The organism is Hwanghaeella sp. 1Z406 (assembly GCF_048892425.1).
Taxonomy (GTDB): Bacteria; Pseudomonadota; Alphaproteobacteria; order UBA8366; family Aestuariispiraceae; genus Pacificispira.
Genome location: NZ_JBLZHU010000002.1, coordinates 340965 through 398635, shown reverse-complemented (window position 1 = coordinate 398635; position 57671 = coordinate 340965). Strand labels below are relative to the sequence as shown.

Sequence of the window (57671 nt, the reverse complement as noted above, 5' to 3'; positions counted from 1 at the left end):
TACTAACTAATAAATAGTGAGAAAAAAACTTAAACAATTTGAAAAGAAACAGAATCCTTGACTGAATGGCGTTTAGACATTTTGTAACAGCGTGAAGCAAGATCTGCTTCGTAAGTGTGGCGTGGATTGTGCATCCATGTTGCTGTGGTTGGTTATCAATAGTTCGCACAGCACCCGACCCCGGTGTAAGCAACTTAGAAAAGGTGGACAAATGCCTCATCCTGTAGACGTAACGGTTGGCAACCGTGTTCGCGAAATGAGAATTCGCAAAGGCCTCTCCCAGCAAGCCTTGGGAGAACAAGTCGGTGTAAGCTTTCAACAGATTCAAAAATATGAACGGGGCACGAACCGAATGGGGTCGTCACGACTGATTCAAATCGCCGATGTGCTGGACGTGCCCGTATCGACCTTCTTTGAAGGACTGGGCAAGTCCGAAGCGACCAATGTAAGCAGCGCCAGTGAAGAAGGTCCATTGAATGTCAAGGCGTCCAAAGTTGCCCGTGACTGGCAGCGCATCGGGGACGAGCGGTTACAAACCAAAGTCGCCGAGATGATGCGGGCCTTATCCCGGGGCTAGAGCCCTCTGCTGATTATCTAGATCCGTCTCCCATTTATACTGTCGGATATGAACCAACGGCGCGCTGGCTGAATTGATGTCGTAATCAAAAGCCGGTGCGCGTGGTTCCCGAACGCAAATGGGCGAGATACTGTGCCGCATAATCACACCCGACCAATTCAGTGAAAAGACCCATCAGACGTTTGGTGACCGGACCCGCATGGCCCAGGTAACTGCGTCCGTTCAGGCTTCTGACGGGGCACAGACATAAGCTGGTCGACGTGAAAAAAGCCTCTGACGCCGTCGCCGCCGTGTGGAGCGATACATCCTGTTCTGAGACATCGATCCCGTTATCGCGGCACAGGTCCAGCACCACGGCGCGGGTGACACCCGGCAAAATATTGTCTGCCTTGGGCGTGATGACACGGCCATCCCGGACAAAGAAGACATTGCACCCAACGCCTTCTGCCAGATTGCCATTCATATCCAACTGCAAAGCCCAGGCGCCAGGCTTGATCGCCGTGACCTCCCGCTGGGCCAGCATCGGATTCATGTAATTATTGATCTTCGCATTGGGGCTTAACGCGTCCGGCGGCACCCGTTTCAGGGGCGCTATGACGGCTTCAATCCCATCCCGAAACATTGCGGCCCTGGCGCGCAATGGCAGTGGGGTACATTCAATCACAATTGTTGCACCGTCTTGAATGGGCGGCTCTCCATCCAGGCCTATGACACCGTTGGAGATACGCTGCGATACCCAGTAATCCTCATCGGGCCCCAGCAGGGCACGGTTGCGAGCCACGACTTCTTCGGTCGTATCCATAATCTCCTGCCGGTCCATCTGAATTTCGATACGGGTATAGGCCAGGCTTTGAAACAGTCGATCCACATGCTGTTCCAGTCGGAAAATTTTGCCCTTGAACGTGCGCGCCGTATCAAAAACGCAATCGCCATAGACAAAACCGGAATCCCGAAAGGACAACAAGGCCCGGCTTTCCGGTAAAAAAGCCCCATTCAGGTAGACACAGCGTTCATTTGCGCGGGTTTCCATATCAACGCCCCCCTAAATCTCTGCCGTGCGGTCGCGCAGGGCAAATTTCTGCACCTTGCCCGTGGACGTCTTGGGCAAAGGGCCAAAGACAACATGCCGGGGACATTTGAAATGTGCCAAGCGTTCCCGGGCGAAGGCAATGATTTCCTCTGCACTTGCTGCTTCTCCGTCTTTCAGGGTCACGAAGGCGCAGGGCGTCTCCCCCCATTTCTCATCGGCCTTGGCGACAACAGCAGCCTCCAGGACCTTTGGATGGCGATACAGCACGGTTTCCACCTCAATGGTAGAGATATTCTCGCCCCCGGAAATGATCACATCCTTGGATCGATCCTTTAGTTCGATATAGCCATCGGGATGCCAGACCCCCAGATCGCCCGAATGGAACCAGCCGCCGGCAAAAGCCTCCCGCGTCGCGGCCTCGTTCTTCAGATAGCCGCGCATCACAACATTGCCCCGGAAGAAAACCTCTCCCATGGTGACGCCATCTTTGGGCACCGGCTCCAGCGTTTCTGGATTGGCAACCATCAAGGCCTCCAGCACATGATAATTCACACCCTGGCGGGCCTTCAGCCGGGCGCGCTCCTCCGCATCCAGTACATCCCAGTCAGAGTTCCACTCACACACAACCGCCGGACCATAGACCTCTGTCAGGCCATAAACATGGGTGATGTGAAATCCTTCCTCCTCCATTCGTTGCAGGACGGAGGCCGGCGGTGGGGCCGCCGCGGTCATCGCTTCCACCGTTTGCGGCAGGATGCGCTTATCCTCCGGCTTTGCATTGACCACCATGTTCAGCACAATCGGCGCACCACAAAAATGCGTTACCCCCTGATCCGCGATGGCATCAAATATCGCCTTTGCCGAAACCTGCCGCAGGCACACGCTGGTCCCGCCAATCGCCGCCAAGGTCCAGGGGAAGCACCAGCCATTGCAGTGGAACATCGGCAGGGTCCATAAATACCGTGCCCCCGACCCCATTGTCCAGGTCACCACATTGCCCAGCGCCAGCAGATAGGCCCCCCGGCTGTGATAGACCACGCCCTTTGGATTGCCCGTCGTGCCACTGGTATAGTTCAGACTGACCGCCTGCCATTCATCCGCAGGCGGGCCATAGGCAAACCCAGGATCGCCGGTTTCCAGAAACTGTTCATAAGTCATCTCCCCCAAAAACGGCCCAGGATTCCCGGCCAGGGGGTCGTCGATATCAATGACCAGAATATCGCGTCCTGCCTCTTCCAGTGCCGGCCCAACAATAGCGGCGAAATCCCGATCCGTGATCAGGACCTTGGCCTCCCCATGATTCAGGATGAAGGCGATGGTGGCGGAATCCAGCCGCGTATTCAGCGCATTCAGCACCGCCCCCACCATCAGCACCCCGAAATGCGCCTCATACAAGGCCGGGATATTGGGGGCCATGACGGCGACCGTATCGCCCAGACCAATGCCGCGCTGGGCCAGGGCGGACGCCAACCGGCAGCATCTGGCCTCCGTCTCTGCCCAGCTATAGGACAGCGCACCGTGCACCACCGCTTCGCGATCCGGAAAAACCTGGGCCGCACGCTTTAGAAAACTCAGCGGTGACAAGGGTGTGTAATTCGCCGGGTTCCGTTCCAGCCCGGTCTCATAGATGCTCACCTGTTTGGTCCCCATTGATCCGTTCCTCACCCTGGATTCTTATGCCACAAATTGCGGTCCCAAACAGTGCCCGATACGCCCCGTCCCTGCCAATCTCTTTCGGCAAGGCACCCCAAACCAGCCGCCTTGAGCTTGCCACAGGTCGCCGTTACACTCTGGCAACCACGGGATGCATTTAAAAGGCGCGGCGCATGGCAGGGGCAGAGGCGACGAAGGTGGTATTTCAGACGGCGCTGGCATATTTTGAAAACCACTAAATCACGATCTATACTAGAACTACTTATTTAGAAAACACTGAAAATTGGATAAAGCTTTAGGGGCTGTTCAATGACGTGGAGGGGTTTCTATGAGCAACGAAGGCAATAGTGACGATGAAAGTAAGTATCTGTTGATCTTGGAACAATTGGACCTTGATGCTGTTGCAGAAAAAGCAGGCGGCAAAGAGAGTTATGACTTTGGGAGGGCTTTCCTGGAAAAAGCAAGGGGCACCAGTGAGGTTGGCGACGAAGTCACAGCTCGAGCCTGGACGCTAGTCGGACAAGTGTGTCAGATGATGTTCGCACCCTCTGATGTAAACGAACCGTTCTCGGCATTTGCGGTATTTCAAGATGGCCGAACACTGATTCCCGATGACATCGATGAAGAAACGTTGAAGAGACTAATCGGCTTGGCGCCAACCATCCGCACGCCTGAAGTAAAATCGAGAATTGCAGATGTGGCTTGGTGTCGTCTCAGAGATATCCAAGCGGCCCATTGTGCTATCGATGGATATGTAAAGAGCGCTGACGCCTTATTCGACCCAGAACACTGGGTCGAATATGCCGAACGCATTGAACGAGCGCTGAGGCTTGCGGTTCAGATACGCGACAACAATTGGATCGCCAATGTCGAGGGACAGATCATCAGGCGACTTGATGAGCTAAATGGGTCTGATCCGCTTTACCTTTCCTTGCGATTAGTTGAACTTCAGAACGAGTTTGAGTTCGGCGATCCTGAAGTAGCCTCGACTTATTTGCAGCGAATAGTTGACGCTTCGCACATAGCCGGAGATTTCGAGAAGGCGCGTAAATACCTTTCCGAACTTTCGGTGACTAAGAAGCGGGCCGGTGACAAGGAAGCCGAGAAGATTGCCAATTTCAGGATTGCGCAGTCCTACGAAGAGGAAGGAGAGCATCGAGCCAAAGGCGGAAGCAACTTGGCAGCGGCACATTTTTTCGAATTTGCTCACGATGCCTACAGAAGTATTCCTGGGTGTCGACAAGACGCAGAGCGAGTTTATTCAAAACTGCGTGAAGCGCAGGCTGCGTCAGTCAAGGAAATGCAGTCCGTCACAACACCATCAATAGATGTTTCGGAAATTATTACAGCGGCCCGTGATCACGTCTCAGAGAAAAGCACATTGGATGCAATGTTGTCACTCGCGACACTATTGCGACCCAGTGATTTCCAAAAGTTGAACAAGCGGGCCATTGAGCATGCAAAGAAGTTCCCTCTGCAGAACTTATTCGGTGGTCGCCGAATGGACCATGACGGACGTGTCACCGGTATCAGGACAGCGGCCACCGACGAAGATCGCAACCAAACACGCGCACAGTGGGAGCGAGTAGTTGAGCTAGCGATGTTGGATCATCAGTTTGAGGTTCAATCCACGATCATCCCGGCGCTGCAACAAATCAACTTTGAGCATTCAATCTCGCTTCGAGATATTCGCGACATCGTGGCAAACAATCCAATTGTTCCAAAAGGCCATGAAGAACTTATAACAAAGGGGCTCTACTTCGGGTTTCGTCTCCAGTTCCAGGAAGCCAACTCCATTCTTGTCCCACAGTTTGAAAACTGCATCAGACATGTCCTCAAAGAGCTTGGTTGTGAGACTTCGACCCGAGACAGGTTTGGAATTCAAGATCACATGCCTTTCGGAACGTTATTAGGCAAATACCAAGATCAACTGCGAGCGGTAATGAGCGTCAACGTTATCCTTGAACTCAAGCTTCTGTTTACCGACCAGAACGGGGCAGCGGTTCGCAATAGGGTCGCTCATGGCTTGGCACCAAGCGGGGAGTTCTTTGCGCCGCATATGATCTACGCTTGGTGGTTCATGTATTTCGTCATTGTAAACCCTATCTTCCGGTACCTGTCCAATGCACCTGTTCGTGTTGAAAATGACGCAACGGAAGAACACCTAACAACTAGAAGTGAAAAATAGCACTATGATATACTAAAAAATAGAGTAACACGCCCGCGAATTGCGCAGTCTACGGAGATATCTCAATTTTATTCTACGTAATTTTTTTACAGGAACTAAAAACATTATACGGGGCAGGAGGACTCGAACCTGAGGCTCGCTTTCTAAAAAGTATTCTGCCTCTTATCACTCTAATTTTCATTGTGCCGCCTCTGCCCGAGACCTAAACTTCAGCAACCACGGGGTGCATTGAAAGGATGCGGCGCATGGCGGTTGCTGAGGCGGCAAAGATTGTATTTCAGACGGCGCTGGCGGGCACGCTGGAGAGCAAAGGGTTTCGCCGGGTTTCCGACACCAATTATGTGATCGAAGGCGATGGCATCGAGTGGCGGGTCATCTTTGGACCGGAATACAAAGACGAGCCCGGCACCTTTCTCGACGCGACCGGCATCTTCATTCCAGAAGTCGACCGGCTCTGCCTCGCCCTGGAAAGCCAAAGCGCCCCGCTATCATTGCCTATGGCCCGTACCAAGTACCGAGCGCACTTTTCTTTTGAATGCAGTTCCATCATCGATCCTAAAAAACCCTACAACGAAAGAGAACATGACCCCTGTTACATTCCGGAACAAATCGGCAGCGATCGGCGTGGTCGTTGGGCGACTAAGGGAAAGGATTTGGAAGCACTGGGACAGAGGATAGATCATTATTGGCAACGAGACACTTGGCCTTGGCTAAGAGACCGCATGACCTTGGGAACCGCCTGCGGGCCCCTGCCTTCGATGGAATGGGTTCCCGGGGACAGAAGGGGCACCTGGTTTGAGTTGTTACAATGGTGGGCCTGCGGTTACAGGGATTTGGTCATAAGCAAATTTTCAGATATGGAACGCGACGCAGCTCAGGATGACCACCAGATTTTTCAAATTCTTAAAGAAAAAAAACAAGTTGGTAGAAGTCTGTTCCTTGGTCGATTCATTCCATTTCTTTCTGATGTTAAGGAGCAAAAAATTCGAGACTTAAGGCAACTTTACATGCAAAAGAATGAGCACATGCAGGAGATCATTGATTTGTTGAATGTAAGGCAAAATGTTGAAGAAAAAATGCGCGATTGGCGCTAAGCACCAACCGCGCACAACCAATACTACTCTAAAGTTTCAGCGGATATTGCGCCTCTGATCATTGCTGCAAGACCAATAACAGGAATTGGGTTCCTTTCACTGCTTTGAGCTTGATATGCCATTGCACGCGTAAGAATTATTTCCGAACTATACGGAGATAATTTCCCATTCCGAACGGCTGTATCCAGTCTTTTCTGTATAGCCAATTCAAGATGACGTGGACTGATCTGATCTAGTCGAACTCTCAGATATTTAACCGAATGGAGTGTGTACTCTTTTGCATCATGCGGCCTTGCCGTTGGCATCTCAAGAGGAATTGATCCATCGTTTTTCCTTTGAGAAACATCCAATTTCGCGCTGCCTGACTTAACCTCATACGCGGTTCCAAGCTTATCTCTATCAGGTCGCCAAACCAGACCAAACAGATTATCAACCCCCTCAGGCGTTGAAGCATCATATATACGACTTCGTTTGGCAGTCTTATCAATTTTGCCGACAGCTCTCGCACCATAGTCATCATAGACGGTAAATCCTGCCTCTCTCATTGCTTGCACCACCTCCCTTTCAGTCGCGTCCCCCATGGACATATTTAACAGAAGTTGGACTGCCTTCTGATCCGCCTCAGGTATTCCCTGAATCAGCTCCTTGGTATCGAAGGATTTGAACTTCTTGGGAAACTGACGTTCAAACTTCGCGAGGCGCACGCCCACAACCAGTTTTCGGCCGCCTGCGGTGGTGCGCAGGCCGCGAACCAGGGCGGTGCGGGCGAGTTTGGCGACTTTCCCGACGCCTGGCACGGCCCCCGCTGTGGCCAATACGGCAAACAGACCGTTCTGACCGGCCAATTTCCAATTGCCCGCCTCAATCGCCTTGGTCATGGCGGTGAAATCAGTCACGGCATCCTGGGCAGAGCGGACCTCCCCGATGATGGGCAGCATGTCCAGCAACAGGTCCCGGGCCCGCGCCAGGTCCTCCTCGCGATCCGGCGCGTAAGCATTGACCAGAGTTTCGGCCATATCAGCCTTGCTGGCCCCTGATGCCTGCCCTTCGACAACGTCCAACAGGGCAAGTTCCCGATCAATGGCTCCCTGATTGCGGCTCCGACGGCGCGGCCCAAGCGACGTCTTATCGAACGCCCCTAATTCAGCCAGGCGATCTTCTATATCTTCGACACTCAGATCACCGGAAAGTACCTTGCGGATATCGTCTGCAATCGCCGGGTCTTGGGCCATGGCTTCTGCCAGGCGTTTGGTGCCAGTTGTGTCCAGGCCTTCCAGACGCACCCCGTCCCCAAAGTCCAGTACGGGCTCGGCGTCTGGCGCGCGCGTGATGGTGACCCCGGCTTTTTCTTTGGCCGCGGCATAGGTTTCCGACCCTTCGGCAAAGCGGCGCTTCTCAGCGGCTTCCTGATCCTGGGCGATGGCTCTGGCGATGCGGGCCTGGGCGGTGGGGTAATCTTCATCCTTCCGCTTTTGATAGCGCGCAGGATTATACGCCCCCGGATCACCAAGGCCGATCTTGACCTGGCTAGACTCCAGTCCCCCCTTTTCCCCATCATTTGCCCCCGCATTCGCCCCCACACTCGCCTGTTGCTCAGCGGCGTTCGCCCGATAGGCGGCAATTTCCCGATTGATGCCCGCATCAAACTGTCGGGCTGCCTGTGGATCGCTTTTGCCAACAGCCAGGCTGTGCAGGCGGGCAATTTCCCGCAATTCTGGAATGGCCGCCTCTCCACCGTCCTGCAAGGCGCGGCGGGCGTGATCGTAGTAATCATCATAGCGGGCGACCCTGGCCACGGCATCGGCCTCCCGTTGCAGCACCGCCTGGTCCTCTGCGGAGCGCGCCGGGCGCGGTGTCGCTGTGGAACGGATTGCACCGGATAAAGGTCGATGCGCCTGATCCAGGGGCTTATGGGCAACCTTGTCCACAGATCGCCCGGTTTCCTCAGGACGCGCACTATACCCATAGGGGTTCAGCACAGGCTCCTTTGGTGACACTGCCGGCTGGCGCTTTTCGGAAGGAGCGGTCCAGCGTTTGGGTTGGCCTGTCGGCTGGGACCCGTTGTCCCGTTCCGGGATTAGGGTCGATGGCTTCGGAAGGGCGGGCTGATTTTCTTGCTTTGTCCCAATAGTCGTTCCAGCCTCTGCCCTGATCCGGGCCGCACCTTCGCCCCCGACAGAAATCGAGCGAGGCGTATAGGGTTGATAGCCTGTCGTCGGGTTAAGCCCCCTGTTTTCCGACCCTGGAACGGGCCCAGATAGCACACCAGACGGCGCACCGGACAGCGAACCAGAGGACAGTGACGTATTGGGCGTTTGGACAGTTGGTGCCTGCACTTTAGGTATTTGAATTGACGGCCCTGTGGCCGCAGGGGCATTCCACCCCATGCCAAAACTTGGCCCGGCCCCGGCGGCATTGCTGTTGACGGATTTGGGCGTTGGCGCCCCTTCTGAGGATCCCATTTTACATCTCCTTGGATTTTGATTTGATCAGGCTTTGCAGCAGATTTTGCAAAACCCCTGTATTTTGATTGGCTGGCAGGCCACCCTGAGCCTCCAGCACGCGCTGTTTCTCGCCAGACCGGCGATAGACATAGATGCCCAGCACAGAGAGGCCCACGGTCCAGATCGTCCCCAGTGACGCGACGGCGGCGATGACCGGGGCGGCCTGTTGCGGGTCGGCGACCACGGTATAGGCAATTGCCCCCATCTGGGCGGCCCAGGTGAAGGCCATGATATAGCCAAAGGTCGGGCGCATGCGGCGGACATAGGCGTCGTCGCTGATACTCTCCGCCCGGATAGTCTGGTTGACCTGTTGCAGCCAGGTCTGGTCGGTATTGGCCTCCAGCGTGGCAAGGGCTTCCAGATGGCGATTGGCTTCTTTCAACTGGTCGCCATCCAGGCGACCCGTGGCGATTTCAGTATCGACCTGGCCCAGTGCGTCTCCCGCTGCTTTCGCGACAGAGTTGGAGGAATTGGACAAGGCTCCCCCGACGGCCTTTACCAGCAAGGGCAGGCCGATTTGAGCAAGTAACATTGGCAGCATAATGATGCTCCTTTCACGATAGGATTTGATAGAATTTGAATGACCCGATCCGGGCCTTAGGCTTGCGCCGTTCCGCCCATAGCGGATGTTCTCTGGGCCGTCGGTAATGCGTTGCGCCATAGGTCGGATCGACCAGCGCGCCCCGCACCGCCCGCGCTGCAATGCGGCGACAGACGGCGAGATCCGGGTCCGTGTCTGGGACCTGCATCAAGCTGGCGCGATACTCAGGCGTCAGGCGCCAGCAGGGAAATTGCCCACTGGCCAGGCAGGCTTCCACCACCGTGGTGCCCCACCAATCCTTGCCAAATCGCTGTTTCGCCAGACAAACGCGGTTCAGAACGACGGCCGCAATCGCTTCCTTGATGCGGACGGATTCAGCCCGGGCTTCGCCCCACAGGGTGCGGGCCAGGATATCAATGGCGGTTTCTTCCGCCTCCATATCCAAAGGCAGATTCAACAGGGTCATGACTCTCTCCTTGTCATATGTCTTGCAGAGGGTTTTTGGGAATCGAGCTTTGCTTCGATGCGCAGCAGGTGATCGGTCAGCCGCCCCTCCAGATCTTTCAGTTGAGAGGTTGAGGCATAGCTCTTGGCGACTTCCAATTTATAGGCGGAAAGCGCTTCCCGAAGCTGAGCAACAGCCGTATCCAGCCGTTGGCGGTGGCGCTCTAACGCAATGTCCTGATCGCGCCGTGTGCGCCACATCAGCCACCACAGTCCGGTCAGCGCCGGAATTTCGACAACAGTGATCCACCAGATCACGTCAATGGACGTGCCCGTCATTTCATTTCTCCTTATTTTACACAATTTTTGTTTTAGATATTTTCAGACGCTGAAATCAGCATCGGCGATGACACTGCCACCACCCCCCTGCCAGGATTGGCGACCGTAATGGGTGCTGGACCTGGGCAGGCGCACAGGTTCCATTGACAGGCACCCCGCCACCGCATCCAGCCCGTCATCGTGCCCTTTGCTGAGACCGCCCGCCTGCCATTCCCGCATTTCCATCGGAAAAGGCGTATCCCAAACGCTACGGTGACAGGCGATCTGACCAGCCGCCAGAACCGCATCAAAAGCTTCCAGAATGCGGGTATCCTTGGCCCTGGTTGAATGGCGCTCCTGCACCGCACAGGCGGTATGCAACACAGCCATTTCCCGGCGCAGCAGGCTGGGCAGAAATTTGCCGATCCCATTGGTCTCAATCGTGACAGAGGGCAGAAAATTCCGCCTGGCAAACCGCGCGACCGCCCGACATTGCTGACGCGCCTCGTCCAAATGCAAGGCGGGATCGGTGGTCAGATACTGAATGCGATGCAGTCGATAGATCCCGTCTTCGCCTGTAAAAACACAGGCCACGACGGAGGAATCCCCGGTTCCCGTCCCCCCATAGGCCGGGTCCCACCAGGCAGTGGCGGAGATCATCCGCACCCCGTCCAGCATCAGCATTGCCTCCCCGTTTCGCTCCACCAGATCCAACCTGGCCTGATACAGTTTCATGCGGTCCGGGTCCAAGCGACTGCCCACGATGTTCATGGGCTTGAGCATCATCTGACTTTGAAACTTTCCCTCCCCCTGGCGCAGCCGCAGCGCCTGGATCTCCTCCCGGCTATAGCGATCCGGCCAGGCGGACGTGCCGTCTGCTTTCAGAATCGGGACTTCCAGGCGCTTGTACCCCGCCAGAAATGGTTGAGCCTCGCCAATTTCTGACCGCGCCTCTTTTGCATAGATTGTGTAGTAACTATGTGGCGTACCGACATAAAGCTGCATGCCGCCCGGTACCAGAATGTAATCCGCCTCGCTGAGCCGGGCCCGCAGGTCCGCGCGCTTGGGAGCGGTATCACAGGTATTAGGCACTTCGACATCATCACAAATGATCAGGTCCGCCCGACTGCCGGTCAGGTTCGCCCCGATGCCCCGCGCCAACATGGAGGGATCACGCAGTTCCTTTAGCCGCTGCACCGTGAAACGATCAGACGCCCATTGATCCAACTGATCGGGCTTCAGCCCCTGGGTCAGCGGATGGCGTTCGATCAGGCGTTTCACATTGCGCACCATGCGACTGGCCAGGTCCTGCTCTGCCGCCAGAACCAGAATGCGCAGGTTCGGATCGCAATACAGTTTCCAGGCACAGAAAAGGCCGACAATCGTGGACTTCCCGGCCGCCCGGAACGCCAGCAGGATCAGGTGCCGATCCTGACTGCTTGCCCCGGCATTCACTCGGGCGTTCAACCAGCGACAGATGCGTCGATGCAGGACCGGCGTTTTCTGACCCTGTATTTCGTTCCATATCCACAGGAACTCCAGAAAGCTACAGGCTGTCATGCTGTGCCCCCCTGTTCCGTGTCAGACGGGATGGCGGAGTCAGAACTGTCTTCGTCCTCCTCATCATGAGCGAGTGCCGTTCGGGCGGCGCTAATCAATGTCGCGACCCCATCCAAATCCTTTTCCTGCGCTTCATCCTGGGTGGCGGCGGCTTCTGCCAGTTTGATGATCTGTTCGATATGGGCCAGGGCGGCCTTAGCCCCCGTATGGGCGGCAGCAAAGGATTTCGGATCTTCTGCAGGCCCATTCAGGGCAATCTGTTGATAGGCGGCGATGGCGGCATCCAGCATCGCTGGAAGCTTTTTCATCAACCGTTTCCGCATTGTGTTGGACTGTGGGCGACGGGTGCGTGGTGTACGGGATTGCGGGCGGCGGGCAGTGGCTTTCTTATCGACCATTTTAAGTACCTTCTTTGTTGAGTGCAGAAACGCGAAAGCCCCGCCACAGGGGCAGGGCTTTCGCAAAAAGCAGATATGTTACGCGGCAGATTACACAGTGACGCTTTCTGGTACGGGCCAATGCGCATCATCTGAGATGACAGTCGGTGGGTCTGTCTGCAATTGCGCAGAGACCGCAAGGCAGGCCTGGCGATAGTGTCGCATGGCATCAAAGATCAGACGGGCCTGTGCCTCGCTGGTCAGTGTCATCAAGACACCGGCCGCCGTGGCAAAACGCACCCCGTCCTCATCAATCAGCTCATCCGCAAACGCCTGAACAATTTCACCCACGCGCTGGGACGAGACCTCGTCACACCGAAACGGGCTGCCGTTGACAAATATGCCCTTGGTTATCCGGCGTTCCGCCTCAAAGCGGATCTGTCGCAAGGGGCTGGTCAGTTTTGCAATCTTTGTGATCGTTGGCATTTTTGTTCCTTTCAAATTAAGCTTCAAGCAAGGCTTGATCGCATTGGAAACCCCAGCGATGGAGAACAACATCTGCATCATTCTGGCAGTCCAGCTTCAAGCGTATGGATGTTCCACTGGGCTGCGATGACAGATCAACCGTGCCCGCTACAAGGGTGCGCCCGGTACTGGCCCATGTCTGCAATACAGTCGCAGATACAGCCGTCCAGGTTGTGCCGTCATCCCGACTGACCGACAGCACAAAATCCGTATTGATTTCTGGCTCCCCGTAGAGTTCAAGCTCCACCAGAACCCGTCCTTCCAAGGGGTCATTTTCCACCGTGATCGGGCTAGAGACGATTGTCATATCATTAATGACAGCGCCCAAAATCTGGATTTCTGTTATGACCGGAATATAAGTGTTAGCATTTGTGGTTCGAGATCCATCGGGACTGACGATGCGCACGTATCGGACCGTTCCGGCAATATCGACATGCTGCCATCCGGTGCTGTTTACAAAGGACCCTTCCCCAAGGACCACTGTATCCGCACCAAAGGCATTCGTTCTACAGCCGAGAACGCGCATATTGGCCATCATCGTCTGGTTCGCCAGCACATAGACAAGAAACCGGGTAACCGGCTTGATCGCACCCAGATCATATTGAACATAAAACCCGGATGTGAAGCTTGTGGCGGTGCCTTGCCAATATGCGCTTAAATTGCCATCTGTCGTAACCAATGGTGAATTGGCGTAGTTTCCGATTGGTGATACAGCATTGATACCACTGGACACGCTAGCCCCGGGGGACCGACAGTTATAGGAACCATCAATCGGGTTATAACTGTACCCTGATCCCGCCAGCGCACCGTCTTCGATGCCACTTTCGTCCGAGAAGTCATCGATATAGGTGTTGATCAACTGATACTCATTGACGCCATTTTCGATAGCCGAAGACCAAAGGAGCCGAAACTGAGTCTCCTCAAGGGCATTCAACTGGTTCCGAATCTCCGGCAAGGCCGTATCGTTGATCAAGTCCAGTGCCACGCCATCCGCCGCGATGTCTCGACCATCAACCGTATCGGGATCAACAATCGCATTGCCGTCCATGTCCAAAGACCCGGTCATCGCCACGGCACCATCCCGAGGCATGTAAATGTCATCGCCTACGAAAGTGGAGACCCAGCCCGACTGACTATACACCTGCATTGATTGTTCATCGGTATCGAAGAACAAGTCGCCTTGTTGCAGGGGCGAGCCGTTCAACCGCTGTGTCGGCGCTTGCGCGGTTGCATAAGACCCCAGATAGATAAGGGCGAATTGTGCTGTGGCCCCCATGGAATCCGGCACTTTTGTCACAGGGCGCCCATCGACATCAAAGCTCAGAAACATGCCCGCTCGATCCCGTGCCAGGGGAAGAACCAAGTCACTGTCAACGTCATACGGCAAGCGGTGAATGGAATCTCCGACCAGCGCCTCCGCCTGCTGCAACAACAGGGCTGTGCGATCCAGTTCGTCATTTAGTACTGCCGCACGCAGATCGGCCCCCGGCGAAAAGTCAGTGGTGCGTTGAAACGGCATATCCCGCCAGATTGAAATCCGTGCACCGCCACTGGGGCTCTGGCCAAAGACAATCGTCCCCCCCTGTTCCTGTCCAGTCCCCGTAATCGTATAGGCGGAAGAATCCAGGATCACGTCATCGACGGCCACGCGCAAATCCCCGTCACTAAGAATGGGGAATGGATAGTCGAATACAGACGTGCCCAATTCACCTTCTGCCTGCACATATTGAACGCGCGGACGCAGGTCATTGATAAGTATATCAGTCATTGTGTTTTGTTCCTTCGAGTGTGAGTTACTTTTCAAGAATGCCCGCGACCTGAGTGCCAATGCCAATCAGGCCTTTGGCGAGTTCAAGTCCCTGCGCCGCGCCGCCACCGCCGCCGCTGCCGGTATCATTCAGCAAATTCAAACCACTGACGGTCATGTCATACCCCTTGCGGCTGTCGGCCAGGGCCTCGTTGTAGTTCTTGTTCAAACCGCTGATCACAGCGGCGCCCGAACCGCTTGTTGAGCCAACCCCAGATGAGCCCAATCGCGCCCTGGAGCTGGCCACAGCGGATCGACGTTCCCGCTCCAACTGTTTTTCTTTCAAACGCTGTTCCAGGGTTCTTTGATCAAGGTCCTGTTGCCGCGCCAAAGCGGTTTGAGCCGTCTGAGCCTTTACCGCTTTCTTCTGCTGACTCATTTGGGCCTGGGTCTGTGCCACGCTGATTGCGGACATAACGACACCGATGACGGGTGCTGCTGCTCCCATTGTACTTCTCCTTCTATGGTGGTTGATTAGAGCAACGCCTGCGCAAACGGACTTGTCTACGATGACGTATTTGCTGAAAAAACAACGATGCTCTAAATGCTTGAGCTCATGCGACCGCATGATGCTCTGCATGTTTCAGCTCATGCGATCGCATGATGCTGTGTATGTTTGAGCTCATGCGACCGCATGATGCTCTGCATGTTTCAGCTCATGCGACCGCATGATGCTATGTATGTTTGAGCTCATGCGACCGCATGATGCTCTATCCGTTCGACGATATCTCATTGAGAACCGACAGAACGGTACAGGGCAGCGGATCAGATTGTTCGATCCGCCACAAAGGCACCGGCTCTCCCCGGGTCCATCCCAGGGCGCGCACGGTCTTATCTCCGGTCAACGGTGTGATTGGGGAATCCAACGCACCAGGTCCGAAGGTCTTAAAGGGCAAGGGGCGCAAGCCCTGGCCCGTATCCACTGTCAGGGCCGCTGTTTCCAGCAACCGGAAGGTAGCCCGAACCAATCGCGTGGCGCTGCCTTGCGTCACACCGGTCCCAGAGGGCTGATAGGCTGGTAAAGGCTCGATGATATGGGTGTAGGGTAAACCGATCTGAACCGATCTGGCGGGCTGGGCCAGGGTGATTGCCCCATCGATCACCGTCGCTTGATCCCGAACAATGCCATCGGCCACGACATCAACGGTCCTGTCATTCAAATGATCCAGACCAGACCAGACCGTCTTTCCATCCTCATCATCGGCAACCTGATCCGTCATCGCCGCATCGGTCAGAAGGGCATCATCAAACCGCTCTATTCGGTAGGTTTCCCCGCGATGCACCATCAGGTAAACATTCGATCCGACCACTGCGACCGCATGGAAAGTTCCATCGGTTTGCATCATGGACCAGGCCGTGACCTTCTCCTGCCGAAAGACGGTCACGCAGGCCAGCGTGCCATCACCATTGACCAGATAGAGGATGCGATCCGCCTTGTTGAAATCCTGATCCACGGGGTTGCGCATCATCTTATCCGACAACACGGCCAGGTCGTTGGACTGGTAAGCCTGTTCAACATCCGCAAACAGAAATTCCCGCAACTCAGTGCCACTACGCGATACAAACAAGGTTGCACCATCCACATCACGCGGCAGGATTGTCCGGTTCGCCAGCGAACCAATGCGGGTCTGTCGTTTCAACTGGATCGCAGAAGGGGTCAATGGATCCCCGGTCACCATCCATTCCGCACCGGATGTAAAGACCTGCAAGTGACGGCCGGAGAAAACCGCCCGGATCGCATTCACCTGATCCGACAGGATGGCAAATTCGATAGACTCATCATCCTCCGCCTCTCCCAGGTCGAAGTTGAACAGATCTGCCGATTTCGACAGCCACAACCGATTGGTCAGATCACGACTGCCACCAATGACCAATCGGTCCTGATGAAAGCAAACAGAGACAGGATAGCCTCGCACGGCGGAAAAGGATGCTTCCTCCCAATCCTTCACGGCGTCTGTTCCCGCAAGAGCCTCCTTCACGCTGGCTGTTGCAACGGTGGCGGAAGTCACGGCGGTAATCTCAATCTCTTTATCAGACACCCGGAATCGCACACCGACATGGTCTGCCTCAAAGACATCATCCGACGCGGTCAGGGTAATCGATCCCGTCGTCGCACTGGGCGTCAGTGTGACATCCTCATCGGCAAACTTGTAATAGGGTTGGAAGCGCCGATCGTCCTTTTCAAAGAATTTCCAATCGGTGATCGACCACAGTTCCGCACCCTTTCGCGTCAACCGCTTTGGGGGCACATCCGGATGGACAAGCAACAGGGTATCTGCGCTTTGTGTCCAGGCCAGATGCTTCAACTGATCCTCCGTCCAGGGCGATTCCAGCGTCACGACAAGAATGTCATTGGCATAAACCCGCACCTGCAAGTGCGTGAATACCAGCAAATACACCTGTTCAGTATTAAATTCGAACGGGACCAGCCGACCCGAACCCTCCGTCAGGGCAATGTGACGCAAGCCCCGCCGACGTGCGACACCCCCTGTTGGGGCAATTTTAACATTGCGCAGCGTGGCGGCCCCATTGCTGTAGGCTGTCAGATCGCCCCGCCCGACAAGACCGATGGAAATCTCACCGGCGGTGAAGTTTGTTTGAATGGTTTTGATCCGTGCCATTATCCGCGCACTCCTACCAATGTGTAATCTTCGAACCGGGGTGGAACATCCTGCTGGGCATCAATCAGCCGTGCCTGACGAAACTGATCATCCGCCAGCCGTTGCAGGGCCTCAGACCGGGTTGTGCTTTCCGTGATGGGCAAACAGAACTCCGCCGCCAAACGCGCGATCAGGGCCTGATCGAAGAAGGGAGGAAAGGCGGACTCGTTGGGCCGAAAGATATAAGTCAATGTCACTGACGCCGCATTCGTATGCAGACGCCGCTCCACAATGCGGTAGTCCAGACCACGCCCATAGCCCGCCTCCCCCGCAGACAGGGCGCGCAGAAAGTCGGACGGCAATTGATAGGCATAGTCATAATCCGCTGCCGGAACGCCCACCAATCGCGGCAGAACCCGCTGTGCGGTGGCAAAGCTCCAGGGATGGGCCGACAACATGGCATCGCGTGTTGAGGGATACAGCGTGGCGGCAACCAGGCTTTCTGCTGTGCCATCTTCGAAGCCGGAAATCGGTGTCGCGCCAATCTTGATCAGCGCACGGCTGGATAATTGAATACTGCTTAAGGCCATAAGAGCTCTCCTAGAAAAAGTGGCCGCCCGGAGAGTCCAGGCGGCCACGTGAGTTTGTTGAACAAAGGTCAGGATCGGATGTCGATCAGTCCGTATCAGCAGAACCGATCGCGGTCAGATCATCGACATCCACGACAGTTCCGGTATTCGACGATACATGCAGAATGCCGGAGCTTAACGTGCCATCGGTATCGGTATTGGCCAGGATCATGTCCCCAACGCGCAGCATGTCCGCTGCTTCGTTGAAGTATCCTGCCGTATCGACACTGGCGGCCGCGTCGGTCGTCGTATAGTGCCAAAGGGTGAAGCCGTTGGCGTAAGCGATAACGCTCAAGTCACGAGATTTATATGCCATTTTATCGGTCTCCTTCCGGCTTACGATTCAAGGCACGGCAGGCGCACAATGCCCGTCGCGTCGATGACACCAGCACCCTGGCTCATCATGTGGTTGATGAAGTGGGCTGCCCGGTCGCCATGCCAGGTGATGTCGGATTTCACATCCTTGCCAATGGCATGACCGATGGCGGTTTTGTGATACCAATACCCATTGCGCACGCCGCCAGACAGCACGAGGCCCGAATGCGGCATCCACAAGGTCCCCAGCCAGCGTTTCGCCTGGGTCCCTTTCCAGGGCAGGTCTTCATCGCCGACATAATCCGCGTTGGAGAATTCTTCGATATCCAGAAGATCGCTCCATTGCTTCCAGCCGATAATGGCGACCCGTTGACCATCATCCGGGACATCCTGGCCCCCCAGCATTTCAAACGCTTCCAGCACTTTGGCTTTGGTCAGGCCGGTCGTGCCGTCCTGAGAGTCCTGGGCCGAGGTTACGGTTTCCATGGCATCGATGATCAGATCATCCGTTTTCCGACCCAGGGCATAGGCCCCGGCATTGGTGACGACGGATCGTTCATCATGGGCCATCTTGATTTCATCCAGGGCATCCACCCAGTCACCGGCATAGTAATCCTGCAAGGCGATTTCGACCGGTGTATGGTCGATGTTCATCACCGGTACTTTGCCATGACGGGCCTTGGTGGATGCGGTGCCCTTGCCAACCTTCTGGAATGTCGTGGAAGAGCCCTTGATGTCATTCTTGGTGCGCACGGTATTCCGCAATTTTGACCCCATGCGCTGATAGGCCAAATGCACTTCGATCTGAAAGTGCCGGGAGAATGAGGTTTCCACAGTTGTGGACATGTCATCTTTCCTTTCGGTTTCGCGATATCCCAACCCAATGCGTGACGGGCCGGGCGCGGTGTTGCCAAATGAGTGTGACGTCCAGCGGTTATCGCTCGGCCCAGGCGCAGTTTTGCGCGGGACCAAACGGCCAGGCCGGGTCAACTCTGTTTCATATCTGAGAGAAAAGGGGCCGGTATGGGCCATCCCCGTGCCGCCAGTGTTTCTAACGCGATCCTGAGCGGTACCGATTGGCCATTTGAAGCCACACGCACGCGCCGATGCCTTAGGGAGACCTGACGATCCTTCGGGAACAGTTATCCGATAAACACGGACCCCTGAACGAAAAGTATTTGCTGACGGCTGGGAAGTGACTGGATTGTCCCCGCAGCAAACGGGGGTCCGATGGGCCGGTGCGATTTAGGCGCACTTGTGGCCCGCTCCCAAAGACCAATCTAATGACTAAAGAGAACAAGTCAAGATAAAATTTATAAACTTCATAAAAAAAAGAACATGATATGTCTAAAAATCTGTTTCGTGACCCCTCATTTGGTTGCGCTGGTGCGAGCCGCGCCATATTCTCCGATCACCATGATATATCATCTCGCCAAACTTGATGCCTGGACGGTGGCGCAAAGCACCGGGATTTATACGGGAAATCCAGCAGATCGCGCCGATGGATTCCTGCATCTGTCCACCGCCAGCCAGATTGAAGAAAGCGCCCGCCGTCACCGTGCTGGCGAATCCGATCTTGTCCTGTTGCATGTGGACGAGGCCCAACTGGGCAAAGCTTTGGTCTGGGAGGAATCGCGCGGCGGTAAACTGTTTCCGCATGTTTATGGGGATATCCTGCTGTCGGCGGTAAAACAGGCGACACCGCTTTCCCTGAATGCCGATGGCATTCACCAATTTCCGGATTTGGGCTCTGACAATGGCGCTGACTGATTACGTTCTGCCGCTGCTGCATCGACTGGATCCTGAACGGGCGCATCGATTGACTGTGCGCGCCCTGGCCTGCGGATTCGGCCCCAAACTGACAATTGACCCAGACCCGTGTTTGGCGAATGAGGTCTTTGGATTAAAATTCGCCACGCCGATTGGTCTGGCTGCCGGGTTTGATAAGGACGCAGAAGCCGTGCGGGCCTGTCTGGCGCTGGGATTCGGATTTGTGGAAATTGGCACCGTGACGCCCCGACCACAGGGCGGCAATCCAAAGCCGCGCCTGTTCCGCCTGACCCAGGACATGGCGGTCATCAATCGCATGGGGTTTAACAATGCCGGTGCAGACCGGGCCGCAACGCGATTGGCGGCGGCACGGGCACAAAATCTGCCCGGTCCCGTCGGGGTCAATATCGGTAAAAACAAAGACAGCGAAGATGCTGCAGCGGATTACGCGGCCTGTGCAACACGCCTGGCCCCCTATGCGGATTATGTGACGATCAATGTGTCGTCTCCCAACACGCCAGGCCTGCGGGCACTGCAATCCCCCGATCAGCTTCGGGTGCTGGTTGCCGCCGTAAGGGACGCCGCCGCCACAGTGGGTGACGTCCCGCCCATTCTGGTTAAAATCGCCCCCGATCTGGAAGAGGCGGATCTTCGCGCAATCTCTGCGGTCGGGCAGGACCCGGACGTGGCGGGCCTGATTATATCCAACACCACGACCACCCGACCAGACACATTGCGGGATTCTCAGAAGGGACAGATCGGCGGGCTGAGCGGTGCGCCGCTGTTCGAAAGATCAACCGAAGTCCTGCGCCGCGTCTATGCCCTGACGGAAGGAAAGGTCCCCCTGATTGGCGTCGGAGGTGTGGCAAGTGCAGAAGATGCCTATGCCAAAATTCGGGCAGGCGCGTCCCTGGTTCAGCTATATTCCGCGCTGGTTTACACAGGCCCGGAATTGATCGGGCGAATCACCCAGACCCTGCCGGAGCTGTTGCGGGCGGACGGGTTTACCACGCTGGCCCAGGCGATTGGCGCAGACTTTAAAGATTAGTGTAACAATTTCATAATCTTAGACACAGAACCCGCCCCTATCCCACGGATATGGCCTAAGGGCGTGTTTTGCTTGTAGATTTTTGCTATCGTTCAGCGAATAGTAACAATGGCAGACCGGATCGCGACGTGTCTGACCCGCAGCACTTTTTGGGAACCCCGCATGAGCCGATTTTGGCATATGCTGATCTTCTTTTGCTATGTCACCGTGGCCTCTGCCCTGGCAGTGCTGGGCCATCGTGTGATTCCCGGTGTCGATGGTGTCACATCCCTTCTGATGGGGCTGACATTCTTTCTGTGCTGCGCCTTGTTGCAGGAAACCTTTACCCGCCGCACGGATACCTTAAAGGCGATGCGTCGCCTGTTGCTGTTGAAGCGCGCCCTGGATCGCGACCGCGAAGAAATGTCCGTGGCGCGCAACGAAATCCGTCGCTTGTTTGAGGCCGTGGAAGATGGCGGTGGGGAGCGGATGCTGGCCGCCTTGAATTCCCTGACCGCATCGGCGCGGGCGGAACAGGATGCCGCCAGTCCCCGTCGTCGCGCCCCCCAGCCGAACCGGTCGCAAGAGGAAACAGAGGCGCGGTCCCTGCTGGAGCGTATGGCCCTGGCGGAAGAAGACGAAGCCATCCCCGCGAGTCGCCCCAACCGGGCCAGGGCAGAGCCCGCGCGCCCAACCCGCGATCGTGCGGCCGAATCTGACCGATCCATGCGGGAGGCCAGTTCAGAAGTGCGCGTGCTGCATAATCTTGTCGAACAACTGTATTCCGGTCGTGACAAACCCTCTTCTTCCTTATCAGAAGACTCGACGCGCCTTCAGGGCAGAAACGACCCGCGTGAGCCAACGTTAGGCCGCCCCCCCACCCAAAACAGGGTGGATCAGGATTTTGATGAGGAAGAAGACCGGGTAGCGGCCGGGGGAGGACTTGCGCGCGCCTTGCGCGGAGGGTTGCGGGTCGTCACCAATGGCGGCACAGCAGCAACCACCGGACAGCGCAGTGAAAACAACACCGGTGAAGACGCACTGCTGGGCACGATCCGCGATGCCCTGCGGGATGATCGCGTTGATCTTTATTTACAGCCCATTGTCAGCCTGCCGCAAAGAAAGCGCCGCTTTTATGAATGCTTCAGCCGTATCCGTTCTGCCAATGGCGAGGTGATCGGCCCGGACCGATATATCCCCGTGGCGAAATCGGCGGGCCTGTTGACCGCCATCGACAACATGTTGCTGTTCCGCTGTGTGCAATTGTTGCGCAAGCTGCGGCGCAAGGATTTCAGTGCCGCCTTTTTCTGCAATATCGCGCCCCATACTTTGAAAGATCGGGAATTCTTCAGGGATTTCATCCAGTATATGGAATCCCATTCCGAACTGGCCCCTAATCTGGTTCTGGAATTCTCCCAGACCGATATTGGCCCCAATTTCCAGGGATTGGGCAGCGATTTCGACCGGTTGGGCGGCCTGGGGTATCGCTTTTCCTTAGATGGCGTTCGAAATTTGGACCTGGATCTGGACGCACTGGAGGAACGGCATTTCGCCTATATCAAGGTCGAGGCGGAAACGGTCCTGACCCGCCTGCAAAAGGGCGGTGGTCCGGCAACCGAACTGCGCGCGCTGAAACAGGAATTGGATCGGCGCGGCATCGACCTGATCGTCGACCGCATCGAAACCGAAGCGACGCTGGTGGAACTGCTGGATTTCAATATTGATTTCGGCCAGGGCTATCTGTTTGGTGAACCCAGATTAAGCAAGGAACCATCTGGGTCCTAACCCGCCTCTTGACCCGTCCGGGCGCAGCGGGCATAGGCAAGTCATGAGCCCAAAACAAATCCTCGGCCTGCGCGATATCGCAGATAAATACGCCCTGTTCGTCGTCGATCAATGGGGCGTTTTGCATGACGGGCATACACCACTGCCCGGTGCCATAGAGGCCTTGCGCGGCCTGAAAGAAACGGGTGCTGCGGTCACGTTACTGTCCAATTCTGGCAAGCGCGTGTCAGAAAGTTACAAAAGGCTGAGCGCCCTTGGATTTGACCGGTCACTTTACGACCTGGCCATCACATCGGGAGAACAGGTGCATCACGGCCTGTCGACCCGCGACACGCCCTTCTATGCCGCCCTTGGGCCCCGCTATCTGATGTTCGCCTGGGACGAAGATCGCGGCATTGTTGAGGATACGGGATTTGAAGAAGTGGGCGATATTGACCAGGCCGACTTTATCCTGTGTGCGGGCACAGACCGCCGCAGCCTGGAAGACTATCAGCCCATCCTAGCCCGCGCGCTGGAACGGGACCTGCCGCTGACCTGTGCCAATCCGGACCGCGTCAGTGTTCAGCCCGATGGCAGCCTGAAGGTTTGTCCCGGTGCCATTGCTGAGATGTATGAGCGCATGGGCGGGCGCGTTCAATGGCATGGCAAGCCTGGACTGGATGCCTATCACAGTATTCGGGAAATCACTGGTGTCAGCGGGCCTGGATTAGGGATTGGCGATTCTCTGGCCCACGACATTGCAGGGGCCAATGCAGCCGGGCTGGACGGATTGTTCATCACGGGCGGTATTCACCGGGGTGATCTGCCAACCCCACCGACAGGCGATGCGGTCGTGAATCTGGGGTCACAGTTCAATGCCATACCCGCTTACTTCAGTGAGGCCTTTCGCTGGTAATTCCTGACCCGGTCCTAATCAGGCAGCGCGCACAGCCTTAACGGCATGGACCAATCGATCAGCGTCTTCCATATCGTTATAGATATAGGCGGACAGGCGCAGCCATAGGCGGCGTTCAAAAGCCTGGATATCGATTTCCAGATTATGATCCTGTCGGATCCTGGCGCGCAGGGCATTGGCATTGTCCTGCTTTGCCGGTCCATATCCATCTGGCAGGGCCACTGTCATCATCGCCGCAGACATGCTCTTGGGAATACCGGTGCGGGTGCCCAACTGCCTGGCCACATGCTGCCCGGCCTCATAGGCCAATCTGTTGCAATAGGATCGGATCTGGTCCTCCCCATATAACGACCGATATTCCAGCGCGGCCGGAATCGTCAGATAGGGGGTAAAATCCTTGGTCCCCGGCCAGTCAAAGGCGGGAACATAGCCATCTGCGATAAAATGGCTGATGGTTGTCGGGCGCAGATAGGCCTGGCGCTCTGCGACGGTCCATAAAAAAGCGGACCCACGCGGGGCCCCCATCCATTTGTGGCAATTCCCCGTATACCAGGTCACGCCAAGAGATTCGATATTCAGGTCCAGCATGGCCGGGGCATGGGCCCCATCCACCAATATATGAATGCCACGATCGCGACATTCCGCTGCGATCTCAGCAATCGGCAGGATGCTGGCGGTTTTCGATGTCACATGATCAATCACCAGCAATCGGGTGCGGGGCGATATTGCCGCCACAATCGTATCCACGACGGTTTCAGCATCGATCATGGGATAATCAATATGCACCGGGATCAAACGCGCATCAGCCCGATCACAGACAAATTCCAATGTCCGCATCACCGCGCCATAGGTCAGGCTGGTGGTCAGAACCTCATCGCCAGGAAACAGAACCAGGGACCGCAGCACCGCATTGATCGCGGTTGTCGCATTGTCCTGAAAGACAATATCTTCTCCCTGAGCACCGACATAATACCCCAGTATCTGGGCGGACGCCCGCAATTCCTGGGAAAGCTGGGACGTCATAAAGCTGGACGGCTGACTCTCAATCTTCTCCCTTAAGGCTTGGGCTGCATCCATCACAGGGCGCGCGGTTGCGCCATAGGCCCCATGATTGAGATAGGTCAGTCCATCCTTGAACATAAAGTCTGAACGGGCACCGGCCCCAAACGCCTTATAGGACCCGCCCCCTGCGGACTCTTGCGAGGCGGCACGCGCGCTGGCTTTGGACGTCGCGGACGTACCGCGATTTTTCTGAGACTCATTATTTGGCGACAACAGGGCCATCTTCTTTCACAAAGAAAGTGGAACATCATGTAAATGAAGAAAAAGTGTCATCTTGCCGGGGCGCTGCGTCAAGCCGTAAACAGAATTTTTTTAAGACCTCGGGCCGGATAAACTAACACAGCTTGTCCATAAAACCTGTTAGCGCGCTTCCCGGTACCAGCTCATCGCCATCAATCCAGCTGCGGTCAAAAACAAGACCCAGCCCGGGATCATCGGTACGGAATCAAGTCCCACAACGGTGTAATCCTTATTCTCTACCAGCCCGATCCAACCCGATCCGCCCGTGGGTCGTCCTTTTGCGACACGTCGAACCTGTGGGACAGGTCCATCCGCCAGCCAGTGCAATCGCCCGCCACTATCCGCCACAGGTTGTTTCAGGATCGCATCAGTTGCAACCAGATCAGCAAATTCCAGCGAGTTCAATGCCCCCGCAGCGGTTCGCACCGTGCGCCCCCCTTGAGAAATTTCAAACAAACCGCTCTGCGTCAAGGGGATGGCTTGGGCATACAACCCTTCTGAAACCCGTTTCAAGGGGACATCCACCGTGCTGCCATCGGGGCGAACAACATTTGCCGTCGGGGGCTGGCGCAAGTCTTCCAGTGTGCGCATGCGAATTTCCAACTGATCATCGGAGGCTACGGCCTTCAGATCTTCTTCTTCCAGTTCCGGTTCTTTCATCAGCCAATGGGCCAGGCGGCGCAGCAGTTCTGCATGGGGACCACCCCCATCATATCCCCGCGCCCACAGCCAGATCTGGTCGCTGCTGATCTGAGCCACCCGACCATCCCCGACACGGTCCAGCGTGATCAAGGGCTGATCCCCGATCCCTGTCATGATGACATCCCCGGATCGTTGCGTCACATCGATCTGGCGCAACCAATCCCCCCAACTGGGACCGGAAGAGGCGGCATTTTGATCCGGTCCATCCGGCAGACCTGCCGTGACCGGGTGACGCAAACCTTTTTCCGTCACCTGTGGTTTGAAGGTCTGTTCTGAAACCCCGCCGCGTGGCTCCAGCGGCAGGATATCGCCCAGGGGCGTGCGATACAGGCTGAACGGACCCGCAAATCCAGGCCCTGCCGCATCCAATAATGCGCCGCCATTGCGCACGTAATCAACAATATTGCCCAGATAAAGGGTCGGCAGAACGCCGCGCCGTCGATAGCTGTCAAACACGATCAAATCGAAATCATTCAATTTGACTTCAAACAGCTCCCGTGTGGGGAAGGCGATCAGCGACAATTCATCAATCGGGGTGCCATCCTGCTTTTCCGGTGGGCGCAGGATCGTGAAATGCACCAGATCAACCGACGGATCAGATTTCAACAGATTGCGCCAGGTCCGCTCCCCTGGATGGGGTTCACCGCTGACCAACAAGACCCGCAGCCGGTCCCGCACGCCATTAATCGACAGAACCGCGCTGTTATTGACCGTCGACAACTCGCCGGGAAGTTCCGGCACTTTCAATTCGATGATGGATGCCCCGCGATGATCCAGCGACAAGGTAACCGTCACATCCTGATTGAAGGGCAATCGCTCAATCCGCTGCCCCACCCCGTCGATCAGCAAGGTTGGTCGGATGGTTTCTCCAGGACCAACGGTTGGGTCCGAAATCCGCAGGGTCAGTTCCAGCGGCTCATCCACAACCCCAAAACTGGGCGCCTTTACAATCTGCAGCCGACGGTCTGGCGTGTTGCGCGCGCCATCGATCAAGGCATGCAGCGGGCCCGGCGGCAGGCTGGCCAATTCCTGAGGGTCATGAATTTGTCCATCCGTGATCAGGATTGCACCGGCATACCGCCGTGCTGGCACATCCGCCAGCGCGTCGCGCGTCGCTTCGACAATCCGCGTTCCCGTCGCGCTGTCCTGAACGGTGTTATGCCTCAGCACAACACGCCGGACCTCCAAGGAGGGGGCGAATTTTGCCAATTGTTCCTGGACCTCTTCCGCAGCAGCGCGGGTTTCTTCCAATCGCCCAACGGCGCTTTGGGATGGTGTTTCATCGACGATCAACAGCGCGATATCGGGATTTAACTCTCTGCGCTCCTGCAACAGCGCCGGATTGGCAAGGCCCAACAGCAACAGCGCGGCCAGCCCCGCCCGAAACAGGGTTCCCGGCATCCGCCGGACCAGCAACCATCCGAACAATAGGATGGCGACAGCCGCCAGGATCAGCAGGCTCCAGACCGGCAAATAGGGCGCAAAGGCGATGGAATATTCCGTCATCATCCCTATTGCCCCAATCGTTCCAGAATGGACGGGATATGCACCTGATCGGCCTTGTAATTGCCGGTCAATGTGTACATCACCAGATTAACGCCAAAGCGATAGGCCATTTCACGGCGACGGTCATCTTCGCCACCAATGGCAAACATCGGTCGGCCAGACTCTTCAATCGCCCAGGCCGATGCCCAATCGGCATCCCCGACCACAACGGGCGATACGCCATCATTGCTGGCCGTCGCCCCGGTTTCGACCCAGACCGTCCCACCTTCCCAACGCCCGGGAAACTCCTGCAACAAATAGAAACTGCGGGTCAGCACATGGTCCGGTGAAACCGCCGCGATTTGGGGTATGTTTAACTGGCGCGCCAAACGCCGCAACATATCGGAACTGGCGGTCAATCCGCCGCCGGATACCTGCCCATTCCGGGTATCGAACAGGATCATTCCGCCCGTTGCCATGAAGCGATTGATACGATCGGCGGTCGGCGCGGTGATCCCCTGTTGATCATCGGAAATCGGCCAATACAACAGCGGATAAAACGACAATTCGTCGCGGTTGATGTCAACACCAACCGGATCGCCGGCCTCCACCGCCGTGCGTTGGCGCAAGATCTCCGTTAAACCGCGCAGACCCGCCGCGCTGACGCGATCAATCTCTGCATCTCCGGTAATGACATAGGCCAAGGTCGTGCTCAGCGCGCCGCTTGGGACCGACTGTGCCGGGGCCGGATAGGGCGCACCCATCCAGATTAGGCCAACCATCAGTGCGGCGGTCGCCACCCCGCCCCGTCGAGGCAGGGATGCAAAGCCCCGAAGGAACACGGTCACCACTGTATCCAGGAAAACCAGAATAAGCGCCGCCAATAACAAATAGGGCGCCAATGCCTGTTCTTCCTCTTTCTCAAACCCCAGTTTCACAGCCCCTTGGGGCAGGGTCGACAGCGGGGTCAGATCAGTCACGCGCGGCCCCAGATTGACCGCCACGCGAATTGCCTGGCTGCCATAGAATCCAGGCGGCGTAGTCGCGGAAACCTGCACTGTATCCAATGCTTCAACATTCAGTGGCCGTGCAGAATTTGGCGGATCCGTCAGGCGACCAAACCCATCCAACATACGATAGGGCGGGGCCAGACCTTGATCACTGGCGGCATCATGAACCCCCCGTCCCAGACTGCTGAGCCGTTCCAGCATACTGACAAACAGGCCGGACAAGGCCATATTCGACCAGTCCGTATTGGCGGTTGTATGAACCAGTACCAGCCATCCCTGACCGCGCTTTTCCGCTGTCACCAAAGGCGTGTCATCTGCCAGCCGCAGCCAGGTCTTGCCATCCAGATCCAGCGAGGGTTCGGCCAGAACCTGCCGTGAAATCGTCACATCCTTGGGAATTGAGATGCCCGCTAACGGGCCATCCGGATTAATGCGGCCGATACGGGCGGGTTCGCTCCACGCCATCGCCCCGGACAATTGCCGACCGCCACTGCGCAACTTCACCGGGATCAGTGGATCATCCACGGCCGCAGCCAACCGCTGGCCCGCAAACCGGATTAACATACCGCCTGTCTGTATCCAGTCATTCAGGGCCGCGCTGTCTTCACTTTCCAGCACCGTCTCATCCGGTAACAACAGGACGGATTGCGGGGTCTTCAACAAGATACCCAGGGGCCCGCGATCAATTGTCCCCAGCGGACGCAAGGCGCGATCCAGAAAATAAACTTCCGACAACAGCGGCAAGGCTTCCCGATTGCCGATATCTGCAATAATCCCAATCGGCCGGCGGCTCCAGCGTTCATCCAGCAAGGCAGTCGCCCCAACGCCAGACCGGTCTTCAAGGCTTAGGCGCGCAATGCTGTTTCTGAGTTCAACCGGCAGGGTCAGCGTTGCCTGTGTTTCGGTTTCTCCAGCCGCAAATTCAGCCTCCTGCCGAAACAGGGGGCGGTCATCATCGCCAAAGGCCAGAACAGCCACGGTTGCCGCCGCCTGCGCCGCCGGACGCCGCAATGTGACCACCAACGCAGCTTCTCCCCGGGCGGGCGGGTCTATCACCATTGGCCCCAAAGACAGATCAGGCGTTAATACCGTCATCGGGCCCAAGGCCGAAATGGCATCGATGAATTCTTCGGTCTCTTGTGTTTCCAACCCGTCGGAGAACCAGAACACATCACCCCGCACATCCTGATCTTGCAGGAGCGCGACCGCATTGGTCATCGCCAGACGGTCCACCGGCCATGGCTTTGGCGTCAGGGCAGCGATCACTTCCTGCGCATCATGGGCAGATAGCAAACGATGCGGTTCCAAAGGATTGCCATCCGCAGGGGGGGCGCCCAGAATCAAATGCACAGGCCGATTGGCCCGATCAGCGGTTTGCAGAAGGGTTGCGGCCCGATCCAGTCGATTTTGCCATTCAGGTGCCGCCGCCCAGCCATCATCCATCACCAGAATAATCGGCCCTTCGCCCGTTAAATCCCAATCGGGGTTCAGCACCGGGCGCGCCGCCGTCGCAATTACCAGCGCCGCAATCGAAAGGCGCAACAATGTCATCCACCAGGGGGCTGCTCTGGGCGTTGTTTCCTCCCCTTTCAATCCAAATAGCAGCCGGATCGCAGGGAAGCGAATGCGCTTTGGCGACGGCGGCATCAATCGCAGCAGAACCCATAATACAGGCAGAATAGCGACGCCCAGCAACATCCAGGGTACGGTGAAGGCCAAGGGACCAAGACTTAACATCCGTGCCGCTACCTCCGTCCTGCGTTCAAGGTATGGGACAGCGCGATATAGATCGCCATCATGGCCTGTTCCGGGGACCGATCCGTGTGATGCACCAAAAGATCCCATCCGGCAGCCCGTGCAGCATGTCGAATGGCATCACGATGCGCGCGGACCCTGTTCTGATAGGATGGGCGCAGTGTCTCGACTTTCTCTGCAATGAATTCGCCTTCATCCTCCATCCCCAGAAAGCGCGCACGCCCGGCGAACGGCAACGTTTCTTCCGCAGGGTCCAGCACCTGAACGGCCAGGCCCCGAACCCGTTGTTCGGCAAATTCCGCAAATCGTTTTTCCCAGGCCGCTGCAGGCCCCAGAAAATCACTGAACAAAAGACCCTGGCTGTATTTCGGCAAATCGACAGATGGCGGCAGGCCGCTGTGATCTTCCGGCATCGCATAAAAGCGCTCCGCCATGGAGCGCAGGCTCAACCGCCCCCCACTGGCGCGCCTGTCCAGGCCCAATAATCCCAAACGCTCCCCACCCCGCAACAGGGCGGCGCTGCTGGCCAACAGCAACAATGCCGCCCGCGCCGCCTTTGTTGATCGATTGGTGGAGGATTTATAGTGCATAGACGCACTGTGATCCGCCCACAGCCAAACGCTTTGCGACGCCTCCCATTCGGTTTCGCGCAGATACAGGTCATCGGACCGCGCGGACCGACGCCAATCAATGGAATGGGCGGAATCATGGGAGGCATAGGGTCTGTATTGCCAGAACGTTTCCCCGGTGCCGACGCGCCGTCTGCCATGGACTCCCTGCGCCACCGTGGCCGCCACCCGTTCTGCCGCAATCAACAGCGGGGGCAGGCCTTCCCCAATTGCTTCAGCCCGCGCAACGCGGTCTGCGGCAGTGACTGGAATAGTCGGGGTAAGAGTGGCGTTCATCGTCTCAGACGCTCGCCTGAACCAGGGCGTCAATGGTGGTGTCGATGTCATGGCCTTCGGCGCGGGCGGCGAAATTCAGCGCCATGCGATGCCGCAGGACAGGCTTGGCCAGGGCGACGACATCATCGCCGGAGGGCGCCAACCGCCCCTGAAGCAGCGCGCGTGCCCGACAGGCAAGCATCAGGGCCTGACTGGCGCGGGGTCCCGGCCCCCAGGACACCCGTTCCCGCACGATATCCAGATCTGTGGTTTCTGGCCGACCGGAGCGCACCAAGCGCAAAATTGAATCCACGACGCCTTCCCCAACCGGTACCTGGCGCGTTAAAGATTGCGCATGGGATAACTGATCGGCGCTTAACTTTTCTTCCACGCTGGCCAGCGTGATCCCGGTTGTCTTCAGCACAATTTCCCGTTCCGATGACAAATCCGGGTAATGAATCTGAATCTGGCACAAAAAGCGGTCCAGCTGTGCCTCAGGCAAGGGATAGGTGCCTTCCTGTTCAATCGGATTTTGCGTCGCCAACACATGGAACGGGCGCGGCAAATGGTGCGTATGACCCGCGACTGTAACCGTATTTTCCTGCATCGCCTGCAACAGCGCAGACTGCGTACGAGGGCTGGCACGATTGATTTCATCACCCATCAGCAATTGCGTAAAGATCGGGCCTGGCAGAAAGCGAAAACTGCGTTTGCCTTTCTCATCCTCTTCCAGCACTTCGGAGCCCAGGATATCGGCAGGCATCAAATCCGGGGTGAATTGAATGCGGCGCGATTGCAATCCCAAAACCTTGCTTAAGGTTTCGACCAGCAATGTCTTGCCCAAACCTGGCACACCAACCAACAGCCCATGACCGCCCGCCAACAAAGTGGTGAGGACCTGATCCACGACCTGATCCTGACCAAAGAAGACCCGGCCGACCTGCTCGCGCACCGCCAACAATTGTTCAGCCACTTGTTCCATGTCTTGCATCAGAACCTGGGCGCCCGCCGCAGCGGAGGCTTTTGCGGCGGCAGATGTGCTGGATTCAAAATTCTGTGTCACCTTAAAGTCTCCCTTATGCGGCAATGGGGGCCTGTCTTTCAAACAGTGCCAAAGGCACACGAAGAATGCCATGACTTTTCAAAATCAAATTTCCCTGTCGCGGCTTGCCTTTAACACTGTGCTCTTAACACTACGTAATAACAGGCATGATGGTTTCCCGGTGCGGGCAATTCACGCCATACTGAGAACCGTTCTTTGCCACCTTAAACAAAGCTGAGGTTCTGACCATGCCGAAACAAGGGCCCCCCCGCAAATCTCTCAAGGAATTGATGAGAACCGGTGAAGGGTTAAGCGGGTTCGACTGGCCGGAAACCTATCGTGATTTCGACATTGCGATCTTGAGAGACGGCACCTGGACCTATCAGGGCGACCCGATCCGGCGGCACAAGCTGTGTCAGCTGTTTGCCACGGTCCTGCAACGTGATGAGGCCGGTCAATACTGGCTGGTCACACCGGGGGAGCGGGGTCACATCACCGTAGAAGACGCCCCCTTTACTGCGGTCGAAATGCGGGAAGATCATGATGAGCAGGGACGTAAAACCCTGTCCTTCCGAACGAATCTGGATTACTGGGTAACGGCGGGAGAGGGTCACGCCATACGGGTGACCGAAAATCCTGAAACCGGGGAACCCGCACCCTATATTGAGGTAAGAGACGGGCTGGATGCATTGATCCTGCGCCCCATCTTTTATGATCTGGTCGCCCGGGCCGAAGAAATTCCTGTTTCAGGCGGCATTGCCCTGGAAATAGAAAGCGCTGGCAGTCGTTTCTGCCTGGGGCGCGTTCCAGAGGCCGCCGCTGATTAAGAGTTGAGGACCGAATGGATATTTTGAGTATCGAAGAACGTTTGCGCCACGCCATGCTGAAGACGCCGACACCGCGCGGGGATTCTGATTTGAATCCCGGTATGCGCCCCTTGCGCCCGGATCTGATTGATGCCGCCGTCCTGATCCCCTTAATCCAGAGAGACGAAGGCCCGACCGTCCTGTTGACCCGTCGCACCGCCCATTTACGCGATCACGGGGGGCAGATCGCCTTTCCCGGTGGGCGGCGCGATATGACAGATGCGAGCCTGATCGAAACAGCACTGCGCGAAACAGAAGAGGAAGTCGCCATTGCGCGCCATCAGGTTCAGGTCCTGGGCGAAATGGTCCCCTATGTCACCCGCACCGGCTATACCGTCACACCGGTCATTGGCAGCATCAATCCCCCCATTACCCCGCGCCCGGAGCCCCGGGAAGTGGACGAGATTTTTGAAGTCCCCTTACATTTCCTGCTGAACCGCGCCAATCATCAGCGGCATTCCCAGGAAGTGGCTGGCGTTAAACGCCAATTCTATGCCATTCCATTTGGGAACTTCTATATCTGGGGTGCCACCGCTGGCATGATCGTCAACCTGACCGACATTCTGGAAACTGTTGCCGAAAAAGCCAAAGACGATACCGTTTCTAACATCGTGTGACGACACCACACAAAAGGGAGTTTACCGGGTATGACCCGCACCATTATCTCCATCCTTATCCCCTTTATCGCACCCTTCATTCTGTATGCGATCTGGGCATGGTTCACCAACCGCAAGAAAGAGGCCCTGGCCGATGGGAAACCCCTGGCAAGCTGGCAGACATGGCCCTGGGCAATCTTGTTTTCCGTCGGCAGTGTTCTGGCAACAGCGACATTGGTCGTTCTGTTTTTCTTTGGCGAACCGGTTCAGGAAGGGCGCTGGGTTCCCCCGACCGTGGTGAATGGTGAAATGATTCCCGGCCATTATGAGCCAATCCCCCGGCCCCCCACTGATGACTAGGGCATTTGATGGTTAAACCGGACTTATTTCTTCCCGACCAGGATTGGATGCAGGACCCCGACTTAATCCGCCTGTTCGACGCGATCCGCACCGCCGGGGGCGACTTGCGCTATGTCGGCGGTTGCGTGCGTGACGCGCTGTTGGGACGCCCGGTTCATGACATCGATATGGCCACCACGCTGGAACCTGTGGGCACCCAGAACGCCCTGACCAGTGCGGGGATCAAATCAGTGCCAACCGGTCTGGATTTTGGCACCGTCACCGCGGTTTTACCCAATCGCACGGTTGAGGTAACCAGCCTGAGGCGGGATGTCGAAACCGATGGCAGGCGCGCGGTCGTCGCCTATACGACCGATTGGCGGGAAGACGCGCTGCGCCGGGATTTCACCATCAATGCGCTGTATGCGGACCAGCAGGGGCGTCTTTCGGATTATCATCAGGGATACGACGACATCATCGCCAAGCGCCTGCGCTTTGTCGGTGATCCTGACACACGCATTCAGGAGGATGTTCTGCGCATCCTGAGATTCTTCCGGTTCCATGCGCAATTGGGCTTCAACCCGTTGGATCCCGATGGTCTGGCCGCCTGCACCCATAACAAGGACCTGCTTGGCACGCTGTCAGCGGAACGGGTGGCGGGAGAAATAATGCGCCTTTTGACGGCGAAAAACCCTGTTCCCGCCCTGATCGCACTACGCGACGGATCGTTTCTGACCCATTGGCTGCCTGAAGCACGGGATATCAACGGCCTGATGCGCCTGATCGCCCAGGATGGTGGGGAGCCCGATTGGATTTTGCGCCTGGCATGCCTGATTCCTGAAGACCCAGACGGCGCAGCGCATATTGCGGACCGGCTGAAACTGTCTGGTGCGGATCGCGCGCGACTGCAAACACTGGCGGCCCCGATAATCGCCCCCCCGGATGCCGTTGCGGCACGCCGGTTCATTTATTCTGTCGGCCCGGTTGCGGCACGCGACCGAGGCTGGATCGGTCTGGCAAGAGACGGGGAGGCCTGGCATACCCTGCTGACCCAAACCGGGGAATGGCACCCAACGCCGCTGCCGATCACAGGGAAAGATGCGCTGGCTCTGGGGATGGAACCGGGGCCGCATATGGGCCGATTGCTGAAAGAGGCAGAGGATCGGTGGATCGAGTCCGATTTCACCCTGTCCCGTACAGCGCTGATCGATTTCATGAAAAAAAGACTGGGGCAACCACAATGACCACCGTGCAAAGAATTTGCTTTTTCGGCGACAGCATCACCATAGGGACCGGCGACATTGCCTGTCGTGGCTGGCCGTCTTATGCCTGTGAACAGGAAGGTGTGGTGCGCGGGCATGATGTCAGTTGCTATAATCTGGGTATTCGTGCGGAAACATCGACGGATATCGCGCAACGCTGGCGGCATGAATATGCACCGCGCCTGCCGGCCCATGTCACCGGTCGACTGGTTTTTATGTTCGGCGTCAATGATTGCGCTGATTTCAATGGAACCGGCGTCAGAGTTCCAAAAGGCGACTCCCTGGCAACGGCGGTTTCCATGCTGTCACAGGCAAAGGACCTACTGCCAACCTTATGGATCGGCATGACACCGGTACGGCGTACGCCCCCTGTGATTTCTCCAGGCCCCGGCGTCACCTATACATTTGATCGTACACGCACGGCAGAATTGAACGACGCCTATCGCACCGCTGCGGCACAGATCGGCATCCCCTATCTGGATCTCCACACCCTGTTGGCGCAGGACCCGGACTGGAACGACATGCTGGATCAGGGCGATGGCGTTCATCCTGACGATGCCGGACATCGCCGCGTGGCAGAACTGGTCACTGAATTTGACGGATGGCGTGCCTGGTTCTGAAACAGCTCAATTTTCTGGGGTCTTAGGCATTTTTTAAAAGATCATACAGAATGGCGATTGCCACCAGGATCGCCGCTAACCGCAACATGGATCGCAAGGAAAACTGTCGCCAGGCGGACAGGCTGTGGCGATCTGACATTTCCTTGCGGTAATCCTGATATCCCTGCCAGGCGGCTTTTTTAATCGGATGTTGATCCGGCTTTTGCGGATGTTGGCTCATTTGTTCTCCGTTCCCTGGAACAGTCGCCGCAGATTGACGGAGGATTTCTTGCCCAGATGTTGCAAATCCTTTTCCGCCCATTTCTGAGCGGCGGCCCGTCCCATATCGCGCAGATGTTTCAGGAATGTCCATTCCGTATTCATCTTTGACGAGGCACCCAGCGTATCCAATTCCTGCTCCCCGATGATATGTACGCGTACGGCATTATACTGCTCGTGGCTCAGCCGTCCTTCTTCCAACAGCCTGGCGACGAAATCAATGGCGCGGAACTCTCTCAAAAGGCTTGCATTAAAGGTGATCTCGTTCACCCGATCCATAATCTCCCGTGCGGTCCTAGGTGCGCCTTTTCGATAGACTGGATTGATCTGCACGATCACCACATCGGAACAGCTCTTGGAGTCAAAGAAGGGAAACAGGACCGGATTCCCCATGTAGCCGCCATCCCAATAGGGAACGCCATCGATCTCCACGGCCTGAAACAAGAACGGCAGACAGGCAGACGCCAGCACGACATCCGCATTGATTTCCTTGCCCTTAAACACCTTCACCCGCCCGGTTTGCACATTGGTCGCAGACAGAAACAGCTTGAATTGATGACAGTTCCACACCGCCTCAAAATCAACCTGAGACTCCAGCAACCCCCGCAGCGGGTTCAGGTTCAGGGGGTTGGTTTCATACGGGGACACAACCCGGCCCATTAAATCGGCCAGGACATAGCCCGGGGAATATTCCAGACTCCAATGCCCCATAAAAACATCCAGCAGGGTGCGCTGAACCGGGCTCCAGCGGCCCAAATCCGCCACCGATTCCCAGAATGTCGCCAAAGCTTCGCGCGCCCCGTCCGGCCCCCCCAGATGAAACCCCTGCGCCAGGACAACGGCATTCATGGCACCAGCAGACGTGCCACTGATCGCCTCAATCTTCAGCAGATTATGTTCAAGCAGATAGTCCAACACCCCCCAGGTAAATGCCCCATGCGCCCCGCCCCCTTGAAGCGCTAGGTTTGCGGGCTTTGGAGCGGCGGTTCCGGTGGTCTTGGGCATCTCTTACTCCTGTAGCAAGGCGCGCAGGCGATACAGCGCGTCCAGGGCTTCTTTGGGGCTCAGGTCATCTGGATTTATCTCCGCCAGGGCAGCGTCACTGGTGCTGGGGCCTTTTGCGGCTTTTGCCGGTTGGGCGGGTTGGCTGGCAACGCGGAACAGGGGCAAATCATCGACCAAACGCGTGACGGCGCCGGATTGTTCACCCTTTTCCAGGGCGCTTAAAACCTCTTCCGCCCGAACGATAACAGCGGCAGGCAAGCCGGCCAGCTTCGCCACATGGATGCCATAGGACCGGTCTGCGGCACCGGGGGCAACTTCGTGCAGGAATACGACTTGATTGTCCCATTCCTTGACCCGCATGCAATGCGGGCTGAGCGCGTCCAGTCGTTCCGACAGGGCGGTTAACTCATGATAATGGGTGGCGAACAGGGCGCGCGACTGCGCCGCCTCGTGCAGATGTTCGACACAGGCCCAGGCGATGGACAGGCCATCAAATGTCGCCGTACCGCGCCCGATCTCGTCCAGGATGACCAGAGAGCGCTGTGTTGCCTGATTGAGGATCGTCGCGGTTTCCACCATTTCCACCATAAAGGTGGACCGACCCCGCGCCAGATCATCCGATGCGCCAACCCGGCTGAACAGGCGATCCACAGCTCCGATATGGGCACGGCGGGCTGGCACGAACAGGCCCGCCTGCGCCAGGATGGCGATCAGGGCATTTTGCCGCAGAAAGGTCGATTTACCCGCCATATTCGGCCCGGTGATCAGCCACAGGCGCTGATCGCGCCCCAGGTCACAGCCATTGGCGACGAAAGAGGCCCCGTCCCCCTGGCTGGCCAGGGCGGCTTCGACCACCGGATGGCGCCCGCCCTCGATGGAGAAGGCCAGAGACCCATCAACCTGTGGGCGGCTGTAATCCCGCACGACGGCCAAGTCCGCGCTGGCGGCATATAGGTCCAGCAAGGCCAGAGACCGCGCGGCAGCGGCAATTTCCCGGTCCCTTTTGCGGGCTTCCTCTACCAGATCATCAAAAATTTCCAACTCGACCGCCAGGGCGCGATCGCGCGCCTCAGAAATGTTGCGGGCCAGTTCATTCAACTCAACCGTTGTATAGCGCACCGCATTGGCCATGGATTGCCGATGGATGAAGGGTTCGCCGATTTTTTCCGCATGTTTTACGGTGACTTCCACAAACCAGCCCAACACATTGTTGTGTTTGATGCGCAAGCCATCAACACCGGTATCCTTGCGATATCCAGCCTCAAGATTGGCAATCAGGCGACGGCCTTCCTCACGCAAGGTCACCTGTTCATCCAGATGCGGTGCATAGCCTTGCGCGATGAACCCGCCATCCTTTGCAGACAAGGGCGGTTCCGACTTCAAGGCGCGGGTATAGCGGTCGATCAATACATCATGTCGTCCCATATCCAGCACAGCCTGGGCAATTTCCATGGGTGGCGTTTCTGACCCCAGCAGCGCCTTGATCTTGTTCGTTAAGGCCAACCCATCCCGCAGGGCCAGCAAATCCCTGGGCCCACCGCGCCCAACGATCAGGCGACCCAGTGCCCGTTCCAGGTCTGGGGCGCCCTTCAGGATATCGCGCAGATCATTGCGCAGGGCCTCATTTTCCACAAAGAAACTGACCGCATCCAGCCGGTCCCCAATCCCGCCCGGATCGGTCAGGGGCGCAGACAGGCGCTGCGCCAACAGACGCGCGCCCGGGCCTGTCACGGTGCGATCCACCGCCGCCAACAGGGTTCCCGTCCGGTCCCCGGTCAAACTGCGGGTGATTTCCAGATTACGCCTGGTTGCGGGATCGATTTCCAACAAGGCCCCCACCGCCAGACGCATCGGCGGTTCCAGCCGGGGCAGTTTGCCCACCTGCGTCAGATCCAGATATTCAACCAAGGACCCCAATGCTGCCAATTCTGCACGATCAAAATCACCATAGGCATCCAGGGCAGACACCCCAAAGGTATCCTTCAACCGTCGTTCGGCATTGGTGGAATCGAATCTGGAATCCGGTAAGGGCGTCAGGCGATCCCGCCATTCCCGGAACATCTCGTAGAACTGGGAGTCTTCCGCGACCAGCTTCTGGCCCAGAATCAACTCTCCCGGCGCGATCCGTGACAGGGCAGATGCCAGGCCTGCAGCCTCAACAGGCTGACACATTAACTGTCCGGTCGACATGTCACACCATGCCAGGGCATAGCCATCGCCAGCGGTGCGCGCCAGCGCGGCCAGATAATTATGAGACCGGGCATCCAACAGCGTGTCTTCGGTCAGGGTGCCCGGCGTCACGACCCGCACAATGGCCCGGTTGACGACAGATTTCCCACCCCGCTTTTTCGCCTCTGCCGGGTCTTCGGTCTGTTCACAGACCGCGACCCGGTGACCCTTTTTAATCAGACGCGACAGATAGGTTTCCGCCGCATGCACCGGGACGCCGCACATCGGGATGTCTTCCCCCAGATGCTGGCCCCGCTTTGTTAAGGCGATATCCAGGGACGCCGCAGCCTCTTTCGCATCATCGAAGAACAGCTCATAAAAATCGCCCATGCGATAGAATAACAGGCAATCCGGATGCGCTTCCTTAATGCCCAAATACTGGGTCATCATCGGGGTCATCTGGACGCTATTGTCTGCCGGTTTGCTCATGGGGCCAGACTAGCGATGTGACGCCTAACGGGAAAGACTTGATCCACCTATTATGGTGTCACGCGCACCGTATAGGTCAGAACCGTTTCCCCCTGTGCCGGAACCGGCACGATCCAGCGAACGCTGTCGGCAGCTTTGGCTTCCGGTTCAATCGACGCATCAGAAATTGACCATTTCTGACCATATACTGCGTCAACCAAAGTGACCTCAACAGGCGTGTCGCGACCATTCTTCAGGGTAATTTCATGGGTTGCACGATAAGGGTCCGGCCGGCGGTCCTGGCCGATCCCTGTTGTCTCATAGGAAACGACCTTACGCGCCGCTGTGACATCAAAAGCCTGGCCCAGGGACAGTTCCGCCGTGGCCCCGATGGGCAGGTGGGATATCGTGTCTTCCCCCAGAATAACCGCTGGCGCGGTCGGGCTGTCTGCAGCCAAAGACCCGTAAACCCGGACTGGCCCGGCAGGCAGAGCCTTGGCCAGGGGTCCATCCTTCCCATTCTTAAAGGACAGGCGCACGCTGGGGCGCAATCCTTCCACCGTGCCGGGTTGTCCCGGATGCACCATACCGCTGCCATCCAGGCGATATTTCATTGTTACCGGCAGGGTAACGGGATTCTGCAGGCTGCGTCGCACTGTCAAATCGCGCGGCAGATCGGTGACGCCGGGCACATCATAAATATGCACATCCCCCAATGTCGCTTCCCTGGGGGGACCGCCCGCGGCTGAATCCTGCGCAACAGACATCATTACCGCCGGTTGCGCCCGTTGGACCAGCATTTCCTTGCGCATAGGCGCAACACGGTTTGTTTCCCCCGCGACAAGACGCAGAATGGCCTGTGTAAAATCGCGGTCAGTGTCATTGGTGATCAGATAATGCCCGCTTAATGTCAGGCTGGATTGATCCGCATTCAAAACCGCCGTGTAGTCTGCCGACCAGGACAGATTGGGCGTGACATAGCGTATATCGACAGGCTGTTCACCAGACAGGTCCGCTTTCGGTTCCGCCTGAATTTCCAGGCCGCCCGTCATGCCGTCTGGCAGGCGATCCAGGGCCAGGCGACCATTGGGTGGCATTGCCTCGTACCGATCCCCGACTTTCAAAATCAGGCCGCCGTCGACATTAACCAATGTGCCCCGGATTTCACGTTCCGCACCGGAATCGCCAACTGGCACAAGCCAGCTGATTTCCTGACCCACCGACCGCGCCAACAGGCCTTGTGGGGACAGCGTATCCTGGCGAATCGTGATGCTGTTCGCCGGTTCTGTGCCAATCACAATCGACAGGCTGGACATATCCAGGGCTTCTGGCAGATGGGGCAAAGAAACCCGCTGACCTGCCGTGCCCAACAAAACACGGCGCTGCTCAGAGACAACCGACAGACCATCAGAATAGACCGATATCTGGGTATCAGCGACCGGGGCCGGAACAGACACGGTTTGGGCATGGGCGGTATGGGCAACCAAGATCAGCCCCAGAAAGGCTGAGCGAGTGGCAAGCTTCTTCATAATCAAAGGATCCCGTTGGCTTTCAAGAAATTCTGGAACAGACGCGGCGCGTCTGGCGTGGGGACATAATGATCCGCGATTGTGGCAGCTTTAGGACCCCAGGACTCGGTCATGCATCGATCCGATGCTTCGGGATGAAACTGCACCGATATCCAGCCCCGACCATAATCCAGCGCACAGTTTGGAATATCGGTTGCGGTCGCCAGAACGACGGCCTGCGGTGGGGCGCTGCTGACATGCTCTTCATTTCCAAAATTGAACCGGGGGACAACACCATCGAATAAATAGCTGTCCCGACCCGCCTCAGTCAGATTGATCGGCAAGGTGCCAATTGCTGGTTCGCCAGGAAGCCCTTCGACGGTTCCTCCCAGAACCTGGCTCATCAATTGATGACCGCCGCATACACCAAAAACCGGGACCGGATAATCCGCATTGCGTATCGCATACAACCATGCGCGGATTTCATGCTGCCAGGGCAAGTCATCATGGACGGAATGAAAACTGCCCCCAATCACATAAGCATCCCCTTCAGAAGGATGCGGCAGGGGTTCTCCATAGCATATCCGCCGCCCCTCATAGGCGATTTTCTCTAACAGGCCCAAATCCGCCAGCATATGTTCAAACCACAGGATTTCATTATCCCCGCCCGGCTGATTGGCGAAAATGGCGGGATCATAACGACCAGGCGCGCCCATCTGGGCCAGGAAGATCAGTTTCTTTTTGGCTGTCATAAGAAGGCAGGTTTCCTATACGGCTTGTCTTGATTTCAGCGCTGTCGCCAGCGTCCCATCATCCAGATAATCCAACTCTCCCCCAACCGGTACCCCATGGGCCAGGCGGCTGACGGACACACCGGATTGTTCCAGCCGTTCCGTGACATAATGCGCCGTGGTCTGCCCATCCACCGTCAGGTTGGTCGCCAGGATCACTTCTTTAACCGGGGACTCCGGCCCGACGCGATCCAGCAGTGTGCCGATATTCAAATCTTCCGGCCCGATTCCGTCAATTGCCGACAGAACCCCGCCCAGCACATGATATCGCCCCCGAAAGACGCCTGTACGCTCCAAAGCCCACAGATCGGCGACCTGCTCCACAACACAGATGGTCGCGCTGTCGCGGCCCTGATCTGTGCAGATTGAACAGATCGGGGCTGTGTCCAGATTGCCGCACCGGTTGCAGGTCTGAATTTTCTCGGCCGCATCCGCCAGGGCCACAGCAAGCGGCTGCATCAGGCTTTCCTTGCGCTTGATCAACATCAGCGCGGCCCGCCGGGCAGACCGTGGACCAAGCCCCGGCAAGCGTGCCAATAACTGGATAAGCCGTTCTATTTCCTGCATGATTTCCTATTTTAGATTGATCATAAAACTCAATCGAAACCACGATCAGCCCGACATTATGTCACCCCGGACGTGATCCGGGGTCCAGGGCAACTGGCACCCAACGGGTCTGGCTGCTCTGGAGTCCCGCTTTCGCGGGAATGACGGAGACTCATCATTCCCTTAAAAAGGTAGTTTCATGCCCGGCGGCAGTTGCAGCCCCCCCATCAATTTCTGGGTTTCGTCCCGCATCCGCTCGTCCGCCTTTGCCTTTGCATCATTCACGGCAGCGACGATCAGATCTTCCATCACTTCTTTTTCCGCAGGATCAACCAGGCTGGGATCAATGTCCAGGCGGCGTAACTCGCCCTTTCCCGTAATCGTGACACTGACCAGTCCACCCCCGGCGCTGCCCTGCATTTCCAGATTTTCCATCTGGGCCTGCATTTCCTGCATGCGCGATTGCATTTCCTGGGCTTGCTTCATCATTGAACCAAGATTCTTCATCATACCCTCATTTCAATGGTTAGAGATCGTCTTCCGGATCAAAAAATTCCGACTCTGTGAAATCTGGGGCATCGGGATCTTCTGGCAAGTCATCGGAACGACCATTCACCCCTGCCGGTCCGTCCAGACCCAAACCGTCCAAGCCAGAGGACAGGTCCGATTCAGCCGCTGTCACGCGGGTGATCTGTGCGCCGGGAAAGGCCTTTTTCACGGCTTGAACCAGCGGATCCTTTTCTGCCCTGTCCCGACGGTCCAGATCAGCCTGAGCCTCCTGCTCCGCCAGAGTGATCGCGCCTTCCTGATTGGAAATACTGACCACCCAGCGCGTGCCGGTCCAATCGCTCAGCATTTTTCCGATCTGCCCGTGCAGATCTGACGGAGCATTGCGGCCCGGCCGAAATTCCAGGCGCCCCGGTTCGAAATGCACCAAATGAACGTCGCGCTTTAGATTGCTGGCCAGAATGCCCTTTCGCTTTTCTTCAAACAGCGCGACGACATCCAGAAATGTCTTTGGCAAAGCTGTATCAGCCTGTTGCGCGGATATCGCAGGGCTTCCCTGTTCCTGTGCCACCGCCGCAGTGCCCCGCCCGCCCCGAATGAGGGTTGGTTGCATCATCGCAGAGGTGCCCCCACCGGAGCCCCCCCCACCGGAGCCGCCTGACCCCCCACCAGCACCAGAGCCCGGCTGGAAATCCTTCAATTTGGCAACCAGATCACCAGGCGTCGGCATATCCGCCACATGGATCAAACGGATCAGCACCATTTCCGCCGCCTGGATCGCAGAGGGGGCCGCGCGCACCTCTCCCAATCCTTTTAACAACATCTGCCAAGCGCGCGCCAACACCGGCAGCGACAGGCGCTGGGCCATATCCTTGCCTCTTGTGCGTTCCAGTTCTGCCGTGGTCGGCCGGTCCAGGGCTTCTGGCACCAGTATGGCCCGCGTCAGAAAATGCGTGATATCCAACAGGTCTTCGATCACAACGACGGGATCAGCGCCAACGCCATATAGTTCGTCCAGCAAAGCCAGCGCCGTCTTGGCATCGCCCTGAATTGTCGCGTCAAACAGATCATATATTCTGCCACGATCTGCCAAGCCCAGCATGTCGCGAACCTGTTCCGTCGAAACAGACCCCGCGCTGAGTGCAATCGCCTGATCCAGGATCGACAAGCCATCCCGCACCGACCCGTCTGCTGCGCGTGCAATCATGCCCAGCGCGTCGGGTTCAATCGTCACGCCTTCTTTCTGGGATACGCCCTTAAAATGCGCCGCCAACTGATCCACCGGCACCCGGCGCAGATCAAAGCGCTGACAGCGAGACAGAACGGTGACCGGCACTTTTCTGATTTCTGTCGTCGCGAAGACAAATTTCACATGCTCTGGCGGCTCTTCCAATGTCTTCAACAACGCGTTGAACGCGTTCTTGGACAACATGTGAACCTCATCCAGCACATAGACTTTATAGCGGGCAGAGACCGGGCGATAGCGCACCCCGTCGATCAGTTCACGAATATCATCCACACCCGTGCGCGACGCCGCATCCATTTCTATGACATCAACATGGCGGTCTTCGGCAATCCCGACACAATGCTGACACACGCCACAGGGATGCACGGTTGGGCCCCCAGTGCCATCGGGACCGATGCAGTTCAGCGCCTTGGCAACGATGCGCGCTGTTGTCGTTTTGCCCACGCCGCGCACACCAGTCAGCATAAAGGCCTGGGCAATCCGCCCCGCCTCAATCGCATTGGTCAGGGTGCGGACCAGGGCTTCCTGTCCGATCAGTTCATCAAAATTTGACGGGCGGTATTTCCGCGCCAGCACGCGATAGGCCTTGCTGTCGGCCTTTTGCGGCGCAGCCGGTGTCACAGCCCCTGTTGAGGGGGCCCCAATTGATTGGGTCACAGGTTGGGGCGGCTCATCCAGACCCAGGCCAGGACCGGGGGGAGGCGCGTCGGTTTCAAAGGGTGGGTCGTCATCATCGCTCATACCCCCATCATCGCAAGGCGACGGGTTGCGCACAACCGTCAAAACCGCTTCAGCGGCTTTGTGAAATCAACTTTTTTGACTTGAATTCGGGGGAGAAGGCGGAAGACCGACGTTAAGCGACCCGGGCGAAAATCTCGTTGCGGCTGCTTCCTTCCGGACCTGACCGGGTTGGCGAGGCGCCCGTCCACCGTCGGCCTTCCTGCCGCCTTATATCGGCGCAAGGGGCGGGAATGCAAGAAAATTCCCAAATTGAGACCAAGATGAGGAGGAACAAGCATGCATGGCCAATCGAGCCAATCTTCGGATCGACGACATATACTGATTTGTAATTCTCAACTTTCCTGGGACACTTTTGTGTAACGCGTTGAAAAACCACATTCTGATCTTTTTTGTTGCTGATCCCAAGCCCGACCCGCGATCCTGGCGGATATGGACCTTTGGCGCGTTCGGCACTGAAAACAGGTCGTGCTCGGCATGACGGATTGGGCGTGAAGCAGGTGCTGTTTGACCATATTTCCCATACCCATCAAACTTCTCTAAATTGCGAATGAAAACGCCACTTAAATATACATTCATGAAAGTTATGGGCTATATGAGGATTCGTGGCTCGCTCAGGGTGACTTTTAAGGATTCAGTATGCCAACAGTGCTTGAGTTAACACAAATGCCGGGGTTCAAAGAAGTCGTTTCATTTGTCGACAATGAAACCGCCCTTGGCGACCCTCAATACATAAAAATCAAGAAGGCTTTTGATTTCTGGCAGTCATTACGGGAACATGGGCTTCCGTCCAGATCCCAAATTGATCCTGTCGCGCTGGGTGCAGACATCCTGCCGCATGTCGTCCTTATCGACGTAATTGATAATGGAAAAGACTACTGTTGGCGCCTATTCGGATCGCGCCACGAAGTAGAGCATGGCGTTAATCTTAAGGGTAAAACCCTCTCCGAGATTTCTAAAAAGGATGACGTTTCGGTGCAGTTCAAGATTCTTCTAGACGCCACCATAAACAATGGCTGTGCACGGTTTTTTAAAATCTCTTATTCAAACAGCAACGATGTTACGCGAACCGCGGTCGGGGCCATGATGCCGCTTTGGAGTGAGGGCCCAACCCCTTCAGGCTTGTTTGGTGTGGCAGATTGGATTGCTCCACCTGTTTCCTCCTAAAGCCCCTCAATGCCATCCTGGACTTCGATCAATGTCGGGCCCTTGGCGGCAAAAGCGGCTTTCAGGGCGCTGCTGATTTCTGAAACCTTGCCGGGTTTGGTATAGGACCAGCGGAATGCTTTTGCCAGATATTCGAATTCGGGCGGTTCTGGTGTGACGCCAACAGTGCGGATATTGCGGTTGACCATGTCGTCGCGGATTTGCCCCAAAGCCCGATTGTTCCAGACCAGGGCGACAATGTTCAGCCCCTCTTCTGCTGCGACTGCCATTTCTGGGGCCGTGTATAAAAACCCGCTATCGCCTGCGATTGCCAGAACGGTGCGATCCGGTGCGCCAATCTTGGCGCCAATGGCCGCAGGCAGCGCATATCCCAACGTGCCATAGCCCGATGGATACAGGAATCTTCCCCCTTTGGGGATTTTGAAGTGATTGATCGCGGAATAGATCACCTGGGTCATGTCACCGACCAGTATGGATCCTTCCGGCAGAACAGCTTCGATTTCATCCAGCACCGCATGATGTTTCTTTTCCAGATGCGGCAGGAAGCCCGTGGATGGACGCCCCTTATACGCCAGCACCCGCCCGGCCCCGTCACGCTCGCCCCCCATCGGGCCCAATGCGTTTAACAAAGAATCCGCTGCCAGCGCAGCATCCGCCCGAATGGCGACCGTGGCAGGGTGACGGGCATCGAACTCCGCCGCATCAATATCGATACGGATCAATTTTCCAGGCAGAGTGACCACATCGCTGTAGCTGTTATTGGGCGACAGTTCCGTGCCGATTGCCAGAATAACATCGGCATCTGCCAGAATTTCATCCCCGATGGAAGAAACCAACAGGCCCCCAAGCGAAAGCGGGTGATCATTCGGCACGATATCGCGCCCCAGAATGGTTCCCAGAATTGGGCAGTCCAGGCGTTCTGCCAGCGCCAGAACCTGATGTGCGGCACCCCGCGCGCCGCCCCCGATCAGGATCAAGGGGCGGTCGGCCTGATCCAGCAGCATCGCGGCTTCTTCAATTGCCTCGGACTCCGCCTCAGGTTTCGACGCGGCGGGATGGGGGCTCCATTGCAGCCGTGTCCGTTCAGCCAGCATATCCAGGGGCAGTGATAAATGGACGGGCCGGGGGCGCTTGCTTTCAAACACATCAAAGGCCCTGGCCACCAGACCAGGCACTTCTTCAGGATCTGTCGGGGTTTCAGAAAAGGCACAAAGGGGGCGCGTCACAGCAGCCTGATCGGTGATTTCGTGCAGACAGCCAATGCCCTTGCCCAGCGTGTCGCGGGTATTTTCGCTGCTGACGATCAACAGAGGCACGCTGTCACTGAACGCCTGACCCATCGGGGTGGCGCAATTTGTAACCCCCGCGCCGGTGATCAGGAAGCACACGCCCGGCTTACCGGTCACCCTGGCATAGCCATCCGCCATGAATCCGGCACCTTGCTCATGCCGGGGCAGAACGTGACGGATCGTGCTGCCCGCAAACCCCCGATACAGTTCCAGATTATGCACGCCGGGAATGCCAAAGACCGTGTCGACGCTGTAATCTTCCAACAGTCGTACAAACGCCTCGCCGCATGTTGGTCTGAATTGCATGATCACCCCCCCACGTTATTCCGTGCCATTTTGATCCGACACCTTAGACCGCGAAACCATCCCTTTCCAAGCCTGTTTGCACCGGAACAATCCCATACAGGCTGTGCAAGGACTGACGATGAAACGATTTCATCTATCTGTGAAATAATTTATGAAATACAATGCCTTACCCTGATCTTTGTTAGTTCTTGTCAATGTTAATCACCGCTTCTAGGCTGATAGCAACAGTGGGTCGCAAAGGGATCGGATCGGCATGAAAGAACACGCGCGCGTCGTCATCATCGGGGGCGGGATGATGGGCTGTGGCCTGCTGTATCATCTTGCGCAAGAAGGCTGGACAGACAGCCTGTTGATTGAAAAGGGGGAGCTGACATCCGGCTCTACCTGGCATGCGGCGGGTCAATGTCCCAGCTTCATCGCTGATTACAACATGGCGAAAATCCATCATTATGGAAATACGCTGTATCCCAAACTGGAAGCGATGACAGGGCAATATGTCTCCTGGCATGGCTGCGGCGGGCTACGCTTCGCCACCAATCAGGCGGAGATGGATTATTTCAAGAAAGTTGAAGGAACGGCCAAGCTGATCGGGTTCCGCATGCAGGTTATCGGCCCCGATGAGATCAAGGCGATCAACCCCCATGTCGATACGACCGGTGTTCTGGCGGCTGCCTGGACGCTGGATGACGGCCATGTTGACCCGGCGGGCTGTTGCAATGCGCTGGCAAAGGGCGCGCGCGATAGGGGTGCAGAGATTGAACGCCGGAACCGCGTGCTGAATGTCGTGCAATTGCCCAGCGGCGAATGGCAAGTGGTGACAGAAAAGGGAACCGTGACCTGTGAACATGTGGTCAATGCCGGGGGCTGTTATGCGCGGTTGATCAATCAGTGGGTCGGGTCCGATGTGCCGATAACCAATATGAAGCACCATTACATCGTCACCGAGCCGATCCAGCAATTCATCGACGCTGATGTTGAAATGCCGGTGATGCGCGATCCCTATCCGTCGGCCTATTACCGGCAGGAGCAAAAATCCGGCCTGATCGGCATTTATGAGACCGAGGGGTCCCAGGAAGCCTGGGCGGATCGGGGTGGCTATCCGGAATGGGACAGCGAGAATGAGCTGTTCACCGACGAATTAGACCGCATCAGCCCCTGGGTGGAACGAACCCTGGAACGCATGCCGATCTGGGGCGAAAGTGGCATCAAGCGCATCGTCCACGGCGCCATTCCCCATACGCCAGACGCCAATCCTCTGTTGGGTCCAACGGCGGGCCTGCGCAATTTCTGGCAATGCTGTGGCTCGTCTATCGGCATCGCCCAGGGGGCGGGCTGTGGCAAGTATCTGGCGCAATGGATCGTGCATGGCCAAAGTGAGATCAACATGGCGGGCCTGGACCCACGCCGGTTTGGTCGCTGGGCAGATGCGGATTATGTCCGCGCGCGCTCCATTGAAGATTATGAACATATGTATGCCCTGCATCTGCCCGGCGAAGAACGCCCGGCCGGGCGCGGGAAGCGCAAATCCAGTCTGTATGATATTCTGGCGGAAGCGGGTGGCCTGTACACCACCGCTTCGGGCTGGGAGCGGGTAAAGTATTACGCGCTGGACGGTCAGGACGAAGAACCGGGCTTCCGCCACAACAACGCCTTCGATGCCGTGGCGAAAGAATGCCGCCTCGTCTCCGAAGGCGTGGCACTTGCCGACCTGTCTTCCTTTGCCAAATTCGATGTCAGCGGCCCCGATGCCCCGGCGATGCTGGAGCGGGTTTTTGCCAACCGCATGCCACAGAAAATCGGCGGAATCGCATTGGCTCATATGCTGAATGACGATGGGGCGATCGAAGGCGAAGCAACGGTCACGCGGCTGGGCAAGCATGCCTATTACATCCTGTCCGCTGCGGCTGCTGAGGACCGCGATTTCGATTGGCTGGGCCAGCATATCCAAGAAGGTGAAGACGTCACCGTCACCAATGTTTCCCAGACCTATGGCAATCTGGTTCTGGCGGGGCCAAAGGCACGGGATGTGCTGTCCCAGGTGACGCGCGCAGATTTATCCAATGAAGCCTTCCGCTGGCTCACGGCCCAGGAAATTACCATTGCAGGGGCGACGATCCGGGCATTGCGGGTCAACTATATCGGCGAATTGGGCTGGGAACTGCACTGCCCCATGGCGGTCATGCCTGCGGTCTATGAGGCCCTGATGAAGGCGGGGGGCCCCTATGGCATCGGGCATTTCGGCACCTATGCCGTCAACGCCCTGCGCATGGAAAAGGCCTATCGCGGCTGGGGCTCGGAACTGACCAATGAAATCACCCCCATTGAGGCCGACATCGAACGCTTTGTGAAGTTTGATAAGGATTTCATCGGCAAGGCCGCGACCTTGCAGCGCAAACAGGACGGTGCTCAGGGACAGATCATCTATCTGGAAGTCGAGCCCGGCGACAGCGACACGACCGGTGGCGAAGCCATCACGGTGGGAGAGGGTCAAGTCATCGGCCTGACCACATCGGGCGGCTATGGCCACCGCACCGGCAAAAGCCTCGCCTTCGCCTATGTTCAGCCCGCCTATGCAAAGCCTGGCACAGACATGACCGTCTGGATTCTGGGTGAACCCCGCAAGGTCAAGGTGTTGGCAGAGCCTGTCTATGATGCGGCGAATGCAGCCCTGAAGACCTAACGCCCAAGAATTGTCATGCCGGACGTGATCCGGCATCCAGAGCCACCCGCCCCACTCTATACCTGCCGCCCCTGGACCCCGGATCAAGTCCGGGGTGACGGGCCTGAGCCGGCATCCAGGGCCAATCGTGCGACTTTCTATTTCTGTGGCCTGACTATCAATCTGCGCGGGCCTTTATGACAAAAAGCTCAACACTTTTTGACCCCAGAAGTAGCAAAGTGAATTTTATTAAATTTTAACTATTGTTTGTCGAAAATCCCTTCCCCATCTGACAAATCCGGAGCAATTCCGCGACCGGTCAGAAGCAGTATTAGGAGGCCAGATCATGGCTGGGAAGTTTGAGATTTATAAAGACAAAGCGGGTGAATTTCGGTTCCGATTGAAAGCAGGGAACGGGGAAATCATCCTTGCCAGCGAAGGCTATACAGCAAAATCTGGCTGCGAAACCGGAATTGCATCGGTGAAGACCAATGCACCGCTGGATGCGCGTTATGAGAAAAAAACAGCGACGAACGGCCAGTACTATTTCAATCTGAAGGCCGGCAACGGGGAAGTCATTGGCACCAGCGAAACCTATGTATCCACCCAGGGTCGCGATAATGGCATTGAATCCGTGAAGAAAAATGCACCTGACGCGGAAATAGACGATTTGACCTGATTGATCGAAATACTCAATCCGAGGAGAAGCGACAGCCGCGCCTCGAAGGATCGGATGCTGGAAGCACTGGACTTACAGGCCATCCTTCGAGACGGCGCTGCGCGCCTCCTCAGGACGAGGAGGGCGCGGACCGCAGCAGCGTTCTCTACTTATACGGATCCGCCGCGTCTCTTAAGCCATCGCCCAGGAACTGGAAGGCCAGCACGACCAGGATAACCGGGGCGGCGGGCCAGAGGAGCCAGGGGTAGAGGGCGACCGCGTTGAAGTTTTGCGCTTCGTTCAACAGCACGCCCCAACTGGTGATGGGCGGCTTCAGGCCAAGGCCTAAGAAGCTGAGTGCGGTTTCGCCGAGGATCATGCTGGGCACGGCCAGCGTTACCGAGGCGATCAGATGGCTGGTGAAACTGGGCAGTAAGTGCTTGCCGATGATGCGGGTCGGTGTGGCGCCCATCAACTGAGCGGCGACGGCGAAATCCTCTTCTCGCAGGGCCAGCAGTTTGGAGCGCACGGCGCGCGCCAGTCCGGGCCAATCCAGCAGGCCCAGAATGACGGTAATCCCCAAGAACACCACGATGGGTGACCAGTTGACCGGCATGGCCGCAGACAGGGCCATCCAGAGCGGCAATGAGGGGAAGGAGCGGATGACCTCAATCACGCGCTGGACACACCAATCCACCATGCCCCCGAAATAGCCCGCCATACCGCCAAGCGTAATGCCCAGAACGAAACTGATCGTCACCCCGATCAGCCCGACCGTCAGCGAGATACGCGCGCCCTGAATGATGCGGGACTGAATATCCCGGCCCAGCCGGTCGGTTCCCAGAAAGAAGAACTGACCCCCGGCGGCCGGACAGACCAGATGGAAATTGCTTTCAAACAGGCCCCAGAATTCATAGGTCGACCCGGCATAATCATCGCTGGTGCACAGAAAGCGCAGTTTCTGAGGGTTGCTGGTATCTTCCGTATAGTCCCAGCGCAATTCCTCCATATTCAGTTTCACATCATAGGGATAGACATAAGGCCCGATGAGGCTGCCGTCATGAAACAGGCGCACTTCCTGCGGCGGGGCATAGATGAAATCCGTATGCCGGTGGGTGAAACTGTAGGGCGCGATCACCTCTGATATCAGGATCGAGGCATAGACCAGAATCAGATAAATCCCGCTCCACAACGCCAGTTTGTGACGGCGGAATTTCAACCACATCAACCGCCATTGGGAGGAGAGGTAATATTTCTCCTGCTCTGGCGTAAGCAGCGTTGCGGCCTGGGCATCAAACGGGGCCTGGCTGACAAAATGATCCAGCGGTTCTGGCTTGCGGGCGTCTGGCGTGTTTGCAGTGCTATCGCTCATTTCGTTGCCTCCGCACCCAGGCGTATTCGGGGATCCAGCACCGCCAGCGCCAGATCAGACAGTAAATTCCCCAGCACGGTCAGCAAGGCCAACACCATCAAAAAGGACCCCGCCAGATACATATCCTGAGTCTCCAAAGCCCGCAGCAGCATCGGCCCAGTGGTTTCCAGACTCAAAACGATAGAAACAATGGCAGAGCCTGAAATGATCTCAGGCAGAATATTGCCGATATCCGCGATGAAGGGATTGAGCGCCATGCGCAAGGGATATTTAAACAGGGCCTTGCGGGGCGATACGCCCTTGGCCCGCGCGGTGACGACATATTGCTTGTGCAATTCATCCAGCAGATTAGCCCGCAAACGACGGATCATGCCCGCCGTACCCGATGTACCGATCACGATGACGGGCACCCACAGATGCTGTAACACGCTGACAAATTTTTCCCAGCTCATCGGGGCATCGCGCAATTCATCATCAACCAACCCACCAATCGATGCACCGGTCCATTGATTGGCCAGATACATCAACACCAGGGCCAGCAGGAAGTTGGGCGTCGCCAGCCCGATAAATCCAACCAGGGTCAAGGCATAATCCCCTGGGGAATACTGATTTACCGCCGAATACACCCCGATGGGGAAGGCCACAATGTAAACGAAAATGATGGTGACAAAGGAGACCAGAATGGTCAGGAACATGCGGTCGCCCACGACATCAGCCACCGGCAATTCATATTCAAAGGAATAGCCCATATTGCCTTCCAGCAATATCCCCTTCATCCACAGCAGATATTGCTTCCACATCGGCTCGCCAAAACCGTAATTCTCGCGATAGAAGGCCAGAACCTCCTCACCGATCTGCTCTCCGCGATCCTGATATTCCTGAATCAGCGTGGTCAGATAGTCCCCAGGGGGCAATTGAATGATGATGAAGACCAGAATGCTGATGATCAGCAAGGTCGGTATCATCACCAGAAGGCGACGGACGATGTAATCCAACATAATACGAACTTCCCCCAAACGCCCGCGACCGGGACCTGTCTGTTTTAAATCGACATCACCACGCCTATTCCGCCGCCTGGGCGGTTAGGGAGTCCTTGTCCCAGAAAAAATAATCCATCCCGTATAACCCAAAATGTGCGCCCGGGTCCCAATTCCACAAACCTTCGACCGGAATATTGCGCAAGCCTTTCGCCACCACGACGGGCTGCAGCACACCGGCAACCAGCCCGATGGTTGGCAATTGATCCGCGTGAAGTTGCAGCATTTCATGCCAGATTTTTGTCCGCTGCGCTTTCGTTTCCGCCAGATACCATTGCTGGCGCAGGTCCATCAGCGTGACGCCGATTTCCATATCGGGGGCATTGCCACCATTTTGATTGGTTTCAAAATATTCGCCCCATTCTGACCACTGATATTGCGCCTGGGTGACCGGAGCCAGATCATTTGGGGCCATATCAGCCGTTGCCAAACCGTTTTCGAACCCGGAATCCATCGTCATCTGGGTCTGCCCGGAAAAGATCCGGCGCTGCAAGGTTTCTTTGCTCAGCGGCTTGGTGAAAATCTTGATCCCCAATTCCCACCAGCTGTCGGTGATCAGTTCCAGAATATCAGCCTGTTCGGTGGATCCTGACGTTTCCACGATGATTTCAATCGGCTTGCCATCCGGGCCCAGACGGGCGCCTTCCCAATTGCGTTTCAGCCCCATCTGATCCAACAGGGCATTGGCCTGCTTCAAATCAAACTGGGCCCATTCGCTGCGATATTCTTGCCTGTATAGGGGGCTTTGCGGCAGCATTGTATTCTGCCCTTCCACGGCAAGCCCGAAATAGATCACGCGATTGATTTCATGCCGATTGATTCCCAAAGACAACGCGCGCCGGAACCGGACATCACGGATCAATTCCCGGAATACCGGATCCTTGACGGTCAGATTGGGCAGGATCGCCTGATGCGCACCTTTAGCAATGCGCCACAGATAGGTGTCATAGTCATGGCTGGCCTCGTTCCGCTTCAGCAATGTGACATCATCAAACCGCAGATAACGGGCCTGTAAATCCACATCCCCTGTCGCCGCCTTACCGGAAATCAGCTTCTCTTCGGTGACGTTGAAGATAACCTCGTCGATATAGGGCAATTGCAAACCGTTGCTGTCGACTTTGTAGTAATACGGATTGCGGGTAAAAATGAAGCGATCCGCCGGGGCCTCGTTCTGAACGACCCAGGGCTGCAGGGTTGGCAGGTCCACCTTTTCGTATCGATAATATCGGCCATTCTTGATATGAACCGCCGCCCAGTTGCGCTGACCCGCCTCTTCCGCCGCCGTGGTCAATTCCGCCAGCGGTTGATAATTCGGGTGAAACTGGCTCAGGTAATGTTTCGGGGCATAAATCTGGTTCGGGATCGCCTGTGCCAATCCTGGCAGGAAATCCGGGTTCGGCATTGGAAAGTGATAGCGGATCGTCGTCTCGTCCAGCGCCTCAACCTGCGCCGGTTGGCCCATAACCTGTAGATAGGTCGGCGGTCCGCTGGCATACAGATCCTCGTTCAGCGCCATATCTTCCCAGAAATACAGGAAGTCTGCTGTGGTGAACGGCGCACCATCGGACCATTTATGTCCGGGCCGCAAATGCAGCGTAAAGGTCCGCCCACCATCGGTTTCCTCATAGGATTCCAGAATGTCGGGCACCAGATTGAAATCCAGATCGTATTTCACCAATCGGGCATAGCCATAGACATACATCTGCCGCGTATCTTTAGCGGATTTCATCAACATGGTCAGCGAGCCGCCCTGACGACCGGGCACCTGACCACGCGATTCCAGATCCGCCACAAAGGGCACAGCGGGCAAACGCTGTTCAACCGGCGGCAACAGCCCCACGGTAACCTTATCCTCCAGGATGGGCGGGCCGACATACTCCATCGCCTGTGCTGGCAGCACAGATAAGAACAGGGTTAGGGCGGTTGAGAGGAAAACGGATACCTTGCCCGTCATTATGCGGCACTCCTTTGCAGCGCGGCACCGTCCAGCGCCCGAACGAAATGCCCGCCCCCCAAATCATGAAATACCGGGCGGTGATCCGCATCATCGGTAAAGGGCGCTGGCCACAAGGCAGGGTTAGAGGCCTTGTCATCCATCAATTGCGCAAAATTCAGCGGGTGATCGGGATTGGGTTCCGGTACCGCCCGCAACAGGCCCTGAGTATAGGGATGCACTGGGTTTTTGAACAACAGGTCCCGGGGCGCGATTTCCACAAGCCGCCCGCGACACATCACAGCAATACGATCGGCGATGTAATCCACCACGGCCAGATTGTGGCTGATAAAGATATAGGTCAGACCCAGATCCCGCTGCAAATCCTTCAACAGATTTAGAATCTGTGCCTGGATTGATACATCCAGGGCGGAAACCGGTTCATCACAAATCAGGATTTCAGGATTCAGCGCCAAGGCGCGGGCAATGCCAATCCGTTGACGCTGCCCACCAGAGAAGCTGTGGGGATAGCGCTTTAAATGGCGCATATCCAGACCCACCAGATCCATCAAGGTTGCGGCCTTGCGTCGGCGTTCTTCAATCGTCCCGATCCCGTGAATGGTCAACGGCTCAGTCAGGATATCCAATACCGTCATACGGGGATTGAGGGACGAAAACGGGTCCTGGAACATGAACTGCATGGTGCGGCGGAACTTGAACAAGGCGTCGCCTTCCAGTTTCAGCAGGTCGATATCGCTCTTGCCATCATAATAAGATATCGCGCCATTATCCGGGCTTAACGCGCGCATCATGATCTTCGACAGCGTGGTCTTGCCACAGCCGCTTTCCCCGACCAGTCCCAGACACTCTCCGCGATTGACCGTGAAGCTGACATCATCCACCGCGCGCACTGGCGTTGACGTGCCAATCAAGCCCCCTTTGCGGATCGAAAACGTCTTTGTGATCCCCGCCACAGACAGGATTGGTTTTGCAGGATCGGCAACGGGACGCGCGGGGCGATCTTCGTGCAGGGCGGTCGATTTCGTTTCAATCTCCCGGATCGGGATTAATCGTTCGCCCGGTCTCATGTTGAACCGCGGCACCGCATGCAACAACGCCTTCAGATAGGGATGTTGTGGGTCGCGGAAGATATGATCCAGCGTGCCATATTCCATGACCTGTCCGTGATACATGACGACAATTTCTTCGGCCATATTGGCAACCACACCCAGATCATGGGTGATCATCAGAACCGCCATGCCCAATTCTTTTTGCAAATCGCGCATCAATTTCAGGATTTGCGCCTGGATTGTGACATCCAGCGCGGTCGTCGGCTCGTCTGCGATCAGCAAGGACGGATGACAGACCAGCGCCATCGCGATCATCGCCCGCTGGCGCAACCCGCCCGACAGTTCAAACGGATAGGTCCGCAAGGCGCGGTCCGGATCGGGAAAGCCGACCATTCGCAGCATATCGCGCGACAGGTCCTGAACCTCAGCAGCGCTGCAATTGCGGTGCAGTTCCACCGCTTCCCCAATCTGATTGCCGACCGTGTGCAGGGGGGACAGAGCCGTCATCGGTTCCTGGAAGATGATTGAAATGCGCCCACCGCGGATGCTGCGCATCGCCGCGCCATCGCGATCCAGTTTGGCGATATCGACGCTGGAATTTTCGACGCGGGGATCATTGAACACAATCGACCCGCCGGTGATGTCTGCCGCCTTGGGCAAAATCCCCATAATCGCCTGGCTGATTACAGATTTCCCCGATCCGGATTCCCCGACCAGCGCCACGGTACCACCGGGTGGCACGCGAAAGGAAACGCCCTTAACCGCCTCGACCGATCCTTCCATCATGCGAAAGCCGATGCGAAGATCTTCTACTGTCAACAAATCCCCGACCATAGCGCTTCCGCGTCCCCCTGATAGTCTTTGTTCCTAACCCGCATCCGGGGGATCATCCCCCGCGATGGGCGCCCCCAATGCATCAAAATTGTGCACTGTCGTTGGACTAACCGCAACGGGGACTTTCGAACAGACCCGCGCAACCTGTTTCACCACAGTATCAAAGCTATTCAGGTTAGAGTCGATCCGAATTACCGTGGTCCCATCAGATAATTTAAGCGTCATGACCCCATTGCCGGACCCGGATCGCGACGTGGAGAAATAGGACAAGGTGACCCCCGTCAGCTCCGACCAGGCAATTTCCTTGCTGCCTATCGGGGTGGCGACCCTGATTTCATCTTGCGACAGTTGGATTTCCGATTTGTGGCGAAGGGCGGTTCTGACAATAAATATAACAAACAGCCCTGCAATTGCCGCCAGAATAACAATGATGGCTGGAAGAATTCTATCCAGCAGAATCAGCGGAAGCAGGGTGACCGCCAGTCCCAGAAACCCGCGTAAAAGGTCCCACAGCAACGGCGTTTTCAGATAATACAATCTGATCATATCACTATTTCCTCAAAGGCCCTGAGGGGCGGAAATCCATCCAACGCCTGGATGCTCATCGA

51 protein-coding genes and 1 other RNA gene (1 of these 52 only partly in view) are annotated in these 57671 nt (G+C 56.7%); 16 read left to right on the top strand and 36 right to left on the bottom strand.

Annotation, left to right across the window (positions count from 1 at the left end; all coding sequences use genetic code 11):
* Positions 1-211 precede the first annotated feature (211 nt).
* The gene (locus tag ACOSDR_RS06215) at positions 212-577 is read left to right on the top strand and encodes a helix-turn-helix domain-containing protein (protein WP_420725160.1); all 366 of its coding nucleotides are present in this window, start codon (positions 212-214) and stop codon (positions 575-577) included.
* Positions 578-662: 85 nt separating this feature from the next.
* Here the strand turns inward: ACOSDR_RS06215 and ACOSDR_RS06210 are convergent, their stop codons facing one another.
* Both ACOSDR_RS06210 and ACOSDR_RS06205 read right to left on the bottom strand, forming a co-directional pair.
* A complete protein-coding gene (locus ACOSDR_RS06210) occupies positions 663-1607 on the bottom strand; it encodes an aminotransferase class IV (protein WP_420725161.1) in 945 nt (314 codons plus the stop codon).
* A 12-nt stretch (positions 1608-1619) separates the two neighbouring features.
* On the bottom strand, positions 1620-3242 hold the full coding sequence (locus tag ACOSDR_RS06205; protein ID WP_420730696.1) for an acyl-CoA synthetase: 1623 nt from the start codon (positions 3240-3242) through the stop codon (positions 1620-1622).
* Positions 3243-3588: 346 nt separating this feature from the next.
* Between ACOSDR_RS06205 and ACOSDR_RS06200 the strand changes: the two genes are divergently transcribed.
* Both ACOSDR_RS06200 and ACOSDR_RS06195 read left to right on the top strand, forming a co-directional pair.
* Positions 3589-5448, top strand: a complete 1860-nt coding sequence (locus tag ACOSDR_RS06200) for a DUF4209 domain-containing protein (RefSeq protein ID WP_420730695.1) — start codon at positions 3589-3591, stop codon at positions 5446-5448.
* Between the two features lie 245 nt (positions 5449-5693).
* On the top strand, positions 5694-6542 hold the full coding sequence (locus ACOSDR_RS06195) for a hypothetical protein (RefSeq protein WP_420730694.1): 849 nt from the start codon (positions 5694-5696) through the stop codon (positions 6540-6542).
* A gap of 23 nt (positions 6543-6565) precedes the next feature.
* Here the strand turns inward: ACOSDR_RS06195 and ACOSDR_RS06190 are convergent, their stop codons facing one another.
* The 13 genes from ACOSDR_RS06190 to ACOSDR_RS06130 all read right to left on the bottom strand — a co-directional run bounded on the left by ACOSDR_RS06190 (position 6566) and on the right by ACOSDR_RS06130 (position 19008).
* Positions 6566-9004 carry a hypothetical protein gene (locus tag ACOSDR_RS06190; protein ID WP_420730693.1) on the bottom strand — a complete coding sequence of 813 codons (2439 nt, stop codon included), beginning with the start codon at positions 9002-9004 and terminating at the stop codon, positions 6566-6568.
* A gap of 1 nt (position 9005) precedes the next feature.
* On the bottom strand, positions 9006-9587 hold the full coding sequence (locus ACOSDR_RS06185; RefSeq protein ID WP_420730692.1) for a 3TM-type holin: 582 nt from the start codon (positions 9585-9587) through the stop codon (positions 9006-9008).
* A gap of 13 nt (positions 9588-9600) precedes the next feature.
* On the bottom strand, positions 9601-10053 hold the full coding sequence (locus ACOSDR_RS06180; protein ID WP_420725168.1) for a cell wall hydrolase: 453 nt from the start codon (positions 10051-10053) through the stop codon (positions 9601-9603).
* A complete protein-coding gene (locus tag ACOSDR_RS06175) occupies positions 10050-10370 on the bottom strand; it encodes a hypothetical protein (protein ID WP_420725169.1) in 321 nt (106 codons plus the stop codon). Before ACOSDR_RS06175 ends, ACOSDR_RS06180 begins: the two co-directional genes overlap by 4 nt.
* 42 nt (positions 10371-10412) lie before the next feature.
* Positions 10413-11909: a phage terminase large subunit gene (gene terL / locus ACOSDR_RS06170; RefSeq protein ID WP_420725170.1), complete on the bottom strand. Its 1497-nt coding sequence runs from the start codon at positions 11907-11909 to the stop codon at positions 10413-10415.
* The gene (locus ACOSDR_RS06165; protein WP_420725171.1) at positions 11906-12307 is read right to left on the bottom strand and encodes a hypothetical protein; all 402 of its coding nucleotides are present in this window, start codon (positions 12305-12307) and stop codon (positions 11906-11908) included. Before ACOSDR_RS06165 ends, terL begins: the two co-directional genes overlap by 4 nt.
* A 90-nt stretch (positions 12308-12397) precedes the next feature.
* Complete coding sequence (locus tag ACOSDR_RS06160; RefSeq protein WP_420725172.1) at positions 12398-12772, bottom strand: hypothetical protein; 375 nt, start codon at positions 12770-12772, stop codon at positions 12398-12400.
* A 16-nt stretch (positions 12773-12788) separates the two neighbouring features.
* Positions 12789-14579 carry a hypothetical protein gene (locus ACOSDR_RS06155; RefSeq protein ID WP_420725173.1) on the bottom strand — a complete coding sequence of 597 codons (1791 nt, stop codon included), beginning with the start codon at positions 14577-14579 and terminating at the stop codon, positions 12789-12791.
* A gap of 25 nt (positions 14580-14604) precedes the next feature.
* Entirely contained in the window at positions 14605-15066 is a 462-nt protein-coding gene (locus tag ACOSDR_RS06150) for a hypothetical protein (RefSeq protein ID WP_420725174.1), read from the bottom strand.
* A gap of 262 nt (positions 15067-15328) precedes the next feature.
* Positions 15329-17239 carry a hypothetical protein gene (locus ACOSDR_RS06145; protein WP_420725175.1) on the bottom strand — a complete coding sequence of 637 codons (1911 nt, stop codon included), beginning with the start codon at positions 17237-17239 and terminating at the stop codon, positions 15329-15331.
* Positions 17239-17808, bottom strand: coding sequence for a hypothetical protein (locus tag ACOSDR_RS06140; RefSeq protein WP_420725176.1), 570 nt, complete (start codon positions 17806-17808; stop codon positions 17239-17241). The genes ACOSDR_RS06145 and ACOSDR_RS06140 overlap by 1 nt, the downstream gene beginning before the upstream one ends.
* 85 nt (positions 17809-17893) lie before the next feature.
* Complete coding sequence (locus ACOSDR_RS06135) at positions 17894-18163, bottom strand: hypothetical protein (protein WP_420725177.1); 270 nt, start codon at positions 18161-18163, stop codon at positions 17894-17896.
* Positions 18164-18183: 20 nt separating this feature from the next.
* Complete coding sequence (locus ACOSDR_RS06130) at positions 18184-19008, bottom strand: phage capsid protein (protein ID WP_420725178.1); 825 nt, start codon at positions 19006-19008, stop codon at positions 18184-18186.
* A gap of 516 nt (positions 19009-19524) precedes the next feature.
* Here ACOSDR_RS06130 and ACOSDR_RS06125 point away from each other — a divergent pair.
* The 4 genes from ACOSDR_RS06125 (at position 19525) to ACOSDR_RS06110 (ending at position 23639) form a co-directional block, all read left to right on the top strand.
* Entirely contained in the window at positions 19525-19932 is a 408-nt protein-coding gene (locus ACOSDR_RS06125; RefSeq protein ID WP_420730690.1) for a DUF952 domain-containing protein, read from the top strand.
* Positions 19919-20980: a quinone-dependent dihydroorotate dehydrogenase gene (locus ACOSDR_RS06120; RefSeq protein WP_420730689.1), complete on the top strand. Its 1062-nt coding sequence runs from the start codon at positions 19919-19921 to the stop codon at positions 20978-20980. Before ACOSDR_RS06125 ends, ACOSDR_RS06120 begins: the two co-directional genes overlap by 14 nt.
* A gap of 162 nt (positions 20981-21142) precedes the next feature.
* Positions 21143-22744 carry an EAL domain-containing protein gene (locus tag ACOSDR_RS06115; RefSeq protein ID WP_420730688.1) on the top strand — a complete coding sequence of 534 codons (1602 nt, stop codon included), beginning with the start codon at positions 21143-21145 and terminating at the stop codon, positions 22742-22744.
* Positions 22745-22787: 43 nt separating this feature from the next.
* Positions 22788-23639, top strand: coding sequence for a TIGR01459 family HAD-type hydrolase (locus tag ACOSDR_RS06110; protein WP_420730687.1), 852 nt, complete (start codon positions 22788-22790; stop codon positions 23637-23639).
* Between the two features lie 18 nt (positions 23640-23657).
* On the opposite strand, the gene ACOSDR_RS06105 is transcribed toward ACOSDR_RS06110, so the two are convergent.
* The 5 genes from ACOSDR_RS06105 to ACOSDR_RS06085 form a co-directional block, all read right to left on the bottom strand.
* Positions 23658-24923 carry an aminotransferase class V-fold PLP-dependent enzyme gene (locus ACOSDR_RS06105; RefSeq protein ID WP_420725183.1) on the bottom strand — a complete coding sequence of 422 codons (1266 nt, stop codon included), beginning with the start codon at positions 24921-24923 and terminating at the stop codon, positions 23658-23660.
* 138 nt (positions 24924-25061) lie between these two features.
* Positions 25062-27152, bottom strand: coding sequence for a hypothetical protein (locus ACOSDR_RS06100; RefSeq protein WP_420725184.1), 2091 nt, complete (start codon positions 27150-27152; stop codon positions 25062-25064).
* A 2-nt stretch (positions 27153-27154) separates the two neighbouring features.
* Positions 27155-29875 carry a DUF4159 domain-containing protein gene (locus tag ACOSDR_RS06095; protein WP_420725185.1) on the bottom strand — a complete coding sequence of 907 codons (2721 nt, stop codon included), beginning with the start codon at positions 29873-29875 and terminating at the stop codon, positions 27155-27157.
* 8 nt (positions 29876-29883) lie between these two features.
* Positions 29884-30798, bottom strand: coding sequence for a DUF58 domain-containing protein (locus ACOSDR_RS06090; RefSeq protein ID WP_420725186.1), 915 nt, complete (start codon positions 30796-30798; stop codon positions 29884-29886).
* Between the two features lie 4 nt (positions 30799-30802).
* The gene (locus tag ACOSDR_RS06085; protein ID WP_420730816.1) at positions 30803-31768 is read right to left on the bottom strand and encodes an AAA family ATPase; all 966 of its coding nucleotides are present in this window, start codon (positions 31766-31768) and stop codon (positions 30803-30805) included.
* 341 nt (positions 31769-32109) lie between these two features.
* Between ACOSDR_RS06085 and ACOSDR_RS06080 the strand changes: the two genes are divergently transcribed.
* The 5 genes from ACOSDR_RS06080 to ACOSDR_RS06060 are packed head-to-tail and all read left to right on the top strand — an operon-like array spanning position 32110 to position 35502.
* Positions 32110-32646 carry a DUF1285 domain-containing protein gene (locus ACOSDR_RS06080; RefSeq protein ID WP_420730685.1) on the top strand — a complete coding sequence of 179 codons (537 nt, stop codon included), beginning with the start codon at positions 32110-32112 and terminating at the stop codon, positions 32644-32646.
* Between the two features lie 14 nt (positions 32647-32660).
* A complete protein-coding gene (locus ACOSDR_RS06075) occupies positions 32661-33302 on the top strand; it encodes a CoA pyrophosphatase (RefSeq protein WP_420730684.1) in 642 nt (213 codons plus the stop codon).
* A 30-nt stretch (positions 33303-33332) separates the two neighbouring features.
* Positions 33333-33641, top strand: a complete 309-nt coding sequence (locus tag ACOSDR_RS06070) for a hypothetical protein (protein ID WP_420725189.1) — start codon at positions 33333-33335, stop codon at positions 33639-33641.
* 8 nt (positions 33642-33649) lie between these two features.
* Positions 33650-34864 (top strand): CCA tRNA nucleotidyltransferase, encoded by a 1215-nt coding sequence (locus ACOSDR_RS06065; protein ID WP_420730683.1) that lies wholly within the window; start codon positions 33650-33652, stop codon positions 34862-34864.
* Complete coding sequence (locus tag ACOSDR_RS06060; protein ID WP_420730682.1) at positions 34861-35502, top strand: GDSL-type esterase/lipase family protein; 642 nt, start codon at positions 34861-34863, stop codon at positions 35500-35502. Before ACOSDR_RS06065 ends, ACOSDR_RS06060 begins: the two co-directional genes overlap by 4 nt.
* Before the next feature lie 22 nt (positions 35503-35524).
* Here the strand turns inward: ACOSDR_RS06060 and ACOSDR_RS06055 are convergent, their stop codons facing one another.
* The 9 genes from ACOSDR_RS06055 to ffs all read right to left on the bottom strand — a co-directional run bounded on the left by ACOSDR_RS06055 (position 35525) and on the right by ffs (position 44938).
* Positions 35525-35722 carry a hypothetical protein gene (locus ACOSDR_RS06055; RefSeq protein WP_420730681.1) on the bottom strand — a complete coding sequence of 66 codons (198 nt, stop codon included), beginning with the start codon at positions 35720-35722 and terminating at the stop codon, positions 35525-35527.
* Positions 35719-36765 carry a patatin-like phospholipase family protein gene (locus tag ACOSDR_RS06050; RefSeq protein ID WP_420730680.1) on the bottom strand — a complete coding sequence of 349 codons (1047 nt, stop codon included), beginning with the start codon at positions 36763-36765 and terminating at the stop codon, positions 35719-35721. Before ACOSDR_RS06050 ends, ACOSDR_RS06055 begins: the two co-directional genes overlap by 4 nt.
* A gap of 3 nt (positions 36766-36768) precedes the next feature.
* Positions 36769-39423 carry a DNA mismatch repair protein MutS gene (mutS, locus tag ACOSDR_RS06045; RefSeq protein WP_420730679.1) on the bottom strand — a complete coding sequence of 885 codons (2655 nt, stop codon included), beginning with the start codon at positions 39421-39423 and terminating at the stop codon, positions 36769-36771.
* 50 nt (positions 39424-39473) lie between these two features.
* Positions 39474-40931, bottom strand: a complete 1458-nt coding sequence (locus tag ACOSDR_RS06040) for a DUF4139 domain-containing protein (RefSeq protein WP_420730678.1) — start codon at positions 40929-40931, stop codon at positions 39474-39476.
* 2 nt (positions 40932-40933) lie between these two features.
* Positions 40934-41662: a type 1 glutamine amidotransferase gene (locus ACOSDR_RS06035; RefSeq protein ID WP_420730677.1), complete on the bottom strand. Its 729-nt coding sequence runs from the start codon at positions 41660-41662 to the stop codon at positions 40934-40936.
* 15 nt (positions 41663-41677) lie between these two features.
* Positions 41678-42268 (bottom strand): recombination mediator RecR, encoded by a 591-nt coding sequence (gene recR / locus ACOSDR_RS06030; protein ID WP_420725197.1) that lies wholly within the window; start codon positions 42266-42268, stop codon positions 41678-41680.
* A gap of 162 nt (positions 42269-42430) precedes the next feature.
* Positions 42431-42754: a YbaB/EbfC family nucleoid-associated protein gene (locus ACOSDR_RS06025; protein ID WP_420725257.1), complete on the bottom strand. Its 324-nt coding sequence runs from the start codon at positions 42752-42754 to the stop codon at positions 42431-42433.
* 19 nt (positions 42755-42773) lie between these two features.
* Entirely contained in the window at positions 42774-44741 is a 1968-nt protein-coding gene (locus ACOSDR_RS06020; protein WP_420730676.1) for a DNA polymerase III subunit gamma/tau, read from the bottom strand.
* 100 nt (positions 44742-44841) lie between these two features.
* Positions 44842-44938, bottom strand: an RNA gene (ffs, locus tag ACOSDR_RS06015) — signal recognition particle sRNA small type.
* Between the two features lie 439 nt (positions 44939-45377).
* Here ffs and ACOSDR_RS06010 point away from each other — a divergent pair.
* Positions 45378-45905 carry a PAS domain-containing protein gene (locus tag ACOSDR_RS06010; protein WP_420725199.1) on the top strand — a complete coding sequence of 176 codons (528 nt, stop codon included), beginning with the start codon at positions 45378-45380 and terminating at the stop codon, positions 45903-45905.
* Here ACOSDR_RS06010 and ACOSDR_RS06005 read toward each other — a convergent pair.
* Positions 45902-47500 (bottom strand): 5-guanidino-2-oxopentanoate decarboxylase, encoded by a 1599-nt coding sequence (locus ACOSDR_RS06005; RefSeq protein WP_420730675.1) that lies wholly within the window; start codon positions 47498-47500, stop codon positions 45902-45904. The two genes, ACOSDR_RS06010 and ACOSDR_RS06005, sit on opposite strands and share 4 nt — an antisense overlap.
* Positions 47501-47753: 253 nt before the next feature.
* On the opposite strand from ACOSDR_RS06005, the gene ACOSDR_RS06000 reads away from it, so the two are divergent.
* The 3 genes from ACOSDR_RS06000 to ACOSDR_RS05990 all read left to right on the top strand — a co-directional run bounded on the left by ACOSDR_RS06000 (position 47754) and on the right by ACOSDR_RS05990 (position 50838).
* On the top strand, positions 47754-50180 hold the full coding sequence (locus ACOSDR_RS06000; protein WP_420730674.1) for a GcvT family protein: 2427 nt from the start codon (positions 47754-47756) through the stop codon (positions 50178-50180).
* Positions 50181-50195: 15 nt separating this feature from the next.
* Positions 50196-50360, top strand: a complete 165-nt coding sequence (locus ACOSDR_RS05995) for a hypothetical protein (protein ID WP_420730673.1) — start codon at positions 50196-50198, stop codon at positions 50358-50360.
* 145 nt (positions 50361-50505) lie between these two features.
* A complete protein-coding gene (locus ACOSDR_RS05990) occupies positions 50506-50838 on the top strand; it encodes a YegP family protein (RefSeq protein ID WP_420730672.1) in 333 nt (110 codons plus the stop codon).
* A 145-nt stretch (positions 50839-50983) separates the two neighbouring features.
* Here ACOSDR_RS05990 and ACOSDR_RS05985 read toward each other — a convergent pair whose 3' ends face one another.
* The 6 genes from ACOSDR_RS05985 to ACOSDR_RS05960 all read right to left on the bottom strand — a co-directional run.
* On the bottom strand, positions 50984-52189 hold the full coding sequence (locus ACOSDR_RS05985) for an ABC transporter permease (RefSeq protein WP_420730671.1): 1206 nt from the start codon (positions 52187-52189) through the stop codon (positions 50984-50986).
* Positions 52186-53187 (bottom strand): ABC transporter permease, encoded by a 1002-nt coding sequence (locus ACOSDR_RS05980; RefSeq protein WP_420725205.1) that lies wholly within the window; start codon positions 53185-53187, stop codon positions 52186-52188. Before ACOSDR_RS05980 ends, ACOSDR_RS05985 begins: the two co-directional genes overlap by 4 nt.
* Before the next feature lie 64 nt (positions 53188-53251).
* The gene (locus tag ACOSDR_RS05975; RefSeq protein ID WP_420730670.1) at positions 53252-55180 is read right to left on the bottom strand and encodes an ABC transporter substrate-binding protein; all 1929 of its coding nucleotides are present in this window, start codon (positions 55178-55180) and stop codon (positions 53252-53254) included.
* Positions 55180-57063 (bottom strand): ABC transporter ATP-binding protein, encoded by a 1884-nt coding sequence (locus tag ACOSDR_RS05970; RefSeq protein WP_420730669.1) that lies wholly within the window; start codon positions 57061-57063, stop codon positions 55180-55182. The genes ACOSDR_RS05975 and ACOSDR_RS05970 overlap by 1 nt, the downstream gene beginning before the upstream one ends.
* 33 nt (positions 57064-57096) lie before the next feature.
* Positions 57097-57609 carry a hypothetical protein gene (locus tag ACOSDR_RS05965; RefSeq protein WP_420730668.1) on the bottom strand — a complete coding sequence of 171 codons (513 nt, stop codon included), beginning with the start codon at positions 57607-57609 and terminating at the stop codon, positions 57097-57099.
* Between the two features lie 12 nt (positions 57610-57621).
* A protein-coding gene (locus tag ACOSDR_RS05960; protein ID WP_420730667.1) for a polysaccharide deacetylase family protein crosses the window boundary here: on the bottom strand, positions 57622-57671 show its 3' portion. 712 nt of this gene lie beyond the right edge of the window; 50 of the gene's 762 nt are visible here — the last part of the coding sequence; its start codon lies off the right edge, out of view — the gene reads right to left on this strand; its stop codon occupies positions 57622-57624.

Excerpts from the sequence above, each read along its gene's own strand:
- ACOSDR_RS06215 (WP_420725160.1), top strand. The coding sequence starts at position 212 with ATGCCTCATCCTGTAGACGTAACGGTTGGCAACCGTGTTCGCGAAATG.
- ACOSDR_RS06210 (WP_420725161.1), bottom strand. The coding sequence starts at position 1,607 with ATGGAAACCCGCGCAAATGAACGCTGTGTCTACCTGAATGGGGCTTTT.
- ACOSDR_RS06200 (WP_420730695.1), top strand. The coding sequence starts at position 3,589 with ATGAGCAACGAAGGCAATAGTGACGATGAAAGTAAGTATCTGTTGATC.
- ACOSDR_RS06195 (WP_420730694.1), top strand. The coding sequence starts at position 5,694 with ATGGCGGTTGCTGAGGCGGCAAAGATTGTATTTCAGACGGCGCTGGCG.
- ACOSDR_RS06190 (WP_420730693.1), bottom strand. The coding sequence starts at position 9,004 with ATGGGATCCTCAGAAGGGGCGCCAACGCCCAAATCCGTCAACAGCAAT.
- ACOSDR_RS06185 (WP_420730692.1), bottom strand. The coding sequence starts at position 9,587 with ATGCTGCCAATGTTACTTGCTCAAATCGGCCTGCCCTTGCTGGTAAAG.
- ACOSDR_RS06180 (WP_420725168.1), bottom strand. The coding sequence starts at position 10,053 with ATGACCCTGTTGAATCTGCCTTTGGATATGGAGGCGGAAGAAACCGCC.
- ACOSDR_RS06175 (WP_420725169.1), bottom strand. The coding sequence starts at position 10,370 with ATGACGGGCACGTCCATTGACGTGATCTGGTGGATCACTGTTGTCGAA.
- terL (WP_420725170.1), bottom strand. The coding sequence starts at position 11,909 with ATGACAGCCTGTAGCTTTCTGGAGTTCCTGTGGATATGGAACGAAATA.
- ACOSDR_RS06165 (WP_420725171.1), bottom strand. The coding sequence starts at position 12,307 with ATGGTCGATAAGAAAGCCACTGCCCGCCGCCCGCAATCCCGTACACCA.
- ACOSDR_RS06160 (WP_420725172.1), bottom strand. The coding sequence starts at position 12,772 with ATGCCAACGATCACAAAGATTGCAAAACTGACCAGCCCCTTGCGACAG.
- ACOSDR_RS06155 (WP_420725173.1), bottom strand. The coding sequence starts at position 14,579 with ATGACTGATATACTTATCAATGACCTGCGTCCGCGCGTTCAATATGTG.
- ACOSDR_RS06150 (WP_420725174.1), bottom strand. The coding sequence starts at position 15,066 with ATGGGAGCAGCAGCACCCGTCATCGGTGTCGTTATGTCCGCAATCAGC.
- ACOSDR_RS06145 (WP_420725175.1), bottom strand. The coding sequence starts at position 17,239 with ATGGCACGGATCAAAACCATTCAAACAAACTTCACCGCCGGTGAGATT.
- ACOSDR_RS06140 (WP_420725176.1), bottom strand. The coding sequence starts at position 17,808 with ATGGCCTTAAGCAGTATTCAATTATCCAGCCGTGCGCTGATCAAGATT.
- ACOSDR_RS06135 (WP_420725177.1), bottom strand. The coding sequence starts at position 18,163 with ATGGCATATAAATCTCGTGACTTGAGCGTTATCGCTTACGCCAACGGC.
- ACOSDR_RS06130 (WP_420725178.1), bottom strand. The coding sequence starts at position 19,008 with ATGTCCACAACTGTGGAAACCTCATTCTCCCGGCACTTTCAGATCGAA.
- ACOSDR_RS06120 (WP_420730689.1), top strand. The coding sequence starts at position 19,919 with ATGGCGCTGACTGATTACGTTCTGCCGCTGCTGCATCGACTGGATCCT.
- ACOSDR_RS06115 (WP_420730688.1), top strand. The coding sequence starts at position 21,143 with ATGAGCCGATTTTGGCATATGCTGATCTTCTTTTGCTATGTCACCGTG.
- ACOSDR_RS06110 (WP_420730687.1), top strand. The coding sequence starts at position 22,788 with ATGAGCCCAAAACAAATCCTCGGCCTGCGCGATATCGCAGATAAATAC.
- ACOSDR_RS06105 (WP_420725183.1), bottom strand. The coding sequence starts at position 24,923 with ATGGCCCTGTTGTCGCCAAATAATGAGTCTCAGAAAAATCGCGGTACG.
- ACOSDR_RS06100 (WP_420725184.1), bottom strand. The coding sequence starts at position 27,152 with ATGATGACGGAATATTCCATCGCCTTTGCGCCCTATTTGCCGGTCTGG.
- ACOSDR_RS06095 (WP_420725185.1), bottom strand. The coding sequence starts at position 29,875 with ATGTTAAGTCTTGGTCCCTTGGCCTTCACCGTACCCTGGATGTTGCTG.
- ACOSDR_RS06090 (WP_420725186.1), bottom strand. The coding sequence starts at position 30,798 with ATGAACGCCACTCTTACCCCGACTATTCCAGTCACTGCCGCAGACCGC.
- ACOSDR_RS06085 (WP_420730816.1), bottom strand. The coding sequence starts at position 31,768 with ATGCAAGACATGGAACAAGTGGCTGAACAATTGTTGGCGGTGCGCGAG.
- ACOSDR_RS06080 (WP_420730685.1), top strand. The coding sequence starts at position 32,110 with ATGAGAACCGGTGAAGGGTTAAGCGGGTTCGACTGGCCGGAAACCTAT.
- ACOSDR_RS06075 (WP_420730684.1), top strand. The coding sequence starts at position 32,661 with ATGGATATTTTGAGTATCGAAGAACGTTTGCGCCACGCCATGCTGAAG.
- ACOSDR_RS06070 (WP_420725189.1), top strand. The coding sequence starts at position 33,333 with ATGACCCGCACCATTATCTCCATCCTTATCCCCTTTATCGCACCCTTC.
- ACOSDR_RS06065 (WP_420730683.1), top strand. The coding sequence starts at position 33,650 with ATGGTTAAACCGGACTTATTTCTTCCCGACCAGGATTGGATGCAGGAC.
- ACOSDR_RS06060 (WP_420730682.1), top strand. The coding sequence starts at position 34,861 with ATGACCACCGTGCAAAGAATTTGCTTTTTCGGCGACAGCATCACCATA.
- ACOSDR_RS06055 (WP_420730681.1), bottom strand. The coding sequence starts at position 35,722 with ATGAGCCAACATCCGCAAAAGCCGGATCAACATCCGATTAAAAAAGCC.
- ACOSDR_RS06050 (WP_420730680.1), bottom strand. The coding sequence starts at position 36,765 with ATGCCCAAGACCACCGGAACCGCCGCTCCAAAGCCCGCAAACCTAGCG.
- mutS (WP_420730679.1), bottom strand. The coding sequence starts at position 39,423 with ATGAGCAAACCGGCAGACAATAGCGTCCAGATGACCCCGATGATGACC.
- ACOSDR_RS06040 (WP_420730678.1), bottom strand. The coding sequence starts at position 40,931 with ATGAAGAAGCTTGCCACTCGCTCAGCCTTTCTGGGGCTGATCTTGGTT.
- ACOSDR_RS06035 (WP_420730677.1), bottom strand. The coding sequence starts at position 41,662 with ATGACAGCCAAAAAGAAACTGATCTTCCTGGCCCAGATGGGCGCGCCT.
- recR (WP_420725197.1), bottom strand. The coding sequence starts at position 42,268 with ATGCAGGAAATAGAACGGCTTATCCAGTTATTGGCACGCTTGCCGGGG.
- ACOSDR_RS06025 (WP_420725257.1), bottom strand. The coding sequence starts at position 42,754 with ATGAAGAATCTTGGTTCAATGATGAAGCAAGCCCAGGAAATGCAATCG.
- ACOSDR_RS06020 (WP_420730676.1), bottom strand. The coding sequence starts at position 44,741 with ATGAGCGATGATGACGACCCACCCTTTGAAACCGACGCGCCTCCCCCC.
- ACOSDR_RS06010 (WP_420725199.1), top strand. The coding sequence starts at position 45,378 with ATGCCAACAGTGCTTGAGTTAACACAAATGCCGGGGTTCAAAGAAGTC.
- ACOSDR_RS06005 (WP_420730675.1), bottom strand. The coding sequence starts at position 47,500 with ATGCAATTCAGACCAACATGCGGCGAGGCGTTTGTACGACTGTTGGAA.
- ACOSDR_RS06000 (WP_420730674.1), top strand. The coding sequence starts at position 47,754 with ATGAAAGAACACGCGCGCGTCGTCATCATCGGGGGCGGGATGATGGGC.
- ACOSDR_RS05995 (WP_420730673.1), top strand. The coding sequence starts at position 50,196 with ATGCCGGACGTGATCCGGCATCCAGAGCCACCCGCCCCACTCTATACC.
- ACOSDR_RS05990 (WP_420730672.1), top strand. The coding sequence starts at position 50,506 with ATGGCTGGGAAGTTTGAGATTTATAAAGACAAAGCGGGTGAATTTCGG.
- ACOSDR_RS05985 (WP_420730671.1), bottom strand. The coding sequence starts at position 52,189 with ATGAGCGATAGCACTGCAAACACGCCAGACGCCCGCAAGCCAGAACCG.
- ACOSDR_RS05980 (WP_420725205.1), bottom strand. The coding sequence starts at position 53,187 with ATGTTGGATTACATCGTCCGTCGCCTTCTGGTGATGATACCGACCTTG.
- ACOSDR_RS05975 (WP_420730670.1), bottom strand. The coding sequence starts at position 55,180 with ATGACGGGCAAGGTATCCGTTTTCCTCTCAACCGCCCTAACCCTGTTC.
- ACOSDR_RS05970 (WP_420730669.1), bottom strand. The coding sequence starts at position 57,063 with ATGGTCGGGGATTTGTTGACAGTAGAAGATCTTCGCATCGGCTTTCGC.
- ACOSDR_RS05965 (WP_420730668.1), bottom strand. The coding sequence starts at position 57,609 with ATGATCAGATTGTATTATCTGAAAACGCCGTTGCTGTGGGACCTTTTA.